The sequence below is a fragment of the Streptomyces sp. NPDC047072 genome (genome assembly GCF_040643855.1).
Taxonomy (GTDB): Bacteria; Actinomycetota; Actinomycetes; order Streptomycetales; family Streptomycetaceae; genus Streptomyces.
Genome location: NZ_JBEYVC010000007.1, coordinates 1 through 55,671 on the forward strand (window position 1 = coordinate 1; position 55,671 = coordinate 55,671).

Sequence of the window (55,671 nt, forward strand, 5' to 3'; positions counted from 1 at the left end):
GCCGATGGCGATCGCCGCCGCCGCGGCGATCGCGCCGCCCGCCGCGAGGCCCGCGCGGACGCCGTACGCGTCGGTGATCCAGCCCGCGATCGGCGCGCCGATGGGCGAGCCGCCCATGAACACCATCATGTAGAGGGACATCACCCGCCCCCGCATGGCCGGGTCGGTGCCCATCTGGACGGAGGTGTTGCCGGTGACGTTGACCGTCATGCCGAACATCCCGATCGGCACCATGAGCAGGGCGAACAGCCACAGCGAGGGGGCGATCGCGGCCACCATCTCCAGTGTGCCGAAGGCGATCGCGCCCACCACCAGCACCCGCATCTTGGCGGTGCCGCGCCGCGCCGCGAGCAGTGCGCCCGCGAGCGAGCCGACCGCCATCAGTATGTTGAAGAGGCTGTAGGAGCCCGCGCCCGCGTGGAAGACGTCGTCGGCGAAGGCCGAGAGGTAGACCGGGAAGTTGAAGCCGAAGGTGGAGACGAACCCGACCAGGACGATGGTCCAGATCAGCTCGGGGCGTCCGGCCACGTAGTGCAGGCCCTCCCGCAGCTGTCCCTTGCCGCGCGGGGCGCGCTCGACGACGTACAGCTCACGCGAGCGCATCATCATCAGGCCGACGAGCGGGGCGACGAAGGACAGGCCGTTGAAGAGGAACGCCCAGCCGGTGCCGACGCCGGTGATCATGACGCCCGCGACGGCGGGACCGACGAGCCGGGCCGACTGGAAGTTCGCGGAGTTCATGCTGACCGCGTTCTGCAACTGGTCCGGGCCGACCATCTCGGAGACGAAGGTCTGCCGGGCCGGGTTGTCGACGACGGTCGCGAGTCCTACGGCGAAGGCGGCGAGGTAGACGTGCCAGACCTGGACGTGGCCGGTCAGGGTGAGGGCGGCGAGCGCGATGCCGGTGGCGCCCATCGCGGACTGCGTGAACAGCAGCGCCCGGCGCTTGGGCAGCCGGTCGACGAGGACACCGCCGTAGAGACCGAAGAGGAGCATCGGCAGGAACTGGAGAGCTGTCGTGACGCCGACGGCGGTGGCGGAGCCGGTGAGGCTGAGCACCAGCCAGTCCTGGGCGATGCGCTGCATCCAGGTGCCGATGTTGGAGACGACCTGGCCGGCGAAGAACAGGCGGTAGTTCCTGACCTTCAGCGAGCTGAACATCGACGACTTGCGGGACACAGAGGTAGAAGGGATCGGTGCGGGGGCGGAAGGTGTTCCGGGTCCCGTACTCAAAGTGCGTTCGCCTCCTCGTTGTGGCTTACAGATGTGCGAGTTTCTCCAGCACGGGGGCGGCGGCGCGCAGTTTGGCCCACTCGTCCTCGTCGAGGCCGTCGACCAGGGTGGCCAGGAAGGCGTTCCGCTTGGCGCGGGACTCCGCGAGCATGGCCTCGGCCTGCTCGGTCTTGGTGACGACCTTCTGGCGCCGGTCCTCGGGATGCGGCTCCAGCCGGACGAGTCCCTTGGCCTCAAGGAGCGCGACGATGCGGGTCATCGACGGCGGCTGGACGTGCTCCTTGCGGGCGAGTTCGCCCGGGGTGGCCTTGCCGCAGAGGGAGAGGGTGCCCAGGACCGACATCTCGGTGGGGCTCAGCGACTCGTCGACCCGTTGGTGCTTGAGCCGACGGGACAGTCGCATCACGGCGGAGCGAAGGGCGTTCACGGCGGCAGCGTCGTCGCCATGGGTGAGGTCCGGCATCTCTTTAGCGTAACTCATTACTCTCGCTAAACAAGCTGGGGCGCACGAGGATTCCCGTGACCCCGGCCACTCGGGGAATTCGAGTGAATCTTCGACGCGTGATCGCGGGCCTCCCTAGACTGCCGGGAGCGGGGGGCCGCACGAGTGACTTCGAGCTGCGTTTCGCCATGTGCCGGGCCGACTCCCGGTCCGCGCGTCCTTGCGTCGAGCTCAGGGGGATCTCGTCTTGCGCCACTTGCGCCACTTCAGACACACGCGGTCGGCCGTCCTGGCCATGGTCCTGGCCGCGGTTCCGCTCGCGTGGTTCGCCGCGCCCGCGCCCGCCGTCACCGGCACCACCTACGCCGCCACCGCGCAGGTCGTCGTCGGCGACCACGTCCGCGGCTGCTCGGGCATCCTGGTCGCCCCGCAGTGGCTGCTCACCGGCAGCAGTTGCTTCCTGGACGACCCGGCCGCGGGCGGCACCGTACCCGCGGGCAAGCCGGCGCTGCCGACCACCGCGACCGTCGGCCGCACCGACCTCGGCACCACCGCGGGGGCGGTGCGCACGGTCACCGAGCTGCTGCCCCGGGCCGACCGCGACGTGGTCCTGGCCCGGCTCGACCGCGCGGTCACCAACGTCGCCCCCATGCCCCTGGCCGCCGCGCCCGCCGTCGGCGAGGAGCTGGCGTTCGCCGGGTTCGGGCGCACCAGGACCGAGTGGGCGCCGCTGAACCTGCACAGCGGCAAGCTCTCCGTGGACGCCTCCGACGCCACCACGGCCACCGTCACCGGCAAGGACGGCACGGCCGCGTGCGCCGGCGACACCGGCGGCCCGGTGGTGCGCGCGGTGAACGGCGTCAACCAGCTGGTGGCCCTCACCAGCCGCTCGTACCAGGGCGGTTGCTTCGGCACCGACGGGACCGAGACCCGCACCGGCGGAGTCGTCGCCCGCGTCGACGACCTGGGCTCCTGGATCAACACGGCCGCCACCGCCGCCCGCCCGCTCGCCAACCAGCGGACCGGCCGCTGCCTCGCGGTCCCCGGCGCGGACCTGGACAACGGCGTCGGCCTGATCCAGTGGACCTGCACCACCGGCCGCGAGCAGCAGTGGCACCTGGAGAGCGTCGCGGGCGGGGCGGGCGACCGCTACCGCGTCCGGAACGCCAACAGCAACAGGTGTCTGGCCATCCCGGGCGCCAACCCCGCCGACACCACCCAGGCCATCCAGTGGACCTGCACCACCGGCACCGAGCAGGTCTGGACCCACGACAGCCTCGGCCGGCTGCGGAACCTCGCCACCGACAAGTGCCTGGCCATCCCCGGCTCCACGACGACCATCGGCGCCAAGGCGATCCAGTGGCCGTGCTCGACCAACACCGATCAGCGCTGGACCTGGTGACGGCCGCCGGGCAGCTTCCCCTCCACGGCGGGCACTGAAACGCGATCGTCACCCGTACGAGTGAGTCGGCGGCGGAACGTGACCGCTGGTGGGCGGCTGCGGCGACCCTCGACTACATGGGGACCAGTGTGCTCAGCCTGCGGATAGACGGGGAGCTGCTCGAGCGGCTCCGGGACCATGCGGCGAAAAGGGGGATGAGCGTCCAGGACTACGTGGTCGGGACGCTCATCCGCAACGACTTCGACGAGCGGTTCCAGACCGCCGTCGAGGAGACCGAGAAGTTCTACGGCGTGACGTGACCGTCAGGTCAGCCCCAGCGCCGGCATCAGGTAGTAGAAGGCGAAGACGGCGGAGACGACGTACATCGCGGCCGGGATCTCCTTGGCCCGGCCGGCCGCCAGGCGCAGGACCACGAAGGTGATGAAGCCCATGCCGATGCCGTTGGTGATCGAGTAGGTGAACGGCATCATCACCATCGTCACGAACGCCGGGACGGCGATCGTGTGGTCCGCCCAGTCGATCTCCTTGACCGAACCGGCCAGGATCAGAAAGCCGACCGCGAGCAGGGCCGGAGTGGCGGCCTGGGACGGGACCATCGTGGCGACGGGCGTCAGGAAGAGGGCCACGGCGAACAGACCGCCGGTGACCACGTTCGCGAAGCCGGTGCGAGCGCCCTCGCCGACGCCGGCCGTGGACTCCACGAAGCAGGTGGTGGCCGAGGAGGAGCTGGCGCCGCCCGCCGCGACCGCGATGCCGTCGATGAAGAGGACCTTGTTGATGCCGGGCATCTGGCCCTGGGCGTCGGTCAGCTTCGCCTCGTCGGAGACGCCCATGATCGTGCCCATCGCGTCGAAGAAGCACGACAGCAGGACCGTGAAGACGAACAGGACGCCGGTCAGCACGCCCACGTGGGAGAAGCCGCCGAAGAGGCTGACCTTGCCGAGCAGGCCGAAGTCGGGGGTGGCGACCGGGTTGCCGGGCCACTCGGGCGTCGTCAGGCCCCAGGACGGGACCTTGGCGACGGCGTCGATGATCATCGCGAGGACGGTCATGGCGACGATCGAGATGAGGATCGCGCCGGAGACCCTGCGGACGATCAGCGCGAGGGTGAGCAGCGCGCCGAGGACGAAGACGAGCACCGGCCAGCCGGTGAGGTGACCGTCGCCGCCGAGCTGGAGCGGGACCGTGGTCTGGGCGACGTCCGGGATGCGGGAGACGAAGCCGGCGTCGACCAGGCCGATCAGCATGATGAACAGGCCGATACCGATCGAGATGGCCTTGCGCAGCCCGAAGGGCACCGCGTTCATCACGCGCTCGCGCAGGCCCGTGGCGACCAGCAGCATCACGATGAAGCCGGCAAGCACGACCATGCCCATCGCGTCCGGCCAGGACATCCGGGGCGCGAGCTGGAGCGCGACAACCGAGTTCACACCGAGTCCGGCGGCGAGCGCGATCGGCACGTTGCCGATGACACCCATCAGAATCGTGGTGAACGCGGCTGTCACGGCCGTCGCGGTGACCAGCTGGCCGTTGTCGAGGTGATGGCCGTACATGTCCTTCGCGCTGCCGAGGATGATCGGGTTCAGCACGATGATGTAGGCCATCGCGAAGAAGGTGGCGAAACCACCGCGGACCTCACGCGCGAGCGTGCTGCCACGCTCCGAGATCTTGAAGTAGCGGTCGAGGGCCGAGGTGGGCATTGGCGTTTCCTACGAACAGAATCGGACACAAGCAAACCGTTTCAGTATGAACGTATAACTCTCGAAGGTGCTATCTCCGCGCGTAGATGTGATCGCCTCGTAAGCTGTCCCCATGGCCGCATCTCCTTCGGGACCACCCCAGCGCGAAGCACCGGAGCCCCTGGAGGGCCCGGTCGTTCCCGTCGTCGTCGGCGGCACGATCCTGTGGTTCGTCCTCTTCCTCGTCCAGCTGCCCTTCTACGGCTGGTTCGACGACCACGGGCACACCTGGTGGGTGTGGACCTGCCTGGCCGGGGCCGTGCTCGGGCTGTACGGCATCTGGTTCGTACGCAAGAGGGACGCGGCGATCAAGCGGGCTGCTACCGAGACCGCAGAGCCGTAGCCCCGCCTACAACCAGGGCACGAGCCGTCTCCTCCCCAGGTCGGAACTTCCGGTCACTCGGCGGGTGAAGCCGCAAAACCGCACGTACCGTCGAATGCATGACGCACATCGACGCGGGCGCCGAACTCGACCCTGTGCACCCCGTGAGGGATCCGGTGGGGCGGCCGGAGCCGGGGCTCAGCGCCGCCGAGGTCGCCGAGCGGGTGGCGCGCGGGCAGGTCAACGACGTGCCGGTGCGCAGCAGCCGGTCCCTGGGCGAGATCGTCCGCGCGAACGTCTTCACCCGCTTCAACGCGATCATCGGCGTGCTCTGGCTGGTCATGCTGTTCGTCGCGCCCTTCCAGGACAGCCTGTTCGGGTACGTCATCCTCGCCAACACCGGTATCGGCATCATCCAGGAGTGGCGGGCCAAGCAGACCCTCGACTCCCTCGCGGTGGTCGGCGAGGCCCGGCCGACCGTACGGCGGGACGGAACCGCCGCCGAGGTCGGCACCTCCGAGATCGTCCTCGACGACCTCATCGAGATCGGGCCCGGCGACAAGGCCGTCGTGGACGGGGTGTGCGTCGAGGCGGACGGCCTGGAGATCGACGAGTCGCTGCTGACCGGCGAGGCCGACCCCGTGGTCAAACGGCCCGGCGACCCGGTCATGTCCGGCAGCTTCGTGGTCGCGGGCGGCGGCGCCTTCCGGGCCACCAAGGTCGGCCGCGAGGCGTACGCCGCCCAACTGGCCGAGGAGGCCTCGCGGTTCACGCTGGTCCACTCCGAACTGCGCAGCGGTGTCTCCCTCATCCTCAAGTACGTGACGTGGATGGTGGTCCCGGCCGCGATCGGCCTCGGCCTGACCCAGCTGCTCGCCAAGGACAACGGCGTCAAGGACTCCATCGCGCGGGCCGTCGGCGGGATCGTGCCGATGGTCCCGGAGGGGCTCGTCCTGCTGACCTCGGTCGCCTTCGCGATCGGCGTGATCCGGCTCGGCCGGAAACAGTGCCTGGTCCAGGAACTCCCCGCCATCGAGGGCCTCGCCCGCATCGACACGGTCTGCCTCGACAAGACCGGCACCCTCACCGAGGGCGGCATGGACGTCACCGGCCTCCGTCCGCTCCAGGGCGCCGACGAGTCGTACGTCCGCAAGGTGCTCGGCGCCCTCGGCGAGTCCGACCCGCGCCCCAACGCCTCGCTCCAGGCCATCATCGACGCCTACCCGGACACCGAGGAGTGGCGGTGCACCGAGTCGCTGCCCTTCTCCTCCGCCCGCAAGTACAGCGGGGCGACCCTCAGCGAGGGCGACGGCGAGTCCGGTACGTGGCTGCTGGGGGCGCCGGACGTGCTGCTGGCCGCGGACGACCCCGCGCTCGCCGAGACCGGGCGGCTCAACGAACAGGGGCTGCGGGTACTGCTGCTGGCCCGGGCCGTCCGCGAGCTCGACGACCCCGAGGTCGCCCGGGGCGCCCGCCCCACCGCGCTGGTCGTCCTGGAACAGCGGCTGCGCCCCGACGCGGCCGACACCCTCGCGTACTTCGCCGACCAGGACGTCCGCGCCAAGGTGATCTCCGGCGACAACGCGGTCTCCGTCGGCGCGGTGGCCGGAAAACTCGGTCTCACCGGCACGGTCGTCGACGCGCGCGAACTGCCCGCCGAGCAGGACGGGATGGCGGCGGCGCTCGACGAGGGCACGGTGTTCGGACGCGTCACCCCGCAGCAGAAGCGGGACATGGTGGGCGCGCTCCAGTCACGCGGGCACACGGTCGCGATGACCGGGGACGGCGTCAACGACGTCCTCGCCCTCAAGGACGCCGACATCGGGGTCGCGATGGGCTCCGGGTCCGAGGCCACGCGGGCGGTCGCGCAGATCGTGCTGCTCAACAACAGCTTCGCGACGCTGCCTTCGGTGGTCGCCGAGGGGCGGCGGGTGATCGGCAACATCACCCGGGTCGCGACGCTGTTCCTGGTGAAGACCGTCTACTCGGTGCTGCTGGCGCTGCTCGTGGTGTGCTGGCAGATCGAATACCCCTTCCTGCCCCGGCACTTGACCCTGCTGTCCACGCTCACCATCGGCGTGCCCGCGTTCTTCCTCGCGCTCGCGCCCAACAACGAGCGGGCCAAGCCGCACTTCGTACGGCAGGTCATGCGGTACTCGATCCCGGGCGGGGTGGTGGCCGCGGTCGCGACCTTCGCCACATATCTGATCGCCCGTCACCACTACACCGGCGAGGGCTCGTTGGAGGCGGAGACCAGTGCCGCCACGCTCACCCTGTTCCTGATCTCGATGTGGGTGCTGGCGATCGTCGCCCGCCCCTACACCTGGTGGCGGGCGGTTCTGGTCGCCTCGATGGGGCTCGCCTTCGTGCTGGTGCTGGCGGTGCCGTGGCTCCAGGACTTCTTCGCGCTGAAGCTGGTCGGCACCGAGATGCCCTGGATCGCGGTGGGCATCTCGGTGGTGGCGGCGGCCGCCCTGGAGTTCCTGTGGAGGTGGGTCGACCGCCGCGTACCGGCCTAGCGGGTGCTACTGGACGTCGACGAAGTCACCCGCGGCGCTGACCGCCGGAGTGGTCGTCGTGCCCGCGAAGCTGTACCGGTAGTAGCCGTCGACCGTGGCCGTGGTCGTCGTCTTCAGGGTGCCCGTGGAGGACGTCTTGACGGTCTTCAGCGTGGTGTAGGTGCTGGAGCCCTTCTTGCGGAACTGCAGCTTGACCGGCTGGGTGGCGTAGCCGGCGTACTTGTTGGTGTCCCAGTTGGCGCGGGACAGCTTGCCGGTGACGGTGATCGTCCTGCCCTTCTTCACCGGCTCCGGGGCGGCGTCGGCGGTGAGGGTGGACCGGCGCTGGAGCTTGGTGGTGCCGAGGTCGCCCTGCCAGGTCGGCCCGTTGTCCGCGTCGACCGCGAGGCCGCCCAGCTTCCAGCTGCCCGCCTCGCTGTTGACCAGGTCGTCGTCCTCGGAGGTCTTGGGGCGCAGCTCGATCTTGGCCGTGCACTTCAGGACGGTCGAGGAGGACGCCGTGCAGGTGCCCGGGTTGTCCCCCATGACGATGTCGTCGGAGTGGGTGCCGAGGGTGGCCCCACGGTAGAGGACCGGACCGGTCTCGAAGCTGTCCGCGCTCAGACTGGCGGGCTTGGTCACGGTGTAGGTCGCCGAGACGACGACCTCGGCGGCGGAGCCGACCACGATGTTCTTGCCGCCGTTGACCTTGAGCGCGGAGAAGGTGACGGCGGGCCCGGCCGTGGCGGCCTGCGCGGCCGGGACGACGAGGGCGGAGAGGGCCACGGCGCCGGAGACGGCGACCACGGTGGCACGTATGCGCATGTGCGTTCCCCTGGAGGGATCGGTGTTCGTTCTAGGGGTCTGTTGACCCACGACATCCGATCCCTCAGGGGGCCGACCGGTTGTACTGCGGAAACCGGATTTTGTCAGCACATGCGCAACGCTTTACCTCATGGCCATACGGCTTTACTTCACGTCGACGAAGTCACCCGTGGCGTTGACCGCCGGGGTCGTGGTCGTGCCGGCGAAGCTCCAGCGGTAGTAGCCGTCGACCGTCGCCTTGAGCGTGGTCTTCAGGGTGCCCGTGGAGGACGTCTTGACGGTCTTCACGGTGGTGTAGGTGTCGGAGCCCTTCTTGCGGAACTGCAGCTTGACCGGCTGGGTGGCGTAGCCGGCGTACTTGACGGTCTCCCAGTTGGCGCGGGACAGCTTGCCCGTGACGGTGATCGTCTTGCCCTTCTTCACCGGCTCCGGGGCGGCGTTGACCGTCAGCTTCGACAGCCGCTGGACCTTGTGCGTGCCGTAGGTGAAGTTCCAGTAGTCGGTGCCGGCCTCGTCGTTGGCGAGGACGGCCGCCGTGATGTGCCAGTTGCCGGCCAGGGCGTTCATGTACAGGTCGCCGCTGTAGCCCGGGTAGGCCGTGATGGTCAGCTTGCAGGTCGAGGTGGTGGCGTTGACGGCGGTGCAGGTGGCCGTCTCCTCGTTCGGCGGCAGGAGGCCGTCGAGGTTGTCCTCGTCCTTGCCGTGCCACAGGTCGATGTAGGCGTCCGCGATGCCGGTGGAGTGGCTGGCGGTCAGGGAGACGGTGAACTTCTTGGCGGCGGTCGTACCGACGACGATGTCCTTGCCGCCGTTGATCGTCACCTTGGAGATGACGGGCAGCTCCTCGTCGGCGGCGGCCGCCGTGCTCATCGCCGCCCGGGAGACCCCGAACCGCTCGGCGGCGGACGGCCGGTCGAGATCCGGCCCGGAGGCCTGCGCGGCCGGCACGGCGAGAGCGGAAAGGGCCAGGGCACCGGTCAGGGCGGCCACGGTGGCTCGAATACGCATGAATTCCCCACGTCTGATCAGCGAGTCTCGTAACTCACTGATCAGATGCGCGACAGAAGTGAAAGGTTGCACAGAAGTAAGAACTTTCCTTGAATGCTCCCCTCCCTGAAGGGGGGAAGGGATTCCTGGCTCAGGCTGCCGGGCGGAACTGCGTTCCGTCCGGTCTCATGCCCTCGGCACCAGCAGGGCTCAGACCCGCCCTGTGGAGCATCACGCGCGCGGAGTTCTTGTCTCTGGGCGAGACGTGTCCGCACGCGGTGCAGGTGTAGGTGCGTTCACCCAGCGGGAGTCGGTACTTGGTTCTCGCACCGCACCCTCCGCAGTCCATCGTGGTGTACGCGGGATGGACCAGATGCACGATCCTGCCGTGCTTGCGGGCCATATGGAGCAGGGCCTGCTTGGTGGCACCGATGGCGGCGTCCGCGGCCTTCCTCGCCATCGTCGACCTAGCCAGGAAATTCGGCTTGAAGTCCTCCACGGCCAACTGGTCGTGGTCCAGGGCAACCTGCTTGGCCCACTTGCGGGCGGTGTCCTCGCGCTGCCGGGCGACCTTCTTGTGCGCCTTGGCGCGCAGGTGTTTCGCCGCCTGGTAGCCACGCGAGGCGGACTGTCCCTTCCCGGGTTTGCGGCGGGCCATCATCCGGTCGTACCGGGACAGCTTCGCCGTGGCCTTCTTGCCGTGCTCGGGATGCGGAAGATCGTGCGGGGCGGAGGTGGTGGTGGCGATCTCCCTCACCCCCCAGTCAATGCCGATCACCACCCCCGTCTCCGGCAGCGGTTCGACGGCGGCGGGGACGACGAAGCTCGCGTACCAGTGGCCGAGGCTGTCCTGAACGACGCGCACCGAGGTCGGGTCGGCGGGCAGCGGACGCGACCACACCACGCTCAGCACGATGCCGCCCGCCAGATGCAGACGACCATCACCCTTCAGCTGGAAGCCGCGCCGGGTGTAGTTCAACGTCGGGCGCGTCTCGTGCCTCTTCTTGAAGCCCGGCATCCCGGCCCGCTGCCGCACCGGCAGCCCCTCCATGACGTCCTTGAGCGCCTTGGTACGGGACTTCCCGAAGTCCCGGATGATCTGCTGCTGCGGCACCGAACTGCCCGCCCGCAGCCACGGCGTGATCGCGCGGGCCTGGGTGAGCATCTTGTCCAACTGGGCCGGACCACACGTCCGCTTGTCCTGCGGATGCGCGACGTTGTACTCGTGGACTGCCTTCGACCGGGCCACCGCCTCGTTCCAGATCCACCGGCACCTGCCCCACTCCGCGCCCAGCGCCGCCTCGGCGGTGGCCGACACCCGCAACCGGTAAGTGAAGCGGGCATACCCCGCCCCCTCACTGCCTGCCGCCGCCATGCCCTCGCCCCCGCCGTGTCCTTGTTCCGGTCATGCGCCCACTGGGAAGCGACCGTACGGGCGAGGTCCGTACACGTGCCCGCACTTCCCGTCACGATCACCCCTGCCAGCGATCACGCGAGCACGCGTTCGTCAGGTGAAACCGATCAGTCGAACCAGCGGTCCCTCGCCAGTTCCGCCGTGCGGGTCGGGTCCTCCAGGAGGGCCGCTACCTCGAAGCGGCGGGGCCACTGGCCCGCTGCCCAGGCGAGGCCCGCGGCCACGCCCTCCAGGGTCGCGGCGTGCAGGGCGCCGTCGTTCGTCAGGCGCCAGTCGATCTCGACGCCGTCAACGACGAGTTCGTCGTGTTCGACGTACGACTCGGGCGTGCGCGACCCGAGCAGGACCCGCACCGGCTCCGGTACGTCGTGCTCCGTGCCCTGTGAGTCCACGGACCCGGTGACGGACTCGCTCAGGCGCCGGACCTGGAACAGCTCGGCCAACTCGGCGGCCCGGGCCGGGCGGACCGGCAGCAGCGGCACGCCCTCGGTGAACGGCAGCAGGTCCGGCGAGTCGACGACGACCGCGTCGGCCGCGTCCACGACCTCGACCCGGCCGTCCACCACGGCCCGCAGCTCGTCGGGCAGGGTGACCTGCTCGGGGTCCAGGTCGGCCAACGCACCGTAGAGCGCGTGCAGTTGGGCGCCGGTCACCGGACGGTCCGGGTCGGCGAGGCGGTCCAGCAGCTCCGCCGCACCGCCCGGTTCGTCGAGGAGGGCGGCCACCGAGGTGCGGACGCCCAGGGCGCGCAGTACCTGTTCGTCGTCGAAGCCGGTCGCGTCGGCCTCGTCGTACAGGCCGCGCAGGAGGGGGTCACCGCCTGCCGCGAGCAGGCCGGCGGGGCGGCGGCCGTCCAGTACCGGGTTCCCGCGCAACCACCAGGCCGTGTAGGACCGTACGACTTCGTGGGTGCCGTCCGGGAGGAGGACGCGCAGCTGCTGGGTGAGGGCGTCCCGGAGCGGGGGCCGGGCCAGCAGCGCCAGGGCCTGGGGCCACTTGTCGTCGTCCACGAGGTCCAGGTCGCGTACGGCGATCAGCTCCGTGGCGACCGGCGGAACCGGGGTGTCGGGGAAGCGGTCGAGGATGTCCTCGCACCACACGTCCACGGCGTCCAGCAGACCCGCGTCGTCGGGTTCGGCGAAGTCGCCCTCGCGGGGCTCCAGTTCGTCCGGGTCGAGGACGACGTCGGTGGCCCGGACCAGGGCGAAGTTGGCGAGGACCCCGCAGGCCGCGAGTGGCTGCTCGCCCCACTTGTCGGCCAACTCCGCGTCCACCAGCGCCAGTTCGTCCTCGCGCATCACCGACGCGAACGCGCTGCCGGGCAGGACGAGTTCGCCCGCGGGCACCAGCTCCCCGTCCTCGTCGGGAAGGGCGAGCGCGCCCAGCCAGGGTTCCTCGCCGGGCTCCAGGCCCGCGTCGCGCACCAACGCCAGGACGGTGTCCGCGAGTTCCTCGGCGTCCGGTGCCTCCTGCTCCCAGTCGAGGCCGCCGTCGTCGTCCAGGGAGGCCGCCACGGCCGCCCTTACCTGGGGCGTGGTGAGCACCGCGCGCGGGGTCGCGGGCAGCGCGCCCAGCTTCTCCAACAGCGGGTGCGCTGCGTCCGGGTGGGCGACCTTGAGGCCGAGCCGGGCGAGGATCTCGGGGTCGATACGGGCCCCGTCCGCGGACGGCAGCAGCACCTGCCGGGGCCCGATCGTCGTACGGCCGTCGGCGAGCGGGACCGGCAGTCCGGAGAGCCGGTCGGGGTCGACGCCCGCGAGGCTGTCGTAGAGCCGCCGCCACCAACCGGGCTCCTTCTCCAGCCCCGCGAGCCGGTCCACGGCGTCGGTGAGCGGGACCCGGGCCACGCCCAACGTCCGCAGCTCCACCCGGCGTTCGAGCCCGGCGGGCAGCAGCGTGGGCAGCACCTCGGCGAGCACCCGCACGGTCTCGGCCCCCGCCCCCTCGACGACCTCGGCGTCACGGGGGCGCAGGGCCTCGGGGGCGTCGGCGTCGGTGGTGAGGCGGTGGTCGGAGGGGTCGGTGAGGCCGCCGTCGCCGGAGCCTCCGGAGAAGGCGGCGGATCCCCCGGTCAGGTCGGCGGCGGCCCAACCGGCCATGTCCGCGGCCCCCCGGCCCACACCACCGTCCGCACCGGCCACTCCCCCGGACGGGGCCAGCGCCGGCGGCAGGAACTCCGTGCGCGGCAGCCGTTCCAGGATCGCCGCGCGCAGGGCGCCGTCCAGCTCCCCCTTGCCGAGCGGGCCCGGCACCAGGGCGATGACGCCCTCGGTCACCGGCCGCCAGGCGGCGAGGAGTTCGGCGTAGGCGTCGGCCGCGCGCTGCACCAGGAAGTCGGTGAGCGGGCCGGGTGCCGCGTGCCGTCGGGTGGGGTCCAGCGGGAAGGTGGCGATGAGCAGGGCGGGTACGCCGAGGGGCTCGTCGCTGGGGGTCGGGGCGTGCACGACCGGGCTGGTGCGCGGATGCGCCGGGGAGCCGTCGGCGTCCGCCGGTACGGCCCAGGTCAGCGACCAGTGCGGCCGCAGCCGCTCCTCGACGGGCCGGTCGGCGAGGAGTTCGGGGGTGAGCGGCCCGTGCGCGGACGCCGTACGCCACCGGGTCGTACCGTCGCGCGAGTCCTCCACGACGGTGAAGACGCCGTCGGTGCGGCGGCTGATGGTCCGCGTCGTGTCCGTCTCGACGACGACCTCCTCCAGGCCGGGCAGGGCGAGGAGGAGGGCGTCGTCGACGGCGTTCAGGAGCCGCTCGGCCAGGTCGGCGGCGGCGGTGTCGCGCAGCGGGAGGATGACGACGGTGTCGTACGGGTCCGGGGCGGTGCCCTCGGCGGCGAACGGGAGCCGCAGCAGCGGCACATGGCCGTCGCGGCGCCGGATCTCGTCGCCGAGCCCGGGGCTGTGGCGGGCGGTGTCGGCCGCGTGGTCGCGGGCCTCGGCCAGGGACCAGCGCACCCCGCCGTGCCGGCCGACGACGGCGGGCTCGTCGGTGACGGCGAGGACGGCGGAGAAGCCGACGCCGAAGCGGCCGATGGAGGCGGCCGGACCGGCCTGGTCGCCCTGCGGTTCGCGTTTCGCCGAGGCGCGCAGGGTGGACAGCGACTCGACCCCCGCCGCGTCCAGCGGCGCACCGGTGTTCGCGGCGAAGAGCACGCCCTCCCGCAGCGTGAGCCGGAGCCGTCCGGGCACCCCCGCCCGGGCCGCCGCGTCGGCGGCGTTCTGCGCGAGTTCGACGACGAGCCGGTCCCGGTAGCCGCCGAGGACCAGGTCCTCCTCGGCGTTGGCGTCCTCGCGGAAACGGGCGGGGCTGGTGGCCCAGGCATCCAGCACACCGCGCCTGAGCCGCGCGGTCCCGAACGGGTCCGCGCCCTCGGCAGCGGGCCGCACGAACTTGCTCACGTTCACACTCTCCTCGTCGGCGTGACGACGAAGGTACCGCGCGCGGGGACGGGCGTGATCCGGGGAGGGGCGGGGCTCGGGAAGGCCGGGGCTCGGCGCCCGGGCCGCCGGCAGTGTCGTACCGGGTCACCCGCTCCCCGCCGGTCGACGTGCCGACACGCGCGGTCGCCCGATGCGGGAGGTCGCCGCGTCGGTGCCCGCACATCCGCACCGCCGGCAAGCCTGCGCCCCGGACCTGGCGGCAAGCCTCCGCCTCGCGGACGTGAAGGACCGACCCGCCGCACCCCGCTACGAGTGCCCCAGCTCCGCCGTCTCCTCGTCCGCCATCGCCGGGACCGAGCCCGAGTCCGGTGCCGGGCGGAGGGGGAAGGGGTCGACCGTGGTCTCGTCGATGACCGGCGGGGCCGGGCGCGGGGGCGTCGGCATGACCGCCGCCTCCGAGTGGCCGCCGCAGCCGTAGGACAGGGAGACCACACGGCCGTCCGCGGGGGCGAACTCGTTGGCGCACAGGCCGAACGCCTGGCCCAGCGAGCCGCCGAGCGGGACGAGGAAGCCGCAGCTCACACAGGACGCCGGGGCCGCCTGGGCCATCGGGGTCTGCGAGCCGTAGGCGTCCTCCCAGCGGTCCGCGGCGACATGCAGGCCGTAGCGGGACAGCACCCGCGCCCGGCGCATGCCCAGTTCCTCCGCCACAGAGGCGATCGACCCCCGCGCGGGGACCACCGGAAGGTTCGCCGGGGTGCCCCCCGTGACGTCCGCGTCCTCCGCCTCGACCAGTTCCGCCATCTCCGCGGAGACCGCCGCGCTCGGCAGCGGCTCGTCCTCGCCGGAGTACCCCGGCTCCAGCCGGAGGTCCTCGGCGTCGGTCGGCAGCAGATCGCCGGGACCCATGTCACCGGGGCGCAGCCGCTCGCTCCACGGCACCCACTCGGGCGCCAAGAGCGCGTCGGGGCCGGGCAGCAGGACCACCTCGTCGAGCGTGACGATCTTCGCGCGGGACGCCCGCGCCACCGTCACCGCCCAGCGCCAGCCCCGGTAACCGAGTTCCTTGCACTCGAAGAAGTGCGTCACGACACGGTCGCCCTCGGAGACCAGTCCCGCGTGCTCGCCCACCACGCCGGGGGCGGCGGCCTCCTCGGCTGCGGTACGGGCGAGGTCGACGGCCTCGGCGCACAGGCGGTCGGGGGTGCGGCTTCGCGTTGTCGCTGCGCTCACGGTCTCGCTTCTCTCCTACGCCGTCACTCGGGTGCGCCGGCCTGAAGGCGGTGGGTGCGGACGGAGCGGACCGAAGGGCCGCGTCGACGTCCGCGCCCGTTCGCGCTCGGGCGCACCTGCTGGAATCCATTCTGCGGGATGTCCGAGAGGCGCGCGGCCGAGAACGTTCGCCACGACGCGCTACGCACGCTACCTGTTAGTCGGCGCTCGGCCTACACCGACGTGATGGTTCCGCAACTTGATGAGTGGTCCTGCGCGCGGTTACCGCACTACTCACAGCTTTCTCGGGGCACTATGACGGGGTGGCAGCCGCAAGGGCTCCGCAGGGAGCCACCGGGATCCGTGGCGGTCCGGGCCGGATGACCGGACCCGTCCGCGCGGTCGGCCGTGCCCTGCACCTCCCCTTCACCGGCACCGCCCGCGGCATCCGCAAGGCGACCCACGCCCACGGCGCGGGCGAGTCGGGCCTCGGCAAGCTGATCGAACTGCACGCGGTCAACGGCGCCGGCGACGTCATGATCACCGTCGCGCTCGCCTCGACGGTGTTCTTCTCGGTGCCGACCGACGAGGCCCGCGGCCGCGTCGCCCTCTACCTCGCCATCACCATGGCCCCCTTCACCGTCCTCGCGCCGGTGATCGGCCCCCTCCTCGACCGCCTCCCGCACGGCCGCCGCGCCGCCATGGCCGGCGCCATGCTCGCCCGCGCCCTGCTCGCGCTGATCATCTCCGGGGCGGTGGCCACCGGCAGCCTGGAGCTGTACCCGGCCGCGCTCGGCGTCCTGGTCGCCTCCAAGGCGTACGGCGTCGTCAGAAGCGCGGTCGTGCCCCGGCTGCTGCCACCCCGCTTCTCCCTGGTCAAGGCCAACTCCCGCGTCACCCTCGGCGGACTGCTCGCGACCGGCATCGCGGCCCCCGTCGGCGCCGGGCTCCAGGCGATCGGACCGCGCTGGCCGCTCTACGGCGCCTTCGTCATCTTCATCGCCGGGATGTTCCTGTCCTTCTCGCTGCCGCCGAAGGTCGACTCGGCCAAGGGCGAGGACGTGGCGCTGCTCGCCGCCGACGAGGAGCACCTGCACGGACCGCACCTCAAGCCGGTCAAGCGGCCGGGGCTGCGCACGGTCGGCACCGCCGTCACCCACGCCCTCGGCGCCAACGCCACCCTGCGCTGGCTCTCCGGCTTCCTCACCTTCTTCCTCGCCTTCCTGCTGCGCGAACACCCGCTGACCGGCGAGAGCGCGGCCGTCTCCCTCGGCCTGGTCGCCGTCTCGGCGGGCGCGGGCAACGCGCTCGGTACGGCCGTCGGGGCATGGCTGAAGTCGAAGGCGCCGGAGATCATCATCGTGACGGTGGTGGCCGTCGTGCTCGGCGCGGCGGTCGTCGCGGCGGTCTTCTTCGGGGCGTTCCTGGTGGCGTGCCTGGCCGCCGTCGCCGGTTTCTCGCAGGCCCTGTCCAAGCTGTCCCTGGACGCGCTGATCCAGCGGGACGTGCCCGAACCGGTCCGCACCTCCGCCTTCGCCCGCTCCGAGACGCTGCTCCAGGTGTCCTGGGTCTTCGGCGGCGCGGTCGGCATCGTGATGCCCCTCAACGGCTACCTGGGCCTCGCGGTCGCGGCCGCCGTCGTCGCCGCGGGCTGGCTCGGCACCGCCAAGGGCCTGCTGAGCGCCGCCCGGCACGGCGGAGCGCCCCGGGCGCGAGTGGCGTAACGAACAGGGCACGCCGTACCCCGCATAAAGGGACTGTAGGAGCGGCCCGATAGCCTTCCGCCATGACCACGCTGCAATCCGTTGTTGTGCGACGCCGCCGCGCCGTCGCCGTCGCCGGCGCCGTTTCCGCCGGACTGCTCGTCCTGTCCGCCTGCGACAAGCCGACGCCGCGCGCCACCGTCACGGTCGGCTCGACCTCGGTGAGCTCCGAGGCCACCTGCTACGACGACGGCAAGGACCTCGGCCAGGCGAAGGCCACCAAGTGCTCCCTGGAGAAGGGAGACGTCAAGACGATCAAGGTCAAGCAGAGCGAGACCCTGCGCGTCGGCGTCGACCCGAAGGTCGCGGACACCGGCTGGGCGCTGTGGATCAACGGTCAGCAGATGACGTACGCCTACAAGAAGACGTACTACGCCTTCGAGGGCGTCGACCTCTTCGCCCAGTCGCAGGGCCAGGCCCCCCAGAAGACGCTGTACATCAGCATCGTCGAGCAGGACAAGGCGACCTCGGGCCAGAGCAAGGACTACAAGGGCGTGTGGAACTTCAAGCTGGAGAACGAGGACTACTGATCGGCGTCCACCCCGTGCGCATCCTCGTGGCCACCGCGGTCCCCGTCGAACGGGACGCGGTGGCACGCGCGTTCCCGGGGACGACCGTCGACGTCGTCGCCGCGGGTGTCGGCCCGGCGCTCGCCGCCGCCTCCACGGCCACCGCCCTCACCACGGCCGTCCTCGCGGGCGCTCCCTACGGCCTGGTCGTCTCCGCCGGGATCGCCGGCGGGTTCCTGCCGGACGCGCCCGTCGGCTCGCTCGTCGTCGCCGACGAGATCACCGCGGCCGACCTCGGCGCCGAGACGGCCGAGGGGTTCGTGCCGGTGACCGAACTGGGCTTCGGGACCGTCACCCACCGTCCGCCCACGGCACTCGTACGGGATGCCGTGGCCGCGACCGGGGCACGCGCCGGAGCCATCCTGACGGTCTCCACGGTCACCGGTACGGCGGCCCGGGCTCTGAGCTTGAAGAACCGCCACCCCACCGCCCTCGCCGAGGCCATGGAGGGCTTCGGGGTCGCCGAGGCCGCCGCCGCGCAGGGGGTGCCGGTGCTGGAGGTCCGTGCCGTCTCCAACCCGGTCGGCCCGCGCGACCGGGCCGCCTGGCGCATCGGCGACGCGCTGAACGCCCTCACCGAGGGGTTCGGGAAGCTCGCACCCGTCCTGGAGAGTTGGAAACCGGTATGAGCCTTCGGATCGCTTACTCGCCCTGTCCCAACGACACCTTCGTCTTCGACGCGCTGGCCCACGGCCGGGTGCCGGGCGCTCCCGCGCTGGACGTGACCTTCGCGGACATCGACATCACCAACGGCATGGCCGAGCGCGGTGAACTGGACGTCCTGAAGGTGTCGTACGCCGTGCTGCCGTACGTCCTCGACGAGTACGCGCTGCTGCCGTGCGGGGGCGCGCTGGGGCGGGGGTGCGGGCCGCTGGTGCTCACGCGCGAGGCCGGGGCGGATCTCACGGGCCGTACCGTCGCCGTGCCGTCCGAGAGGTCGACGGCGTATCTGCTGTTCCGGCTGTGGGCGGCGGACGTGGTGCCGGGCGGGGTCGGGGAGATCGTCGTCTTGCCCTTCCACGAGATCATGCCGGCCGTGCGGGACGGGAAGGTCGACGCGGGGCTCGTCATCCACGAGGCGCGGTTCACGTACCAGGGGTACGGGCTGCACAAGCTGGCGGACATGGGCGAGCACTGGGAGGCGACGACGGGGTTGCCGATTCCGCTGGGCGCGATCATCGCCAAGCGGTCGTTGGGGGCCGAGGTGTTGACGGGGCTGGCGGACGCGATCCGTACGTCCGTGAGGGCCGCGTGGGACGACCCGTCGGTGTCGCGGCCGTATGTCATGGAGCACGCGCAGGAGATGGATCCCGCCGTCGCAGACCAGCACATCGGGCTTTACGTAAATGAGTTCACGGCTGATCTGGGGGACGACGGATATGCGGCGATTCGGGGGTTGTTGACGCGGGCGGCGGCCGAGGGGTTGGTGCCTGCTCTGAGGCCCGGGGCGCTCGCGTTTCCCTAGCCCCGGTGGGGCCACTGGGCCAGCGCCATCATGCCGAGCACCTTGCGGATCAGGAAAGCCGCCAGGGGCAGTTCGACGCAGACCGCCAGCGCCACCGAGAACCAGACGTCGGGCGTGCCCAGCGCCAGCGACACGTCGAACCACGCGTCGCAGGCCAGGAGCGTGCCCGTGGCGACCGCCGCCACGACCACCGCACGGTGCCGGCGCCAGCCCAGCACCGCCGTGGCGGCCATCGCGAGGACGAGCAGGACGTCGAAGCCGACCCAGGTCACCCGCCACTGGCGGACCGTGTATCCGCTGGGCAGGGTGACGGCCAGCAGGATCGTCCACGGGACCAGGCCGACCGCGCAGACGGTGAGGAGTTCCAGGGTGTGTCTGCGCTGTCGCCTTATCCGCTCCCAGAGTTCCGGGGAGGGCTCGGTCCCGGTGTCGTGCACCTCGGGTCACACGTCCAGTTGGTCGGCGACGGCCCGCAGCAGGCCCGCGATCTTCTTGCCGGCCACCTTGTCGGGGTAGCGGCCGCGCTCCAGCATGGGTGTGATGTTCTCCAGCAGGGTCGTCAAGTCCTGGACGATGGAGGCCAGTTCGTCCGGCTTCTTACGGGTCGCGGCCGCGACCGACGGGGTCGGGTCGAGAACGGTCACCGAGAGGGCCTGGTCGCCGCGCTGTCCGGCGACCACACCGAACTCCACCCGCTGCCCGGGCTTCAGCGTCTCGACTCCGGCGGGGAGGACCGAGGAATGGACGAAGACGTCACCGCCGTCGTCACGGGAGAGAAAGCCGAAGCCCTTCTCACTGTTGAACCACTTGACCTTGCCGGTAGGCACGTCTGTCCTCGTCCTCGTACTCGTCGGAAAACTGCTTCGGAAACGCCCAGGAACTGCTCTTGATAGCACTGGGGCGGGTCGTCGGGACCCGCCGGTACCAAGGCTAATGGTCTTCAGGCCGGTGACAAGACGTCGCCCGGTTGTTCCTTCGCGCAGGGAACTACCCTGGTCCGGTGCGTGACAAAACCCAAACGAATTCCGCCGTTCCCGGCGACCGACTGATCCGTGCCGGAGCGGTCGTGTTCTTCATCGGTGCCGTGGCCACACTCGTCACCGTGGCCCCGTTCCTGCTCGGTACGACGCCTTTTCCCACGTACATGTTCGGATTGAGCATGTTCATGGCCCTCGGTTTCGTGCTGGCGGGCGCGGGGGTGCTGCAATCGATCGCCGCGGGACGGCGTCAGGCGCGGACCGGACGGTAGTCCGAAAACCACTGCGGAAACTCGGTCAGATCGGCGAGAACGACATCGGCACCGGCCTCGCTCAACTCCCGCGCGCTGCACGGCCCCGTCGGCACGGCGACCGAGAACGCCCGGGCGGTACGGGCCCCGCGGACATCCCCGACATGGTCGCCGACGTAGACGCTCGCGCCGTGTTCCCGCAGCGCGTCCGCCTTCTGCTCGGCCCAGAGGTTGCCGATCACCGCGTCGGGCGCCATGCCGAGGTGCTTCATGTGCAGCTTGGCGTTGGGCTCCCACTTGGCGGTGACGACGATGGCCCGCCCACCGGCCGCCTGCACGGCCGCGACGGCCTCGCGGGCGCCGGGCATCGCGAGGGTCCCGGTGACGGCGTACGACGGGTAGAGCTCCCGGTAGAGGTCCGACATCGCCGCGATCTCCTCGGCCGCGAACCAGTACGCCATCTCCTCCTCCAGCGGCGGCCCGAGCCGCGAGACGACCGCGTCGGCGTCGACGTACGTCCCCGTCCGCGCGGACAGTTCCACCCAGCAGGCGTGGATCCCGGGGCGGGAGTCGATGAGCGTCATGTCGAGATCGAAGCCGACGGTCGGGCCGGGGGCGATGCGTGCAGAGGCCATATGGGCCATTGTGCCCAAGGGGTACGACGACCAGACACCGGTTTTCGGTGCGCTGAGCGGGCCTGGTGAAGTCGGCTGCGCCGCCGAGGGGCGCGGGGCTGTATCGATATCGCGGGGCTGTATCGATATGCGGCCCCGCCGCGGGGTGCGACCAGCCGGCACGGCGCCGCAGCCGAACGACGGCACGACGCGGCACATCCAGCGGAGCGCTCAGCCCCGCCGCTGTGACCGCCATACCAGGAACAGGGCCGATGCCACGGCCGCGCCGCGGACCACCCACGGCCAGGTGTCGGCGATCGCGGTGTTCATCTGGCCCTCGGCGATCGGGGTGCCCCAGCGACCCTCGTTGCGGCCCCACAGCCACACGGCTCCCGCGGTGAGCGAGAGGCCGGGCAGGATCATCACCGCCCACTTCGTCTCCGCGTCGCTCAGCCGCCGCGAGGCCCAGGCGATGAGCCAGCCCACCAGGAGCACGATCAGGTTGCCCAGCACGGCACCGGCGACGAGGAGCGCGGCGGCGAGCAGCAGGAGGGGGTTGCTCCGGCTCCCGCCTCCCGCACGGGACAGGAGGCGGCGCCGGGGGGCGGGGACGGGGGCCGCCTCGACGACGGGCTGGGGGACCCGCTTCGGTTTCCACCACGCCGTACGGACGGGCTTCGCCGGTACCTCCGCCGCCTTCTCCACGACGGGCTCGGGCTTGGTCTCCTCCTTGGGCGGCGGAGGCTTCAGCAGTTCGGGGATCTCCACGCCGCCGACGAAACCCGGGACGCTGTCGCCGACGCCGAAGGGGCTGGAGTCCACCCGCCACCAGTCGGGCTGGCGCGCGGTGTCGCCGAGTTCGTCGAGGCCGGCGACGTGGGGGCCGGCGGTGGGGGTCTCCGGCGGCGGCACGGACTTGTGCAGCCTGTCCTTGGGGCGCTCGGTGTCGTCGTCGTGTTCCCGGTCCCGTTGTACGGGCATGGAGACGACCGGCGCCTGCGGGGCGCTGTCCGCGGTGCCACCGGCGGCGGTGACCACGTCGTCGGGGCTGCCGAGGCGGGCGATGATGCGGCGGACGGCGGCCGGGGAGTCCACGGTGGCCTTCGCCCGGCGGCGGTCGATCTCGTTGCGGAGTTCGGAGACGAGACGCATGCGGGCGCCCGACGGCAACTGGCGCCGCTGGGCGATGTCGCCCACGCGGCTCAGGTATTCGTAGACGACCTGGTCGCTCTCGATCCCCATGGGATGACGGTATCGCGGCCGTCCGCGGGTTCATCGGCGCGTACGCCCCCCTGTCGCACCCACCCGCTACCGTTGGTCGGATGAGTAGCTCGGCCAATCCGCCGCGGTCTCTCGCGGAGGCGCTTCGGGGCAGGGACGACGGTTCCCTGGCCGCGCTGTTGCGCGCCCGTCCCGATCTGATCACGCCCGTGCCCACGGATCTGACGCAGCTGGCGACCCGGGCCGGGACGCGTGCGTCGGTGGTGCGGGCGCTGGAGCGGCTGGACCGTTTCGCGTTGCAGGCGGCGGAGGCGCTGGCCGTGGCGGCGGACCCGGCGCCGTACGACGAGCTGCTCGCGCTGCTGGCCGGTGACGGCGGGGACCCGGCGGTCGCGGCCGCACTGCCGAAGGCGCTCGCGACCCTGCGCGAACAGGCGCTGGTGTGGGGCGCCGACGACCGGCTGCGCCTGGTCCGTACGGCCCGTGAGCTGCTCGCCCCCTCCCCGCAGCACCCCTCGCCGACCGGGCTCGGCCCGACCGTGCAGGAGGCGACGGCGGGGATGTCGCCGGGCCGGGTCCAGGAGATCGTCGCGGCGGCCGGGCTGCCCTCGACGCACGACGCGGTCTCGGCGGTCGCCGCGCTGACGGCGCTGTTCCGGGACCGGCGGCGGATGACCAAGCTGGTCGGGGGCCTCCCGGAGGAGTCGCGGGAGGTGCTGTCCCGGCTGGTGTGGGGCCCGCCGTACGGCCAGGTCACCCCCGATCCGGCGCCCCATCTGCGGCGGCTGCTGGATCTGGGGCTGCTGGTGCCGACGGCGCCCGGGACGGTCGTACTCCCGCGTGAAGTGGCCCTGCATCTGCGCGGCGGGCGGGCGCACCGCGCGGCCGAGCCGCTGGCGCCCGCGGTGGAGGCGGCGGCGACGCACCGTCCGCAGGTGGTGGACGCGACGGCGGCCGGGCAGGCGTACACCGCGCTGGCCACCGTCGAGGAGCTGCTGAAGGACTGGGACGAGGGCGGGCCGGCCGTGCTGCGGGCGGGCGGGCTGAGCGTGCGCGACCTCAAGCGCACGGCCGTCGCGCTGGACGTGGCGGAGCCGGTGGCCGCGTTCTGGGTCGAACTGTCCTATGCGGCGGGCCTGGTGGCCTCCGACGGCGAGGCCGACGAGCGGTATGCCGCGACCCCGGCCTACGACGAGTGGCTGGAGCAGCCGGCGGCTCAGCGGTGGGCCCGGCTGGCGGAGGCGTGGCTCGCGGCGACGCGGACGGCGGGGCTGGTCGGCGGACGGGACGCGAAGGACCGCGCCCTGTCGGCGCTGGGCCCCGGCCTGGACCGCAGTGCGGCGCCGGAGGTACGGCACCGGGTGCTGACGCTGCTGGCGGGCCTGCCGGAGGGTGCGTCCCCCTCCCCCGCGTCGGTCCTCGCCCGTCTGCGCTGGGAACGCCCCCAGCGGCGCGAGGAGGACCTGCGGGTCCGCCTGGCGGAGTGGACGCTGACGGAGGCGGAGTTGCTGGGGGTCACGGGACGGGGGGCACTGTCGGGGCACGGGCGGGCGCTTCTCGGGGCGCCGGCCGGGGGCGGCTCGGCGAGGGCGTCGGTGGCGGGGAGGGCGGCTGCGTCGGACGGTTCGCGCGGCTCGTACGGCTCACGCGGCTCGGCCACGGCTTCGGCGGCCGGTGGAAGCCGTCCCGCCGGTCTCCCTGCCGGTCTCCCCTCCGTGCCCCTCGACGGCGGGCCCGGCGACAAGCTTCCCGTGCACCACGTGACCCCGGTCCTGGAGCCCCTCTCCCCCGCCGAGCAGGCCGTCGCCTCCGCCGCGGCCGCGCGGATCCTCGCGCCGCTCCTGCCCGAGCCCCTGGACCACGTCCTGCTCCAGGCCGATCTGACGGCGGTGGCGCCGGGTCCGCTCCAGCGGCCGCTCGCCGATGTGCTGGACGTGCTCGCGGACGTGGAGTCGAAGGGCGGGGCGACGGTGTACCGGTTCACGCCCGGGTCGGTGCGCCGGGCCCTGGACGCCGGACAGTCCGCCTCCGACCTGCACGCTTTCCTCACGGCGCACTCCCGTACGCCGGTCCCGCAGCCGCTGACGTATCTGATCGACGACGTGGCCCGCAGACACGGGCATCTGCGGGTGGGCGCGGCCTCCGCCTACGTCCGCTGCGACGACGACGCCGTACTGAACGAGATCCTGCTGGACAAGCGCGCGGCCAGCCTGCGCCTGCGCCGCCTGGCCCCGACCGTGCTTGCCGCCCAGGCGGACCCGGCGACGCTCCTGGACGGCCTGCGCGCGATGGGCTTCGCCCCGGCCGCCGAGTCCGCCGACGGCGACGTCCTGATCGCCCGCGCCCACGCCCACCGCACCCCGCCCCGCACGGCCCCCGAACCGGTCCCGGACGGCCCGCCGATCCCCGACGGAACCCTCCTGACGGCCGCGATCCGAGCCATCCGCGCAGGCGACCTGGCCTCGACGGCCCCCCGCAAGCAACCCCCCTCGGCCTCCCCCTCCGCCCCGGGCGACCTCCCCCGCACCAGCTCCGCCGAGACCCTCGCCACCATGCAGGCCGCCGTCCTCACCGGCGAGGCCCTCTGGATCGGCTACGTCAACGCGGAGGGCACCGCCAGCCAGCGCGTCATCGCCCCCGTCCGCGTCGAGGGCGGCTTCGTGACGGCCTACGACCACACAGCGGACGAGGTCCGCACGTACCCACTGCACCGGGTGACGGGGGTGGCGGAGCTGGCGGAGGACTGACGAGGTCCACCAATGCCCTATATCGATCACCTTTGTTGTGCTATTTCTGACTCAGCTCAGCACGGGGGAACGAGGAGGGGGGCCTCGATGAGCGATGATCCGGAGCCCGGCCGGGCCGAACCGCAGAACCCGAACACCTCGAACGGACCGGGCAGAACAGGGCTGTGGATCGCCGTGATCGGCCTGCTCGCCGCAGTGGCCGGTCCCCTGGTCCCCGTACTGGTCGCGCGCTCCGACGACGTGAACGACTCGCCCGCACGGTCCTCGGTGGCTGCGGTCTCCACCCACACGGCGTCCGACACCACCGAACCGCCGGACGAACCCACGGACACGACCGAACCCGACAGCCCGGACACGTCGACGCCGGACCCGGACGCGGACGTGCGGGCGCTGACCGATCTGATCACCTCGGGGAGCAGCTCGCTGATCGGCTGCGAGGAGAGCTTCACCCTGGATGACGAGCCCCTCGCGGCCGTCTCCTGCGGCACCGTCGAAAGCGACGGACCGGCCACGGTCGACGCGTATTCCTTCGCCTCGAAGCCGGACCTCGACAACTGGATGGCCGGCGAACTCGGCTCCTACGGGGAAACCGACGGCAGCACGTGCGACACGGGCGGCAACTGGAGGGGGACCTGGTCGCACGACGAGGTGGTGATCGGAGATCTCGCGTGCGGGCGGATCAACGGGGACTACTGGATGACCTGGGCCTTCGACGACCAGCTGATCGTCCTGGACACCAGCCACACCGACGCAGCCCTTCTGTACAGCTGGTGGGACAGCGCGCCCCTCACCTTCTGACCGTGCGCGGCCCGCTCCCGCCCGCATACGGCACACTGGACGTTTGGTCCGCGCGGAAGGAATCACGTACGTGAACGGTCCTCTCATCGTCCAGTCCGACAAGACCCTGCTCCTGGAGGTCGACCACGAGCAGGCCGACGCGTGCCGCCGGGCCATCGCGCCCTTCGCCGAGCTGGAGCGGGCGCCCGAGCACATCCACACCTACCGGGTGACCCCGCTCGGCCTGTGGAACGCGCGCGCGGCCGGGCACGACGCCGAGCAGGTCGTCGACGCGCTCGTGCTGTACAGCCGCTACCCCGTGCCGCACGCGCTGCTCGTCGACATCGCGGAGACGATGGACCGCTACGGCAGGCTGACCCTGAGCAAGCACCCCGCGCACGGGCTCGTCCTGACCACCACCGACCGGCCGGTGCTTGAGGAGGTGCTGCGGTCCAAGCGGATCGCCCCGCTGGTCGGCGCCCGGATCGACCCGGACACCGTGGCCGTGCACCCCTCCGAGCGCGGCCAGATCAAGCAGACGCTGCTGAAGCTGGGCTGGCCCGCCGAGGACCTCGCGGGGTACGTCGACGGTGAGGCGCACCCCATCGAGCTGGCCGAGGACGGGTGGGCCCTGCGGCCGTACCAGAAGCAGGCCGTGGAGAACTTCTGGCACGGCGGGAGCGGGGTCGTGGTCCTGCCCTGCGGTGCGGGGAAGACGCTGGTCGGCGCCGGATCCATGGCGCAGGCCAAGTCGACCACGCTGATCCTCGTCACCAACACCGTCTCCGCCCGGCAGTGGAAGCACGAGCTGGTGAAGCGGACCTCGCTGACCGAGGACGAGATCGGCGAGTACAGCGGGACGCGCAAGGAGATCCGCCCGGTCACCATCGCGACCTACCAGGTCCTCACCACCCGCCGGAAGGGCGTCTACCCGCACCTGGAGCTGTTCGACTCCCGGGACTGGGGGCTGATCGTCTACGACGAGGTGCATCTGCTGCCGGCTCCCGTCTTCAAGTTCACCGCCGACCTCCAGGCCCGGCGGCGGCTGGGACTGACCGCGACCCTCGTGCGCGAGGACGGCCGTGAGTCGGACGTGTTCTCGCTCATCGGGCCCAAGCGGTTCGACGCGCCCTGGAAGGAGATCGAGGCGCAGGGGTACATCGCACCCGCCGACTGCGTCGAGGTCCGGGTCAACCTCACCGACTCCGAGCGGCTCGCCTACGCCACCGCCGAGCAGGAGGAGAAGTACCGGTTCTGTGCGACGACCGCGACCAAGCGGAAGGTCACGGAGGCGCTGGTGCGCCGCTTCGCCGGACAGCAGATCCTCGTCATCGGCCAGTACATCGACCAGCTCGACGAGCTGGGCGAACATCTGAACGCCCCCGTGATCAAGGGCGAGACCTCCAACGCCCAGCGCGAGAAGCTCTTCGACGCCTTCCGCGAGGGCGAGATCAGCGTGCTCGTGGTCTCCAAGGTCGCGAACTTCTCCATCGACCTGCCGGAGGCGACCGTCGCGATCCAGGTCTCCGGCACCTTCGGCTCCCGCCAGGAGGAGGCCCAGCGCCTCGGCCGCGTCCTGCGCCCGAAGGCGGACGGCCACCAGGCCCACTTCTACTCGGTCGTCGCCCGCGACACCATCGACCAGGACTTCGCCGCCCACCGCCAGCGCTTCCTGGCGGAACAGGGCTACGCCTACCGCATCGTGGACGCGGACGACCTGCTGACGGAGAGCTGACCGATCGGCTCCCGGCACGGGTGACGGGCTCGGTACTCTGGCGATACGGCACGATCGACGGCAGGGAGGGCGCCGTGCCTCACGAGGACATCTACGAGGTGCTGTACACCGAGCCGGCCGCCCGTGACCGCGACGGGCTGGACCCGGTACGCAGGGCCGCACTCGACAAGGCCGTCGCCATACTGGCCCGCGATCCCTACACGGAGGTGTCACGGCCCATCGGGATCGGCGACCAGGACCGTGAGATCCGACTCACCTCTCAGATCGTCGCCGAGTACATGGTCTCCCGCGGCCGCCTGCTCCTGGTCATGCTGCGGATCTTCGACGACGCGGACATCCTGCTGCCCGAGGAAGGCTGAACCGGCGCTCGGCTCACCGGCGCCGGACGCCCGCCTCCTCGGCGTACTCGCCGAGTATGACGACGTCGCGGGCCGCGCCGGCGAAGACGCGGAGGGCTCGGAAGGCGTTGCCGAGGCGGTGGGTGCGGGGGTGGCCGGAGACGGAGGTCGCCCCGGACGGGCGACCGGGGGCTGGGGTGAAGGTCGCTGCACTCATGACTCCATGGTGGCCGCAGAGGCATAAGGCGGGCATCGGCCCCAGGTAGCCATTTGCTGTGCTACCTGAGTACACCCCCCGGGTGGAGCCTCCCCTACGGGAGGTAGACCCCGACCCTGATATGCGCGAGGTAAGGACTCGCCCTCAGGGCTCGCGGCAAGGACTCCCCGAGAGCCCGGGAAAACCCGTTGGCCCCGCCACCCTCCGCCCCTCTAGAATCTCCGCTCTTGCCCGCCTCCCTCACGGAGTGCCGCCGTCCGGACGGAAACCGGTCGGCATCCCACCACGCGGCCCGCGGCACCTGCCCGTAGCACCTTCGGAGGCACCCCCTTGTCCACGTCCGTCGACGACCCGACGCCACTCGACGACCCCCTCGCCCGCGAGCGCGCCCACCTCACCGGCTCCCGCGCCGCCCTGCGCGCCATGCGCGAGGACGTCGAGTCCCTCGACATCAAGGACGTCACCGCGAACTGGGTCAACGCCGAGGTCCTGGCCCGCCAGATCGAGGAGCGCATCAAGGCGCTGGCCGACCTCAGCGACACCCCGCTCTTCTTCGGCCGCCTCGACTACCTGCACTCCCCGGGCGCCGAGCAGGCCGAAGGAGCCGACGGAGAGCGCTTCTACATCGGCCGTCGGCACGTCCACGACCACGACGGCGACCCCATGGTCATCGACTGGCGCGCGCCCGTCTCGCAGCCGTTCTACCGGGCCTCCAAGAAGGACCCGATGGACATCGCGCTGCGCCGCCGCTTCGGGTACACCCGCGGCGACATCACCGCGTACGAGGACGAACACCTCTCCGACCCGGCCGAGGCCGCGCGGACCAGCAAGCTGCTCCAGCAGGAGATCGAGCGCCCGCGTGTCGGCCCGATGCGCGACATCGTGGCGACGATCCAGCCCGAGCAGGACGAGATCGTACGATCCGGTCTCGGCGGCACGGTCTGCGTCCAGGGCGGCCCCGGCACCGGAAAGACGGCGGTCGGCCTGCACCGGGTCGCCTACCTCCTCTACGCCCACCGCGAGCGGCTCGCCCGCACCGGCACGCTCGTCATCGGACCGAACCGCTCCTTCCTCCACTACATCGAGCAAGTACTGCCCGCGCTGGGCGAGTTGACCGTCCAGCAGGCCACCGTCGACGACCTGGTCGCGAAGAACGCCGAGGTGCGCGGCACCGACGAGGCACCGGCAGCCGTCATCAAGGGCGACGCGCGGATGGCCGAGGTGCTGCGCCGCGCCGTCTACTCGCACGTCACCATGCCGACCGAACCGGTCGTGGTCGTACGGGGATCACGCCGGTGGCGTGTCCCGGCGTACGAACTCGAAGGCCTCGTCCGTGAGTTGCTGGACCGGGACATCCGCTACGGCGCCGCCCGCGAGGCTCTTCCGCAGCGCATCGCGCACGCCGTACTGGTGCAGATGGAGCGCTCCGGGGAGGCGCCGGACGACCGGGTGCAGGACGCGGTGGCGCGCAACGCGGCGGTGAAGGCGGCGGTGAAGCAGGTGTGGCCGCCGGTGGATCCGGCCAAGCTCGTCCTGCGGCTGCTGACCGACGCGGACTTCCTCGCCGAGCACGCGGAGGGGATCCTCGACGAGGCGGAGCAGAAGACGATCCTGTGGGCGAAGCCGGTGCGGTCGGTCAAGTCAGCCAAGTGGTCCGCCGCGGACGCGGTGTTGATCGACGAGACGACGGACATCGTGGAGCGCACGCACTCGCTGGGACATGTCGTCCTCGACGAGGCGCAGGACCTCTCCCCCATGCAGTACCGCGCGGTGGGGCGCCGCTGCACGACCGGTTCGGCGACCGTCCTCGGCGATCTCGCACAGGGCACGACCCCTTGGGCGACGCGGAGTTGGGGCGAGGCGTTGGCCCACCTCGGCAAGTCCGACGGGGTGATCGAGGAGTTGACGGCGGGTTTCCGTGTGCCGACGGATGTCATCACGTACGCGTCCCGGCTGCTGCCGCACATCGCGCCGGGGCTCACGCCGGTGGCGTCGGTGCGTGAGAACCCAGGGTTCTTCGAGGTGCGTGAGATCGGCGGGGCGGCCGAAGTTGTCGCCGCGTGTGAGGAGTTGCTGCGGCGCGAGGGGTCGACGGGGTTGATCGTGGCGGACGCGCGGGTGCGGATGGTGGCGGACGCGCTCACCGCGGCCGGTATCGGCTTCCTGGCCCCCGGCGAGGAGACCACCGCCGAAACCCGTCTCACCCTGGTCCCGGCATCGCTCGCCAAGGGTCTTGAGTACGACTACGTCGTGCTGGACGAACCCCAGGCGGTTGTGGAGGGGGAGCCGGATGAGCGGACGGGGTTGCGGCGGTTGTACGTGGCGTTGACCCGTGCGGTCTCGGGGTTGATCGTGACGCATCAGGGGGCCTTGCCGTCTCAGTTGTGAGTGCGGCTGTGTGGGGGCTGGTCGCGCAGTTCCCCGCGCCCCTGAAAGAAAGGCCGGTCCAGGGCTCGGCGCCAAGTACGTACCGCGTCCGCCGACACCGGGGCAGTCCAACCGTCCGGCCTCGCCGCACCGCCGATGTGGAACCCGTCGATCCCTGCGGCCCTCAGCCGCTCCACATGATCCAGCCGCAACCCCCCGCCCACCAGAAGCCGCTGCTCATACCCGGGCTCCCCCTGACGCGCCGCCTCTCGGAGCAGGACCGGGAGGCCCTCGTCAACCCCCGTCGCCGAGCCCGCCGTCAGATACGTGTCCAGGCCCGGCAGGTCGGCCAGCTGCTTGCGCAGGGCGTCTCGGTCGCTCGCGTGGTCGATGGCCCGGTGGAAGGTCCACCGGCAGCCGTCCAGCTCCCCCACCACCCGCTCCACGACCCCCACGTCGACGCCGCCCTCCGCGTCCAGGAACCCGAGCACGAACTCCTCGGCCCCCGCCTCCCGCATCTCCCCGGCCACCCGCACTAGCCGCTCGACGTCGCCCACCGCGAACCCGGCCGTGAGACGCAGCATCACCCGCAGCGAGATGTCCACGGCGGCGCGGATCCCGGCGACCGTGGCGACCGCCGGCGTCAGACCGTCGGCGGCCATGTCGGTCACGAGTTCCAGCCGGTCCGCGCCCCCGGCCTGGGCGGCGACCGCGTCCTCGACACCGAGGGCGATCACCTCCAGGACTGCACGCTCGCTCATGGGACCCCATTCGTTGGACGATCGATCGGACGACTACAGGTCTAGTCCAATTTACGGTACGGGTCCACCCCGCGTCGGCCGGGGAGCCGGGCATCCGCGGAGACGGGGAGACGGGGAGACAATGAAGCCATGGCCGATCTCGACGCCCTCCGCGCCCGCTTCTCCGACGCCCTGACCGGAGCGCGGGGATCCGACGGCCCCGACCCGGTGCCGTACGCCGACAACCTGCTCGTCCGCTGGCAGGAGCCGCAGCGGCGGTACCACACGCTCGCGCACCTCACCGCCGTCCTCGACCACATCGACGTACTGGAGGAGTACGCCGATGATCCGAGCGCGGTGCGCCTGGCCGCGTGGTTCCACGACGCCGTCTACCTGCCGGACCGCTCGGAGAACGAGGAGCGGTCGGCGCGGCTGGCCGAGCGCGCGCTCCCCGAGGCCGGGGTCCCCGCCGCGACCACCGCCGAGGTCGCCCGGCTCGTCCGCCTCACCGTCACCCACGACCCCGCCGACGACGACCGCGACGGCCAGGTCCTGTGCGACGCCGACCTGGCGATCCTCGCCGCGCCACCGTCGTCGTACGCCGCCTACACGGCCGCCGTCCGCGAGGAGTACGGCTTCGTCCCAGACGACGCCTTCCGCGGGGGCCGTTCCGCGGTCCTGCGCCAACTGCTGGAGCTGCCACGGCTGTTCAGGACGCCGTACGGCACAAGGGAGTGGGAGGCGACGGCCCGCTACAACCTGCGCTCGGAGCTGGAAATGCTGTCGCTCTGAGCCGTCCGGCGCCATAGCCTGCCCGCATGACTGACTTGGGTGGGGACAGGGCCGGCGAGCGGGTCGCGGAGGCCGTGGCGAGCGCGGTGGCGCTGCTGCGGACGGCGGTGGACCGGGACTGGGAGGCGGTGCGGGCCGGACGGGTGGACTGGGACTGCCGGCGGACCGCGGCGCACATCGCCAGTGATCTCCTCTCGTACGCGGGGCAGTTGGCGGGCCGGGCCCAACACGCCTATGTGCCCTTCGAGATCACCGTCGACGGCGACGAGGACGGCCTGGACCGCGCGGACAACTCCGGTCTCCTGGAAGTGATCGAGACGACCGGCGCCCTGTTCACCGCGACCCTGCGCACCACCCCGCGCGAGGTCCGCGCCTTCCACCCGTACCCCTTCCGCAGCGCGAACCGCGAGGGCTTCGCCGCGATGGGCATCGCCGAAGTCCTGTTGCACACGCACGACATCGCCGAGGGCCTGGGCCTGCCGTACGAACCGCCCGCGCACCTTCCCTCCTACGTCCTGACCAGGATCTTCCCCGAGGTGCAGCCCGGCACCGACCACTGGCGCACCCTCCTGTGGGCGACCGGTCGCGGCGAACTGCCGGGCCGCGCCCCGGTCACCGGGTGGCGCTGGAGCAACAACCTCGTGCTGCCCACCGAACGGCTCACCCTCCAGGGTGTGACCCCGGCGGCCGCCGCCGACCTCGCGGCGGGCGGCGACGGCGGCTTCGCCTGGGTCGCGGACGGCCCCTTCGAGGGCACGAGGGAAGCCGCCGGGATGACCCTCAAGGCATACGAAGCAGGCGTGCACCGGCCGGAGTTCGGCCTCTTCGTCCTCGTACGACGGGACGACGGCCTGGCGGTCGGCGGCATGGGCTTCCACGGCGCGCCCGACGAGGAGGGCTGCGCGGAAGTCGGCTACGACCTGGCCCCCTCCGCCCGCGGCAACGGCTACGCGACCGAGGCCCTGCACGTCCTGCGCGACCATGCCCTGGCCCGCGACGACGTCCGCACCCTCTGCGCCACCATCGAACCCGAGAACGCCCCCTCCCAACGCGTGGTCGCCCGCGCGGGCTTCCACCGGGCGAGCGTCGAGGAGGAACAGGCGTACGGCGACAAGGAGACGGGCCTCAGGCTGTACGTCCTGACCGCGGAGGACCTGATCCAGGGCTAGATCGTGCGGCCCTTCGGCCGCCGCAGCCCCGCCCCCGTGAGCAGCCGTACCACCTCCCGGCTGCTCACCTCCACCGCTCCCGCGCGGACCACGTCCGCGTACCGGTGGGAGGGGATGTCGTAGTGGTCGCGTTCGAAGGCGCGGCGGGGTACGCCCAACTCGTCGGCGAAGGACTGGAGTTCGGCGAAGGAGACGTCGCTGATCAGGTGGGACCAGAGGCGGCCGTGGCCCGGCCAGGTGGGCGGGTCGATGTAGAGGGTCACGAGGACGGCGTCCCGCCGCCCAGCGCCGTGCCCAGGGAGCCCACCGCCGCTACCTTCACGCCCGCCTTGTGGCACACCCAGTGCGGGTCGGCACCCAGCTCCGGTTCGATCTCCAGGGCGTGCGGGTCGCCGGAGCCGCAGACCGGGCAGAGGGGCCAGCGGCCGTAGCGTTCGAGGAGGGCGTCCTGGACGTCCTGGGCGATCAGGCCGGAGACGTAGGCCGCGCCGTCCGGCCACTGCTCGACCCACCAGCGCCGCTCCACGACGGACTCCTCCACCAGGGACACCACGTCCGCCGCGGCCACCTCGCCCGCGGCCAGATCCGCGAGGACCAGGGCGCGGGCCGTGTGCAGGGCCTGTTCAAGCGGACCGATCGACTCCATGGTCCCATTGTGCGCGCTCTTGACCATCCCACCGAGCCGAAAATATCTTTCATACGTGACCCAGGAAGTGAAGGAAATTTTCGGCAGCGCCCTCGCCGCCAAGGTCCGCACCCTGACGCCGTCGATGACCCGCTCCATGCAGCGCGTCGCCGAGGCCGTCGCGAGCGACCCCGCCGGCTGCGCCGCCCTCACGGTCACCGGCCTCGCGGAGCTCACCGGCACCAGCGAGGCGACGGTCGTACGGACCGCCCGGCTGCTCGGCTACCCCGGCTACCGCGACCTGCGGCTCGCCCTCGCGGGGCTCGCGGCCCAGCAGCAGTCCGGGCGGGCGCCCGCGATCACGACGGACATCGCGGTGGACGACCCCATCGCCGACGTCGTGACGAAACTGGCGTACGACGAGCAGCAGACCCTCGCCGACACGGCGGCCGGGCTGGACACCGTGCAGCTCGGGGCGGCGGTGGCCGCCGCGGCGGGCGCGCGGCGCATCGACGTCTACGGGGTGGGGGCCTCCGGACTGGTCGCCCAGGACCTCACGCAGAAGCTCCTGCGGATCGGGCTGATAGCCCAGGCGCACAGCGATCCGCACCTCGCCGTGACCAACGCCGTCCAGCTGCGCACGGGTGACGTCGCCATCGCCATCACGCACTCCGGGTCGACGGGTGACGTCATCGAGCCGCTCCGGGTGGCCTTCGAGCACGGCGCCACCACCGTGGCGATCACCGGGCGGCCGAACGGCCCGGTGGCCCAGTACGCCGACCATGTGCTGACGACGTCCACAGCGCGGGAGAGCGAGCTGCGGCCGGCCGCGATGTCGTCCCGTACGAGTCAACTGCTGGTGGTGGACTGCCTGTTCGTGGGGGTGGCGCAGCGGACGTACGACACGGCGGCCCCGGCGCTGGCCGCCTCCTACGAAGCGCTGGCCCACCGGCACCGTCGTTAGACCGCGAACCCGAAAGAGCCACCTGCGATGACCTCCACCTCCAACCCCCGTGATCTGCGTGCCGAGTTGGACTCCCTGACCACCGAGGCCTTCCGTCCCGAACTCGCCGACATCGACCGGCTGCCGACGCTCGACATCGCGCGGCTGATGAACGGCGAGGACACCTCCGTACCGGCCGCCGTGGCAAGGGAGTTGCCGCGGATCGCCGCCGCCATCGACGCCGTCGCCGAGCGCATGGCGCGCGGTGGGCGGCTGATCTACGCGGGCGCCGGAACCGCCGGTCGACTGGGGGTACTTGACGCCTCCGAGTGCCCGCCGACCTTCAACACCGACCCCACGCAGGTCGTGGGGGTCATCGCGGGCGGGCCCGAGGCGATGGTGACGTCCGTCGAGGGCGCCGAGGACTCGGCGGAGCTGGCCCGGGCCGACCTGGACGGCCTCGCCCTGACCGCCGCCGACTCGGTGGTCGGGGTCTCCGCGTCCGGTCGTACCCCCTACGCCGTGGCCGCGGTCCAACACGCCCGCGCCCGCGGGGCGTTGACGATCGGCCTGTCCTGCAACGCGCGCAGCCCGCTCGCGGCCGCCGCCGACCACGGCATCGAGGTCGTCGTCGGCCCGGAACTGCTGACCGGCTCCACGCGCCTGAAGGCGGGCACGGCGCAGAAGCTGGTCCTGAACATGCTCTCGACGATCACGATGATCCGTCTCGGCAAGACCTACGGAAACCTCATGGTCGACGTCCGCGCCTCCAACGAGAAACTCCGCGCCCGCTCCCACCGCATCGTCACCCTCGCCACCGGCGCCGACGACGAGGAGGTCGAGCGCGCGCTGGCCGCCACGGACGGCGAGGTGAAGAACGCGATCCTGACCATCCTGGCCGACGTCGACGGCCCTACGGCGGCACGGCTGCTGGAGGAGTCGGGGGGCCACCTGCGGGCGGCACTGGCCGCCACGACCGGCTGACCCCTCTCAGGCGGACCAGACGAGGGTGTACCGCCAGAAGAGACGGCGGCGCAGTCGGGCGCCGGGGAGGACATGACGGACCGCCTCGACCAACTCGGTGTGGGTGACGTCCGGTTGGCGGGTCACGGCGGTCATCCCGACCGGGTGCTCCGCCGCCCTGCGTCCCCTGTTCTTGATCCAGCCGTAGATCAGGTTGAGGGGGACGGAGGCGAGGCCGAGCGCCCGCTGCACCGCGGTGTCCTCCCGGGTCAGGCCGACGATCACCAGCCGTCCGCCCGGGGCGAGTCGGTCACGGAAGCCGGTGAGCGCCTCGGTCAGGGGGAGGTGGTGGAGGACGGCGACGCAGGTGATGACGTCGTAGGGGCCTGCCGATGATCCAGTCGTCGCTGTCGATGCCGTGCACGTGCTGAGCCCGGGTCGCCAGCAGTCGGGCCAGGTCCCCGGCACCACAGCCGACGTCGAGGGCCCGGTCGAAGCGGGGCGGCAACTGCCGTAGGAGCCAAGGGTGGTAGTGGGCGTTGTGGGACCAGGGGTGGGCGGCGTTGAAGCGTTCGAGCGCGGCGAGGAGGGACATGAGGTCATTCCAGCAGGGCGGCTTCAAAGAGGTCAGGAACTGACCTAGTTGATTCCTAGCGTGGTCTCCACCGACGGAACCGACGGAACCGCCTGACCGAACAGCCACGGAGGACGAGACCATGACCGACACCGCGACCGCCACGACGACCGCCACGACGCCCCTCACCGACGAGCGCGCCGACCTGCTGGAGGCGCTGGCCAAGCACCGTCACTTCCTCCGCTTCACCGTCCGCGACCTCACCGACGAGCAGGCCGGGCGGCGGACCACCGTCAGCGAGCTGTGTCTGGGCGGACTGATCAAGCACGTCACCTCGGTGGAGCGGCACTGGGTCCGCTTTATCCTCGACGGCCCGTCCGGGATGCCCGACTTCACCGCGATGACGGAGGCCGACTGGGCCCGGCGGGCCGAGGAGTTCCGGATGCTGCCCGGCGAGACGCTGGCCGGTGTCCTGGCCGCGTACGAGGAGACGGCCCGCCGGACCGACGAACTCGTCGCGACTCTCCCCGACCTCAACGCCACCCACCCCCTCCCCAAGGCTCCGTGGAACGAGCCCGGCTCCCGCTGGTCCGCCCGCAGGGTCCTCCTCCACATCACCGCCGAAACGGCCCAGCACGCCGGCCACGCCGACATCATCCGCGAGTCCCTGGACGGCGCGAAGACGATGGGCTGACCCCTCCCTCCCTCGCAGGGATAGGGAGTGATTGGTGCGGATGTCCCGGCGGGGACCCTGCCAGACCCCCTGGAAACCGGGTATCGCCAGGGTCCCGCCGGGACATCCGCACCAATCACATCGAGGACAGCGCAGACTTGCACCATGAACCACGCCCAGCTCACCGCCCTGGGCCGCGCCCTCCGCCTCCTCGGCGAGCACGGCGAGGCCCTTGCCTCCGATACCCCGGACGCCAAGTTGCACGAGGTCAGGGCCGACCTCAAGCGCGCTCTCGACATCCTCGACGAGAGCGTCACCGGTGCGAAGCCCAGCACCCGCTGCGCCGAGCACCCCAACGGGCCCGTCGACGAGAACGCCCCCGACCTGTGCCTGCTCTGCGAGACGCGTCGCCGGGCCGCCCGCCGGGCCGAGATCAACGGGCCCGGTATGCCGCACCGGCCCGAGCCCACCCCTTCCCGGTACGGCGTACGGGAGGACCGGCCCCGGCCGCAGCAGCGGTGGCTGCCCGAGCAGTGGACCGGCCAGGAGTGGCAGCTGTGCGGGACGCCGCGGCGGGACCGGCGGGAGGCCGAGCTGTACATCGCCGCCCAGCGCCGCGGCCCGCGCGCCGCCATGGCCTACCGACTGGTCCACGAGTTCACCGACTACGAGGTACTGCGCGTGTGGGGCACCCCGGTCCGCGTCGACATCGAACCCCTCGGGAACCTCTAGCCCTCGCGTTCCAGCAGCGTCCGCACCCGCTCCGCGTCCAGCTCGTACACCGTCTCGTGGGCGTGGGGATCCCTCGCGTGGAACGTGTGGAACATCGGGCTGCCCGGGCCGTCCAGTTCCACCAGGGACGCCGACGCGCCGCGGACCGCGCGCTCCGTGCCGGGTGCCGTCGTCAGGTCGATGCGGTTGACCACGCCCGGGGTGACCCACACCGGCACCGACTCCAGCATCCCGAAGAGCTGGAGGTGGTAGTGGCCGGTCAGGATGAGGCGTACGTCCGTGTCCCGGATCACCGCCGCCAGGTCCTGTGGGTCGCGCAGGCCGAAGACGCGCTGGGTCGACGACAGCTCCACGTGGACCGGCGGGTGGTGGAAGGCGAGGATCGTGCCCCGCTCAAAAGGCGTGCTCAACACCCCGCGCAACCAGTCGAGTTGCTCCGCACTCAGGCGGCCGTACACCTTTCCCGGCACCAGCGAGTCCAGCGTCACCAGCCGCCGTCCGCCGACCACGCTCACCGCGGCCCGCTCCCCCGCCGGCGTCTCCAGCACCTCGACCGGATCGGCGTGGCCGCTGCCCAGCACCTTGCCGAAGGCGATCCGTTCGTCGTGGTTGCCGGTGGTGTAGAAAGCGGGCGCGTCCAGGCGGCGGGCGAAGTCGCCGATCAGGTCCCGTACGGCCGTATACGCCTCCACCGCACCGTCGTTGGCGAGATCGCCCGTGACGACGACCGCGTCGACGGCCGTGAGATGGCGCAGCTCGGCGAGCATCAGCCGCAGGGATTCCGTCGCGTTGACGCCGGCCCGGTTCGGGGTGTCGGTGCGTTCCAGGTGCGTGTCCGAGAGATGCAGGATCCTCATCTCCCGGACACTACCCCCGAGTTGACGCGAAAGGCCCGGATCAGAAGAGCCGGTTCAGCTGAGCGTCTTCAGCGCCGAGGCGTCGTACGGCTTGAGGTCCGCGAAGCGGTCCGCGAGCACCTTCGCCGCCCACTCGGGGTCCTGCAGCAGCGCCCGGCCGACGGCGACGAGGTCGAACTCCTCGCGCTCCAGGCTGTCGAGGAGGTCGTCGATGCCCTTGAGCGGGGAGCCCTCGCCGGCGAAGCCGCGCAGGAAGTCGCCGTCCAGGCCGACCGAGCCGACCGTGATGGTGGTCTTGCCGGTCAACTTCTTCGTCCAGCCCGCGAGGTTGAGGTCGGAGCCCTCGAACTCGGGGATCCAGTAACGGCGGGTGGAGGCGTGGAAGGCGTCGACCCCGGCGGCGGCCAGCGGCGCGAGGATCGCCTCCAGCTGCTCGGGCGTCTCGGCCAGCCGCGCCCGGTACGCCTCCTGCTTCCACTGCGAGTACCGGAAGATGATCGGGAACTCCGCCGACACCGTCTCGCGTACGGCGGCCACGATCTCCGCCGCGAACTTCGTACGGGAGACCGGGTCACCGCCGTAGGCGTCGGTACGGCGGTTGGTGCCCTCCCACAGGAACTGGTCGACGAGGTAGCCGTGGGCACCGTGGATCTCCACGCCGTCGAAGCCGATGCGCTCGGCAGCGGCGGCGGCCTCGGCGAACGCGCCGATGACGTCGTCCAGGTCGCGCTGGGTCATCGCCATGCCGGTGGGCTCGTCGGCGCCGGGGCGCAGCCCGGAGGGGCCGACGGCGGGGGCGTCGGCGTACGGCGGCTGGCCCTGCTCGCGCACCATGCCGATGTGCCACAGCTGCGGGACGATGGTGCCGCCCGCCGCGTGCACGTCCTCGGCGACCTTCGCCCAGCCGGCCAGCTGTTCGGCACCGTGGAAGCGCGGGACGCTGTCGCTCTGACCGGCCGAGTCGTGGCCGACGTAGGTGCCCTCGGTGACGATCAGGCCGACGCCGGCGGCCGCGCGCCGGGAGTAGTACGACGCCACGTCCGCACCGGGGATGCCGCCCGGGGAGAAATAGCGGGTCATGGGCGCCATGGCGATGCGGTTCGGAACGGTGAGCCCGTTGATCGTCGTCGGCCGGGAGAGGATCTCGGCGGCGCGGGAGGTGGCGGGGGCGGTCACGTGGGGACTCCTCGTGCGGGGCTGGGGACGGGGTGCGCTAACCGGTTGGTATGTGCGCACGCATTGTTGCATCCACTGAAACAACCTCCTATGCCCTGCCTCACATTCCCGAAGCACTCCCGGGCACGCCGAAGGGCGGCACCCCCGGACCGAACCGGGAGTGCCGCCCTCGTACAGCTGTGAACCTGTGATCCTCGGCGGATCAGAAGTCCATGTCACCGCCCGGCATACCGCCACCGGCAGGCGCGGCGGCCTTCTCCGGCTTGTCGGCGATGACGGCCTCGGTGGTGAGGAAGAGCGCGGCGATGGACGCGGCGTTCTGCAGAGCGGAGCGCGTGACCTTCGCCGGGTCGATGATGCCGGAGGCGATCATGTCGACGTACTCACCGGTCGCGGCGTTCAGGCCGTGGCCGACCTGGAGGTTGCGGACCTTCTCCACGACGACGCCACCCTCGAGACCACCGTTGACGGCGATCTGCTTGAGCGGGGCCTCCAGCGCGAGCTTCACGGCGTTGGCGCCGGTCGCCTCGTCACCTTCGAGCTCCAGCTTCTCGAACACCTGGGAGGCCTGGAGCAGGGCCACGCCACCACCGGCGACGATGCCCTCCTCGACGGCCGCCTTCGCGTTGCGAACGGCGTCCTCGATGCGGTGCTTGCGCTCCTTGAGCTCGACCTCGGTCGCGGCACCGGCCTTGATGACGGCGACGCCACCGGCGAGCTTGGCCAGGCGCTCCTGGAGCTTCTCGCGGTCGTAGTCCGAGTCGCTGTTCTCGATCTCGGCGCGGATCTGGTTGACGCGGCCCTGAACCTGGTCCGTGTCACCGGCACCGTCGACGATGGTGGTCTCGTCCTTGGTGATGACGACCTTGCGGGCGCGGCCCAGGAGGTCCAGGGTCGCGTTCTCCAGCTTGAGGCCGACCTCCTCGGAGATGACCTCGCCGCCCGTGAGGATGGCGATGTCGCCGAGCATGGCCTTGCGGCGGTCGCCGAAGCCCGGGGCCTTGACGGCGACGGACTTGAAGGTGCCGCGGATCTTGTTGACGACCAGGGTCGACAGGGCCTCGCCCTCGACGTCCTCGGCGATGATCAGCAGCGGCTTGCCCGACTGCATGACCTTCTCCAGGAGCGGGAGCAGGTCCTTGACCGAGGAGATCTTGGAGTTGGCGATCAGGATGTACGGGTCGTCCAGGGACGCCTCCATACGCTCCATGTCGGTGGCGAAGTACGCCGAGATGTAGCCCTTGTCGAAGCGCATACCCTCGGTGAGCTCCAGCTCCAGACCGAAGGTCTGGGACTCCTCGACGGTGATGACGCCTTCCTTGCCGACCTTGTCCATCGCCTCGGCGATGAGCTCGCCGATCTGGGTGTCGGCGGCGGAGATGGAGGCGGTCGAAGCGATCTGCTCCTTGGTCTCCACGTCCTTGGCCTGCTCAAGGAGGGCACCGGAGACGGCCTCGACGGCCTTCTCGATACCGCGCTTGAGGGCCATCGGGTTGGCACCGGCGGCGACGTTGCGCAGGCCTTCCTTGACGAGGGCCTGGGCGAGGACGGTCGCGGTGGTCGTACCGTCACCGGCGACGTCGTCCGTCTTCTTGGCGACTTCCTTGACCAGCTCGGCGCCGATCTTCTCGTACGGGTCCTCGAGCTCGATCTCCTTGGCGATGGAGACACCATCGTTGGTGATCGTGGGGGCGCCCCACTTCTTCTCGAGGACGACGTTGCGGCCCTTGGGGCCGAGCGTCACCTTCACGGCGTCCGCGAGCTGGTTCATGCCGCGCTCGAGGCCGCGCCGCGCCTCCTCGTCGAACGCGATGATCTTGGCCATGTGAAGTGGTCCCTCCAGGACTGGGGGTGATTCCTTCGGACCGCGCCCGCGCCCGCGACGGACGGCTCGCCGACCCCGTGGGTTCCTTCCCCACCCGGTCCGCGGGCCTCACCGACCCGGTCCTTCGTTGTCACTCTCACCTTCAGAGTGCTAACGCCAATGATTAGCACTCGACCCCTGCGAGTGCAAGCGCCTCTCGGGGACCGGCCAGCGCGCACACGGCCTCCGCGCGCCTCCCCGGGCATGCCGAAGGGCTCGTAACCCATGACTCCCCATGGGATACGAGCCCTTCGATGAAGAACGAAGAACGACGCTGTTGTTACCCGGCGCGTGCTTCAGCCTGTCGCGAGACGGACCATGTCCGCCTGCGGCCCCTTCTGGCCCTGCGAGATCTCGAACTCGACCCGCTGGCCCTCTTCAAGGGTGCGGTAGCCGTCCATCTGAATCGCGCTGTAGTGGACGAAAACATCCGCACCACCGTCGACCGCGATGAAGCCGTACCCCTTCTCCGCGTTGAACCACTTGACGGTGCCCTGAGCCATGCCTAACTCCCCTATTACTGGCCCTTGCACGGATCCGCACTTCGCGGATCCGGGTCAGACCTCACCCCCCACAGGTTGGGGGCGTGCGCCGGAACGCGTCGACCGCGGCTGAATGTATCTGTCCAACTGCCGTCTGCAACAGGTCAATCGGACGAGAATTCTGGGCAAGACCAGTCAGGAATGTACGGAGAATTCGCCCGAATTCAGGGCAAGTCGGGCTCCACAAAAGGAGCAAAATACGCAAAACACGCGCACACTTTGGCTGCTTCTCATCGCATGCGGAGCGAGAACTCATATGCGTCCGGCATGGAGAAGGACGCTGCTTCCCCAACTGTACCGCGCTCAACCATAGAGAATTGCCCCCTCCGCTTCTCTCACGGAGGGGGCAATCGGATGAACACTCGGTAATTCCTGTTACCGAAGGTAATGACCAGTCATACGGTCACCCCCCGGCGACGGCCGGAATGATCGAGACGCCCGCGCCGTCCGGGGTCGCCGTCTCCAGCCCCTGCTCGAACCGCACGTCGTCGTCGTTCACGTACACGTTGACAAACCGCCGCAGCTTGCCCTGGTCGTCCAGAACACGCGCCGCGATACCGGTGTGGTTCTTCTCCAGATCGGCGATGACCTCGCCGAGCGTGCCGCCCTCGGCGGCGACCTCGGCCTGTCCGCCGGTGTAGGTGCGCAGGATGGTGGGGATGCGGACGGTGACGCTCATGCGAGGCCAGCCTCTCGGAAAGAGTCCAGGTTGGGTCGGATGGTGGCGGTGAGCCCGGTACCGGCCACCGCGTCGAGGGTCTTCAGGCCGTCCCCGGTGTTCAGGACGACCGTGGTCAACGACAGGTCCAGCAGCCCGTTCTCGATCAGCTTGCGGGTCACGCCCACGGTCACGCCACCCGCCGTCTCGGCGAAGATGCCCTCGGTGCGGGCCAGCAGCTTGATCGCGTCGACGACCTGCTCGTCGTTCACGTCCTCCACCGCACCGCCGGTGCGGCGCGCGATGTCGAGCACATAGGGACCGTCCGCCGGGTTCCCGATCGCCAGCGACTTGGCGATGGTGTTCGGCTTCTGCGGCCGTACGACGTCGTGCCCGGCCTTGTACGCCACCGACACCGGCGAGCATCCTTCCGCCTGCGCGCCGAAGATCTTGTACGGCTTGTCCTCGACGAGCCCGAGCTTGATCAGCTCCTGGAGGCCCTTGTCGATCTTCGTGAGCTGGGAGCCGGAGGCGATCGGCACGACCAGCTGGTCGGGGAGCTTCCAGCCGAGCTGCTCGCAGATCTCGTACGCCAGGGTCTTGGACCCCTCCGCGTAGTACGGCCGCAGGTTGACGTTGACGAAGCCCCAGCCCTCGCCAGCCGGGTCGCCGATCAGCTCGGAGCAGAAGCGGTTCACGTCGTCGTAGTTGCCCTCGATGCCGACGAGCTCGCCGCCGTAGATGGCGGCCATGACGATCTTGCCCTGCTCCAGGTCGTGCGGGATGAACACGCAGGAGCGGAAGCCGGCCCGGGCGGCGGCGGCACCGACCGCGCCGGCGAGGTTGCCGGTGGAGGAGCAGGAGAGGGTGGTGAAGCCGAAGGCGCGCGCCGCCTCGATGGCCTGCGCGACGACGCGGTCCTTGAAGGAGTGCGTCGGGTTACCGGAGTCGTCCTTGATATACAGTCCGCCGGTCACGCCCAGCTCGCGGGCTAGGTTGTCGGCCTTGACGAGCTTGGTCCAGCCCGGGTTGATGTTCGGCTTGTCGGCCACGTCCGCGGGGACGGGCAGCAGGGGGGCGTAACGCCAGATGTTCGAAGGTCCCGCTTCGATCTGCTTGCGGAGTTCCTCGGTGTCGTAGGCCGAGAAGTCGTACGCGATCTCCAGCGGGCCGAAACACTCCTCGCACGCGAAGACCGGGCCGAGCGGGACGCGGTGACCGCATTCGCGGCAGCTCAACGCCGACGCGGGACCGAGGTCGACGGAGTTCGTGGTGCTTGCAACAGTCTGCACAGCCATGGAGGCGAGGCCCTTTCTCCTCATCTTCCTCACGACGCATCTCGCCGTGAGACGGATTTGGCACCTTCCCTAGTCGGGAGCCTCGCGTGACGATCGACATTGATCTACGAGAACCGACTGGAGGGTTGCCGGGGCTTCATCGGGCCGTATCCCTCTGCCCCTCTGGATGAGCGGTATGAAGTTGTGAACGGTGGGGCCACCCCGGACATGCGATGGTCACCCGCCTTGTTCAAGACTGTAACCGACGACCGGGACAGTTGAGAGAGTCGTCCGTACCGCGAGATCGATCACACGTGAAGGAGCCGCCTACGTGCTGGAAGAAGTCGAGCGCTGGCTGACCACCCGCTCCTGGTCCGTGACCGACCGCCCCCTGCACCAGATCATGGCCGCCAAGCAGCGCACGGGCCGGACGGTCAGCGTCGTGCTGCCCGCGCTGAACGAGGAGGAGACGGTCGGCGAGATCGTCTCGATCATCCGCCACGACCTGATGCGCCAGGTGCCGCTGGTCGACGAGATCGTCGTCGTCGACTCGGGCTCCACCGACCGCACCGCGGAGGTGGCCGCGGCGGCCGGCGCGCGCGTCGAGCACCGCGACGCGATCCTGCCGCGGCTGCCCGCCGTCCCCGGCAAGGGCGAGGTCCTGTGGCGCTCCCTCCTGGTGACCACCGGGGACATCGTCTGTTTCATCGACGCGGACCTGAAGGAGTTCTCCTCCGACTTCGTCTGCGGCATCGTCGGCCCGCTGCTGACCGATCCGGGGATCGACCTGGTCAAGGGGATGTACGACCGTCCCCTGGGCGGCGCGCAGGGACAGGGCGGCCGGGTCACCGAGCTGATGGCGCGCCCCCTGCTGAACATGCACTGGCCGCAGCTGGCCGGTTTCGTCCAGCCCCTGGGCGGCGAGTACGCGGCGCGGCGCAGCCTGCTCGAACAACTGCCGTTCCCGGTCGGCTACGGCGTCGAACTGGGCATGCTGGTGGACGCCCTGCACCTGGTGGGCCTGGACGCCCTGGCCCAGGTGGACGTGGGCGTCCGCAAACACCGCCACCAGGACGGCCAGGCCCTGGGCCGCATGTCGGCGGCGATCTACCGCACGGCCCAGCTGAGGCTGGCCCGCGGCCACCTCATCCGTCCCTCGCTGACCCAGTTCGAGCGCGGCGAGACCGGCTTCGAGCCGCGCACGTACTCGGTGGACACGGAGGAGAGGCCGCCGATGGTGGAGATCGCGGAGTACATGAAGCGGAAGGCCGCGTAGGACTCGTCACGTCGCGCGGAAACGTTTGAGTGTTTGGGTGCCGGGCTAGGTTTCGAGGCATGGCTTCATCGCACAAGCCCCACGTCCTGGTCGCCTCCAACCGAGGCCCCGTCTCGTACGCCGTAGGCGACGACGGCACGCTCAACGCGAAGCGCGGCGGCGGCGGCCTCGTCTCCGGGCTCTCCGCGATCGGCCCGGAGGCCGGCGCGCTGTGGGTCTGCTCCGCCCTCTCCGACGGCGACCGGGAGGTCGTACGGCAAGGCGTCGGCGAGGACGGCGTCCGCATGCTGCCGATCCCGGCGGACGTACACGCGGACGCCTACAACGGCATCGCCAACTCCGTGCTGTGGTTCGTCCACCACCTGCTCTACCAGATCCCCCTGGAGCCGGTGTTCGACGCGGAGTTCCGCCGCCAGTGGTCGTCGTACGAGACGTACAACCGCGCTTTCGCCGAGGCGCTGGCGGAGGACGCGGCCGACGGCGCGGCGGTCCTCGTGCAGGACTACCACCTGTGCCTGGTGCCGGGCATGCTCCGTGAACTGCGCCCCGACCTGCGGATCGCGCACTTCTCGCACACGCCGTGGGCCCCGCTGGACTACTTCCGGCTGCTGCCGGACGACATCGCCGGGCAGGTGCTGCGGGGCATGCTGGGCGCGGACCGGCTGGGCTTCCTGACCCGGCGCTGGGCGGACGCGTTCACGGCCTGCGCCACGGAGTTCGCGGGCGGGCTCGGACAGACGCGGGTCGGGGTGCACGGGCTGGGCGCGGACGCGGACTTCCTGCGCAAGCGGGCGCACGAGCCGGACGTGAACGACCGGATGGCGGCCCTGCGCGAGGAGATCGGCGCGGGCCGGAAGACCGTCGTGCGGGTCGACCGGACCGAGCTGTCGAAGAACATCGTGCGCGGGCTGCTGTCCTACCGCCGGCTGCTGGAGTCCCGGCCGGAGTGGCGGGAGCGGGTCGTGCACGTGGCGTTCGCGTATCCGTCCCGGCAGGACCTGGCCGTGTACCGGGACTACACGGCGGAGGTGCGGCGGCTCGCGGAGGAGATCAACGCGGAGTACGGCACGGCGGGCTGGACGCCGGTCGTGCTGCACGTCAAGGACGACTTCGCCCGCTCCCTGGCCGCGTACCGGCTCGCCGACGTGGCCCTGGTCAACCCGGTGCGGGACGGCATGAACCTCGTCGCCAAGGAGGTCCCGGTGGTCTCCGACGAGGGGTGCGCGCTGGTGCTGTCCCGGGAGGCCGGGGCGTACGAGGAGCTGGGCGACGACGCGATCGTGGTCAACCCGTACGACATCGAGCAGACGGCGACGGCCCTGCACGAGGCCCTGACGCTGCCCCCGGAGGAACGAGCCGAACGCGCGAAACGCCTCGCGGCGGCGGCCACGGCCCTCCCCCCGGCCCAGTGGTTCCTGGACCAGCTGAACGCGCTGCGGGCGTCATGAGCGACCACACCCCCTCCGTACCCTTGCCGACCCCCACCACCCCCGCCGGTCAGGCCGGTCTGCGTGCTCTGCTCGCCGAGCCGGGCCGGGCCGTCATCGGGCTGGACTTCGACGGGACGCTCGCGCCGATCGTGGCGGACCCGGAGCTCGCGCGGGCGCATCCCGGTGCCGTACCGGCGCTCGCGGCACTCGCGCCGAAGGTCGCGTCCGTGGCCGTGATCACCGGCCGGCCCGCCGAGGTCGCCGTCCGCAACGGCGGCTTCGCCGGTGTCCCCGGTCTGGAGCACCTCGTGGTCCTCGGCCACTACGGCGCCGAGCGCTGGGAGGCGGGGACCGGCAAGGTCACGGCTCCCCCGCCGCACCCGGGCGTGGCCGCGGTCCGGGCGGAGCTGCCCGCGCTGCTCGACGGGACCGGTGCGTGGATCGAGGAGAAGGGCCGGGCCGTGGCCGTCCACACCCGTCGCGCCCCCGATCCGCAGGCCGCGTTCGACACCCTGCGCGCTCCCCTCACCGACCTGGCGGCCCGCCACGGCCTGGTGGTCGAGCCGGGCCGTCTGGTCCTGGAGCTGCGGCCGCCCGGCATGGACAAGGGCGTGGCCCTGCGGGACCTGGCCCACGACCTCTCCGCGGGCGCGGTCCTCTTCGCCGGCGACGACCTGGGCGACCTCCCGGCGTACGGCGCGGTGGACGACCTCCGTGCCGAGGGCACCCCGGGCCTCCTGGTGTGCAGCGGCAGCAACGAGGTGACGGAACTGAGGGACCGGGCGGACGTGGTGGTGGACGGGCCGGGGGGTGTGGTGGACCTGCTGACCGCGCTGGCCGAACACCTCGGCTGACGCAACCCGAGCGGCCGAGGAACCCCCGCGCCCCGAGCGCCCCCTACCTCTCCGCCCGCCGCGTGTCCCGGACCCTCCGCAGCCTGTTCACCGTCACCGGATCAAAAGCCAGCGCCCGCTCGTCGTCGAGCAGGGCGTTCAGGAGCTGGTAGTAGCGCACCGGCGCCAGCCCCAGCTCCTCCCGTATCGCCCGCTCCTTCGCCCCGGGCCCCGTAAAGCCCCGGCGCTCCAGCGCGAGGATGTCCCGCTCCCGGCGATCCAGCTCCTGGTGCTCCATGCCCGAAACCGTAACGCCCGCCACTGACAACGCCCCAGGGCCCACCCGACCGGCCCCTACTCCGCCTGCTGCGCGCTCGTCTCCAGCTCGCGCAGCACCTCCGCGGGATCCCCGCTCACCGCCTCCCCGATCCGTTTCTTCACCGCCGCGTTCACCGCCGCCCACGACGTCTTGCTCACGGGATACAGCTCGGACTGCGGCAAGGCGTCCAGGAAGGGCTTGAGGTCGGCGTCGCGCGCGGCGGAACCCATGGCCTCGGACGCGGAGTTGGTCACCGGCAGCAGGTCGTACTCCCGCGAGAAGGCCAGCACGTTCTTCTCGCTGTAGACGAAGTCGAGGAGGTCCCCGACCTGCTCGGCGTGGCCATTCTTCTTGAAGGCCGTCATCCAGTCGGCGACCCCGAGCCCGTTCTCGCTGCGCCCGTCGGCCCCCGGCATCGGCACCATGCCGAACTTCACGCCCTTCGCCGCGGCGATCTTCATCAGCGAGGGGTGCCCGTTGAGCATCCCGACGTCCCCGTCGGCGAACGCCCGGAACGCGGCGGCCCGGTTCAGCTTGCCGGGCGCGACGGGCCCGGTGAGCCCCTTGCCGACCAGGTCGTCCTTGAGCCAGGTGAAGGTCGCGACGTTCTCGGCGGAGTCGATGTCGTACGTGCCGACGGAGTCGACGTAGTTGCCGCCCCCGCTCAGCAGCCACTGCATGGTCTCGGCCTGCGCCTCCTCCGGGCCGAGCGGGAGGGCGTACGGGTAGGTCACGCCCCGCTCCTTCAGCACCTCCGCGTCGGCGGCGAGCTGCTCCCAGGTCTTCGGCGGGGTGAGTCCGGCGTCGGCGAAGAGGGTCTTGTTGTAGAAGAGCAGCCGGGCGGAGGCGGCGAAGGGCATGCCGTACTGGATGCCGTCGACCCGCCCCGCCGAGGCGAGCTGGGCGACGAAGTCGGCCTGTTCCTGGATGCCGATCAGGTCGTCGGCCTTGTAGAGCAGCCCCTTGTCGGCGTAGTCGGCGTACGCGCCGATCTGCGCCATGTCGGGTGCCTTGCCGGCGTCGACCAGCTCCTGGACCTTGCGGTCGACGTCGGTCCACGAGTACACGCTGACGTCGATCCTCACGCCCGGGTGCGCGGCCTCGTACTCCTCGACGAGCTTGTCCCAGTACTTCTGCGAGCTGTTGGCCGAGCTGTCGCCGTACTCGGCGGCGACGAGCCTCAGCGTCACCTCGTCCGATCCGGAGCCCAGTCCACAGCCGCCCAGAACGGCCGTCATACCCAGCATTGCCACGGTTGCGAAAGTTTTCGAAAAGTCATACATAACTAACCCCTAGGTCTACACCACGTAAGTGGACTAGACCTCTCGCGGGTCCACGGGCCACACTGTCCCCCGTGAGACATGTCATCGCCCTCGACGTGGGCGGCACCGGGATGAAGGCCGCCCTCATCGGGGCGGACGGCGAGCTGCTGCACCGCGCCCGCCGGGCCACCGGGCGCGAGCGCGGGCCGGACGCGGTGGTCGACGGCATCCTCGACTTCGCCGCCGAGCTGCGCGCGTACGGCGTCCAGCACCTCGGCGCCCCGGCGGAGGCCGCCGGTGTCGCCGTCCCGGGCATCGTCGACGAGGAGCGGGGCGTCGCCGCCTACTCCGCCAACCTGGGCTGGCGCGACCTCCCCCTGCGCGAGCTGCTCACCCGGCGCCTCGACGGCGCGCCGGTCGCGCTCGGCCACGACGTGCGCACCGGCGGCCTCGCCGAGGGCCGGATCGGCGCGGGCCGGGGCGCGGACCGCTTCCTCTTCGTCGCCCTCGGCACCGGCATCGCGGGCGCGATCGGCATCAACGGCCGGGTGGAGGCGGGCGCCCACGGCTTCGCGGGCGAGATCGGCCACATCGTCGTACGACCGGGCGGTACCCCTTGCCCCTGCGGGCAGCGGGGCTGTCTGGAGCGGTACGCGTCGGCGGCGGCCGTGTCCGAGGCCTGGGCGACGGCGACGGGTGCGCCGGAGGCGGACGCGGCGGACTGCGCGAAGGCGGTGGAGTCCGGCGACCCCGAGGCCGGCCGGGTCTGGCGGACGGCGGTCGACACCCTCGCCGACAGCCTCACCACGGCCCTCACCCTCCTGGACCCCCGCACCCTGATCATCGGCGGCGGCCTGGCGGAGGCGGGAGAAACGCTGTTCACACCGCTGAGAGAAGCGGTCGGGGCGCGACTCACTTTCCAGAAGCCGCCGACGATCGTCCCGGCCGCGCTGGGCGACACGGCGGGCTGTCTGGGCGCGGGCCTCCTGGCCTGGGATCTCCTGAACAAGACCGACGGTTTGGAGGAATCCGCGTGACGGCGAAGAAGCCCCTCGTCCTGTCCGGCGCCACGGTGGTCATGCCCACGGGCCCCGTCGAGAACGGCCAGGTGGTCGTCGAGGGCACGAAAATCACCCGCACCGCCCCCGAAACCGCCCCCACCCTCGACCTCACCGGCCACTACCTGGTCCCCGGCTTCGTCGACCTGCACAACCACGGCGGCGGCGGAGCCTCCTTCCACGGCAGCCCCGACGACGTGCACAAGGCGATCCACACCCACCGCCTGCACGGCACCACCACCCTCGTCGCCTCGACCGTCACCAGCGACATCGACTTCCTGGTCAAGCAGGCGGGCCTCCTGTCGGAACTCGCCGAGCAGGGCGACATCGCCGGTATCCACTTCGAGGGCCCGTTCATCTCCCCCTGCCGCAAGGGCGCGCACTCGGAGAACCTGCTCCGCCACCCCGACCCCGCCGAGGTCCGCAAACTGATCGACGCGGCCCGCGGACAGGCCAAGATGCTCACCCTGGCCACCGAACTCCCCGGCGGCATCGACTCCGTACGCCTGCTCGCCGAACACGGCGTCATCGCGGCGATCGGCCACACGGACGCGACGTACGAGCAGACGGTCGCGGCGATCGACGCGGGCGCGACCGTGGCGACCCACCTCTTCAACGCGATGCCACAGATCGGCCACCGCGCCCCCGGCCCGATCACCGCCCTCCTGGAGGACGAGCGGATCACGGTCGAACTGATCAACGACGGCACCCATCTGCACCCGGCCGCCCTCCAGTTGGCGTTCCACCACGCGCGAGCGGACCGCGTGGCGTTCATCACCGACGCGATGGACGCGGCCGGTGTCGGCGACGGCCGCTATCTGCTCGGCCCGTTGGAGGTCGAGGTCAGCGAGGGGGTCGCCCGGCTCGTGGAGGGCGGGTCGATCGCCGGCTCCACGCTCACCCTGGACCGCGCCTTCCGGCGCGCGGTGACGGTCGACGGGCTGTCCGTCGAGGACGTCGTCGCCGCGATCTCCGCGAACCCGGCGAAACTGCTGGGCCTTTACGACCGTATCGGCTCCCTGGAGCCCGGCAAGGACGCCGATCTGGTGCTCCTGGACCGTCAATTCGCCCTCAAGGGGGTCATGCGCCGGGGCGAATGGGTGGTCGATCCGCAACTGGGCTGATGTGTCCCGCTGTTGAGGGCGGCGGTTGTCCTGGAAGACTGTGCGGGTTCACTCTGTCTTCGGGGGAGGTCGGCCCGGGTGATCCTCACGGTCACGCTCAACACCGCGCTCGACATCACCTATCGCGTGCGTTCGCTGCGCCCGCACACCAGCCACCGGGTCACCGACGTCGTCGAACGCCCGGGCGGCAAGGGCGTGAACGTCGCCCGGGTGCTGGCGGCGCTCGGCCACGAGGTGACGGTCACCGGCTTCACGGGCGGCGCCACCGGCCGCCTGGTCCAGGAGCAACTCACCGCCGTCCCGGGCCTGGTGGACGCGCTGGTCCCGGTCACCGGCCCGACCCGGCGCACGGTCGCCGTCGTCGACGAACTCACCGGTGACACGACCCAGCTCAACGAGCCGGGCCCGACGGTCACTTCGGCGGAGTGGTCGGCCTTCCAGGAGGCGTACGAGGATCTCGTCGCGGCCGCCGAGGCGGTGGCCCTGTGCGGGAGTCTGCCGCCGGGGGTGCCGGTGGGGGCGTACGCCGGGCTGGTGCGGGCCGCGAAGGCGGCCGGGGTGCCGGTGCTCCTTGACACGGGCGGGGAGCCGCTGCGGCGCGGGGTCGCCGCGCGCCCCGACATCCTCAAGCCGAACGCCGACGAACTGGCCGAACTGACCGGCTCCCACGAGCCGTTGCGGGCCACGCAGGACGCGCGGCGGCGGGGTGCGCGGGCGGTGGTCGCCTCGCTGGGCGCCGAGGGGCTGCTGGCCGCGACCCCCGAGGGCCGCTGGCGGGCCACTCCGCCGGCCCGCGTCCACGGCAACCCGACCGGCGCGGGCGACTCGGTGGTGGCGGGCCTGCTGTCGGGCCTGGCCGACCGCCTCCCCTGGCCGGACCGCCTGACCCGGGCGACGGCCCTGTCCGCGGCGACCGTACGGGCCCCGGTGGCGGGGGAGTTCGACCGCCCGCTCTACGAGGAGCTCCTGAACCGGGTGACGGTGACCGGCGAGGCCACCGCCGCCTGAACTCCCGGGAAGGACCTAGTTCTTGACCTGGCCTTCCTTCAAGGACAGCTGGTCCATCAGGATGTTGCACTTGTCGCCGTCCTGGCAGGAGACGGAGATCGTGTTGGTGCCCTTGTTGAGGGTCGGCCAGACGTAGGTCTTGGTCCAGCCCTTGGAGAAGTCGCCGTCCTTGGCCCCGGCGAAGTTGCCGAAGTTGACCTTGTTGCCGAAGGCCTTGCCGTTGACGGTGAGCGTCATCGACTGGTCGTCATCGGCGGTGCTGTAGGTCATGAAGAGCGTGTAGACGCCGTCCTTGGGGATCCCGCTCACGTTCCAGGTGACCGAGGCGCCGGTCTGGTTGAGGCCCTGGACGTAGATCCCGCCGTCGGAGCCCGCGCCCTTCACGTCGGAGGCCGTGGACGCGCCGCCGCCGAGCTGGAGCGCCTTGGCGTCGATCGTCGGCAGGTCCGCGTCCGCCTCGGCGCTGTCGCTGCTCGACGCGCTCGGCTCGGAGCTCTGCGAGGTGGTGGGAGAGGTGGAGGCCTGGGCGCCGGTGTCCTTGGAGTCGTCGCCGCCCATCATCGCCACGCCGATGCCGATGACGACCGCGGCGACCACCGCGATCGCGCCGATCAGCAGCCCCTTGGTGTTGGGACCGCCGCTGCGGCCGCCGCCGTAGCCCGGCATGGGCTGCTGGCTGGTGGGCGCGGCGCCCGGGTAGGTCTCCGGCGCGGCGTACTGGGGGGCCGGCTGGCCGTAGCCCTGCTGCTGCGGGACCTGGCCGTACGGTGCGGTCGGGGCGGTCGGCGGCTGCTGGCCGTACGGCTGCTGCTGGGCCGGCTGCTGTCCCTGCTGGCCGTACTGCCGCTGGCCGACCGAGCGCACGCGGTTGACGGAGTTCGGGTAGCCGTAGCCGCCGGACGGCGGCTGGGCCCCGTTGGCCTGGCCGTCGGCGTAGAGGTAGCCGAACGGGTCGTCGTCCTCGGGCGGTGTGGTCGCCCCGTTGTTGCCGGACGTCATCCCTTGGTACTCCTCGAGCGGGTGCGGGTTTCGGATGCGGGGTCAGAAGGGCGAGCCTACCCGCTCTGCATGAGCCAAACGGGTGACTCAGATCGCATCGAGCCACCGACCCGCACGCTGACCTGCGGATCAGCCCGCGCGTCTGTGTTGTTTGGGACGAGATCGTTTCTCGACGTACATCCGCTCGTCGGCGGACTTCAGCACCTCGTCCGCCGTCATCCCGCAGTGCGCCCAGCCGATGCCGAAGCTGGCGCCGACCCGGACGGCCCGGCCCTCGGCGCGGATCGGCTGGATGATCTCGTTGCGCAGGCGTACGGCCAGGTCGGCGGCGTCCGCCTTGCCGAGGCCGTCGGCGAGGATCACGAACTCGTCGCCGCCGAGCCGGGCCACGGTGTCGCCGTCGCGTACGCACTGCGACAGCCGCCGGGCGACCTCGATGAGGACCGCGTCACCCGCGTTGTGCCCGAACCGGTCGTTGATCGACTTGAAGCCGTCGAGGTCGCAGAAGAGGACCGCGAGCCCCTTGGTGCCGTCGTCGCGCTCCCCCTCGGGGGCGATGGTGTGCACGTGGTGGTCGTAGCCGTCGAAGGATTCGGCGCCCGGCCGGAAGCCGAAGCCGTGGCCGCCCGAGTCGAAGACGGCGGGGTGGCCGTAGGCCGCGTCGAGGGATTCGAGTTCGCCCGCGGGGCGCTGGCAGAGCCGGGAGGACAGGCGCGCGCGCAGCTCCGCGGAGTTGGGCAGGCCGGTCAGGGAGTCGTGGGAGGCGCGGTGGGCGAGCTGCAGCTCGCGGCGCTTGCGGTCCTCGATGTCCTCGACGTGGGTGAGCAGGAAGCGCGGGCCGTCGGCGGCGTCCGCGACGACGGAGTTGCGCAGCGAGACCCAGACGTAGGTGCCGTCCCGGCGGCCGAGGCGCAGCTCGGCGCGGCCGCCCTCGGCGGAGGTGCGCAGCAGGGTGCCTATGTCCTCGGGGTGGACGAGGTCGGAGAAGGAGTAGCGGCGCATCGCGGAGGCGGGGCGGCCCAGCAGGCGGCACAGGGCGTCGTTGGTGCGCAGGATCCGGCCGTGCTGGTCGCCGCCCATCTCGGCGATGGCCATGCCGGAGGGGGCGTACTCGAAGGCCTGCCTGAAGCTCTCCTCGCTGGCGCGCAGGGCCTGCTGCTCCCGCTCCAGCCGGACCAGGGCGCGCTGCATGTTGGAGCGCAGGCGGGCGTTGCTGATCGCGATGGCGGCCTGGAAGGCGTACATCTGGAGCGCTTCGCGCCCCCACGCGCCGGGCCGGCGGCCGTTGCGCGGCCGGTCCACGGAGAGGACGCCGATCAGTTCGCCGCACTGGCCGCCCTGCACGCCCGGGGTGTACATCGGCGCGAAGAGCCGGTCGGAGGGGTGCCACTCGTCCTCGAAGCGGGGGGCGGGGCCGTCGGTGTACCACTGCGGGACGTCGTCGTCGTCGAGGACCCAGCCCTCGGTGTGCGGGATGAAGACCAGGTCGCCCCAGGTCTCGCCCATGCTCAGGCGGCGCTCCCAGGACTCGCGGGAGCCGACCCGGCCGGTGATGAGGGATTCGGCCGCCTGGTTGCCGGAGAAGGCGGCGACCACGAGGTCGCCGTCGGGGCGCACGAGGTTGACGCACGCCAGTTCGTAACCGAGTGCGTTGACGACGCCGTTCGCGACGGTCTGCAGTGTGTCCGCCAGGCTGCGTGCCGTGTTCATGTCGGCCATGACCTGGTGCAGCTGACGCAGTGACGCAAGACGGACGTACGGCTCCGACTCGGTCTCCATGCTCACCCTCCCCCCGAGACTTCGCAGCGAATCAAGGGTCATCTTCCACGCCACTGAATCACAGCGCGCTGCCCACTCGGTACACAGGGTCAACAATTAGTACCCCTTGTGACTCAAGTCACAGCGAAACATGAGCAATTGAGTGGGGTTTCCGCGTTTTCCCTGTGCGTTTACTGAACGCAAACTTTGTGAGTTTGTGGAAGGTGCTGGTGGGGGGTCCGCCGGGAGACCTAGGTCCGGTCTCGGGCGGAGGCCCGATGCGGGATGCGCGAGCCCGACACTAGCGTTTCCGGTGTGTCGAACATCCCCGCCCCCGCCGTCCCGATGATCCCCGCGCCCTCCTCCGGGCATCCTGTGGGGGTGAGCGATGACGAGTTCCGGGCCGCCATGTCCCGGCTGGCCGCGGGCGTGGTCCTGGTGACCGCGTTCGAACCACCGCTGGACGCCGAGGGTCCGCGCGGCGAGGACGTCGGCATGACGGCGACGGCGTTCATGTCGGTCTCCCTGGA

At 71.3% G+C, this 55,671-nt stretch carries 53 protein-coding genes, 2 pseudogenes and 1 riboswitch (1 of these 56 only partly in view); of the genes and pseudogenes, 28 read left to right on the forward strand and 27 right to left on the reverse strand.

All coding sequences use genetic code 11. The features are described 5' to 3' along the window. Positions 1-1,161: MFS transporter (locus ABZ896_RS04620; protein WP_360922256.1), on the reverse strand; the 1,161-nt coding region annotated here is incomplete at its 3' end. A gap of 97 nt (positions 1,162-1,258) precedes the next feature. Then, positions 1,259-1,696, reverse strand: coding sequence for a MarR family transcriptional regulator (locus ABZ896_RS04625; RefSeq protein WP_360921853.1), 438 nt, complete (start codon positions 1,694-1,696; stop codon positions 1,259-1,261). A gap of 274 nt (positions 1,697-1,970) precedes the next feature. Between ABZ896_RS04625 and ABZ896_RS04630 the strand changes: the two are divergent. From ABZ896_RS04630 to ABZ896_RS04640, 3 genes and pseudogenes are all read left to right on the forward strand, one after another. Then, positions 1,971-2,798, forward strand: a pseudogene (locus ABZ896_RS04630) (trypsin-like serine protease); the annotation flags it as partial. Then, positions 2,793-3,077, forward strand: coding sequence for an RICIN domain-containing protein (locus ABZ896_RS04635; protein WP_360922259.1), 285 nt, complete (start codon positions 2,793-2,795; stop codon positions 3,075-3,077). The pseudogene ABZ896_RS04630 and the gene ABZ896_RS04635, both read left to right, overlap by 6 nt. Before the next feature lie 116 nt (positions 3,078-3,193). Further along, entirely contained in the window at positions 3,194-3,376 is a 183-nt protein-coding gene (locus ABZ896_RS04640; RefSeq protein WP_360921855.1) for a ribbon-helix-helix protein, CopG family, read from the forward strand. 3 nt (positions 3,377-3,379) lie between these two features. Here ABZ896_RS04640 and ABZ896_RS04645 read toward each other — a convergent pair whose 3' ends face one another. Then, entirely contained in the window at positions 3,380-4,777 is a 1,398-nt protein-coding gene (locus ABZ896_RS04645; RefSeq protein WP_360921858.1) for an NCS2 family permease, read from the reverse strand. Between the two features lie 112 nt (positions 4,778-4,889). Here ABZ896_RS04645 and ABZ896_RS04650 point away from each other — a divergent pair, with 112 nt between their 5' ends. Then, positions 4,890-5,159, forward strand: a complete 270-nt coding sequence (locus tag ABZ896_RS04650; RefSeq protein ID WP_360921861.1) for a DUF2530 domain-containing protein — start codon at positions 4,890-4,892, stop codon at positions 5,157-5,159. A 98-nt stretch (positions 5,160-5,257) separates the two neighbouring features. Further along, positions 5,258-7,657, forward strand: a complete 2,400-nt coding sequence (locus ABZ896_RS04655) for a cation-translocating P-type ATPase (protein WP_360921864.1) — start codon at positions 5,258-5,260, stop codon at positions 7,655-7,657. Between the two features lie 6 nt (positions 7,658-7,663). Here the strand turns inward: ABZ896_RS04655 and ABZ896_RS04660 are convergent, their stop codons facing one another. The 5 genes from ABZ896_RS04660 to ABZ896_RS04680 all read right to left on the reverse strand — a co-directional run bounded on the left by ABZ896_RS04660 (position 7,664) and on the right by ABZ896_RS04680 (position 15,469). Further along, the gene (locus tag ABZ896_RS04660; protein ID WP_360921866.1) at positions 7,664-8,461 is read right to left on the reverse strand and encodes a hypothetical protein; all 798 of its coding nucleotides are present in this window, start codon (positions 8,459-8,461) and stop codon (positions 7,664-7,666) included. 144 nt (positions 8,462-8,605) lie between these two features. Further along, positions 8,606-9,469 (reverse strand): calcium-binding protein, encoded by an 864-nt coding sequence (locus ABZ896_RS04665; protein ID WP_360921869.1) that lies wholly within the window; start codon positions 9,467-9,469, stop codon positions 8,606-8,608. 130 nt (positions 9,470-9,599) lie between these two features. Next, on the reverse strand, positions 9,600-10,823 hold the full coding sequence (locus ABZ896_RS04670) for a transposase (RefSeq protein WP_360921871.1): 1,224 nt from the start codon (positions 10,821-10,823) through the stop codon (positions 9,600-9,602). A 146-nt stretch (positions 10,824-10,969) separates the two neighbouring features. Then, positions 10,970-14,254 (reverse strand): molecular chaperone Hsp90, encoded by a 3,285-nt coding sequence (locus ABZ896_RS04675; RefSeq protein ID WP_360921873.1) that lies wholly within the window; start codon positions 14,252-14,254, stop codon positions 10,970-10,972. Between the two features lie 288 nt (positions 14,255-14,542). Beyond that, entirely contained in the window at positions 14,543-15,469 is a 927-nt protein-coding gene (locus ABZ896_RS04680) for a DUF3027 domain-containing protein (protein WP_360921876.1), read from the reverse strand. Positions 15,470-15,828: 359 nt separating this feature from the next. Between ABZ896_RS04680 and ABZ896_RS04685 the strand changes: the two genes are divergently transcribed. The 4 genes from ABZ896_RS04685 (at position 15,829) to ABZ896_RS04700 (ending at position 19,245) form a co-directional block, all read left to right on the forward strand. After that, complete coding sequence (locus ABZ896_RS04685) at positions 15,829-17,172, forward strand: MFS transporter (RefSeq protein WP_360921878.1); 1,344 nt, start codon at positions 15,829-15,831, stop codon at positions 17,170-17,172. Between the two features lie 62 nt (positions 17,173-17,234). Beyond that, the gene (locus ABZ896_RS04690) at positions 17,235-17,741 is read left to right on the forward strand and encodes a hypothetical protein (RefSeq protein WP_360921881.1); all 507 of its coding nucleotides are present in this window, start codon (positions 17,235-17,237) and stop codon (positions 17,739-17,741) included. Positions 17,742-17,755: 14 nt separating this feature from the next. Then, positions 17,756-18,409 (forward strand): futalosine hydrolase, encoded by a 654-nt coding sequence (locus ABZ896_RS04695; RefSeq protein ID WP_360922261.1) that lies wholly within the window; start codon positions 17,756-17,758, stop codon positions 18,407-18,409. Further along, entirely contained in the window at positions 18,406-19,245 is an 840-nt protein-coding gene (locus ABZ896_RS04700) for a 1,4-dihydroxy-6-naphthoate synthase (RefSeq protein ID WP_360921884.1), read from the forward strand. Before ABZ896_RS04695 ends, ABZ896_RS04700 begins: the two co-directional genes overlap by 4 nt. Here the strand turns inward: ABZ896_RS04700 and ABZ896_RS04705 are convergent. After that, positions 19,242-19,682: a hypothetical protein gene (locus ABZ896_RS04705; RefSeq protein WP_360921887.1), complete on the reverse strand. Its 441-nt coding sequence runs from the start codon at positions 19,680-19,682 to the stop codon at positions 19,242-19,244. The two genes, ABZ896_RS04700 and ABZ896_RS04705, sit on opposite strands and share 4 nt — an antisense overlap. A gap of 6 nt (positions 19,683-19,688) precedes the next feature. Beyond that, entirely contained in the window at positions 19,689-20,072 is a 384-nt protein-coding gene (locus ABZ896_RS04710; protein WP_360921890.1) for a cold-shock protein, read from the reverse strand. 173 nt (positions 20,073-20,245) lie between these two features. Here ABZ896_RS04710 and ABZ896_RS04715 point away from each other — a divergent pair, with 173 nt between their 5' ends. Then, positions 20,246-20,494, forward strand: coding sequence for a hypothetical protein (locus ABZ896_RS04715; protein ID WP_360921893.1), 249 nt, complete (start codon positions 20,246-20,248; stop codon positions 20,492-20,494). On the opposite strand, the gene ABZ896_RS04720 is transcribed toward ABZ896_RS04715, so the two are convergent. After that, a complete protein-coding gene (locus ABZ896_RS04720) occupies positions 20,473-21,108 on the reverse strand; it encodes a haloacid dehalogenase-like hydrolase (RefSeq protein ID WP_360921896.1) in 636 nt (211 codons plus the stop codon). The genes ABZ896_RS04715 and ABZ896_RS04720 overlap by 22 nt on opposite strands. Before the next feature lie 210 nt (positions 21,109-21,318). Next, positions 21,319-22,329 (reverse strand): hypothetical protein, encoded by a 1,011-nt coding sequence (locus ABZ896_RS04725; RefSeq protein ID WP_360921899.1) that lies wholly within the window; start codon positions 22,327-22,329, stop codon positions 21,319-21,321. Positions 22,330-22,409: 80 nt separating this feature from the next. On the opposite strand from ABZ896_RS04725, the gene ABZ896_RS04730 reads away from it, so the two are divergent. From ABZ896_RS04730 to ABZ896_RS04745, 4 genes are all read left to right on the forward strand, one after another. Beyond that, on the forward strand, positions 22,410-25,055 hold the full coding sequence (locus ABZ896_RS04730; protein ID WP_360921902.1) for a helicase-associated domain-containing protein: 2,646 nt from the start codon (positions 22,410-22,412) through the stop codon (positions 25,053-25,055). A gap of 87 nt (positions 25,056-25,142) precedes the next feature. After that, positions 25,143-25,853, forward strand: a complete 711-nt coding sequence (locus ABZ896_RS04735; protein ID WP_360921905.1) for a hypothetical protein — start codon at positions 25,143-25,145, stop codon at positions 25,851-25,853. Positions 25,854-25,923: 70 nt separating this feature from the next. Continuing rightward, entirely contained in the window at positions 25,924-27,567 is a 1,644-nt protein-coding gene (locus tag ABZ896_RS04740) for a DNA repair helicase XPB (RefSeq protein WP_360921908.1), read from the forward strand. Between the two features lie 74 nt (positions 27,568-27,641). Continuing rightward, a complete protein-coding gene (locus tag ABZ896_RS04745) occupies positions 27,642-27,926 on the forward strand; it encodes a hypothetical protein (RefSeq protein ID WP_360921911.1) in 285 nt (94 codons plus the stop codon). 13 nt (positions 27,927-27,939) lie between these two features. Here the strand turns inward: ABZ896_RS04745 and ABZ896_RS04750 are convergent, their stop codons facing one another. Then, positions 27,940-28,122, reverse strand: a complete 183-nt coding sequence (locus ABZ896_RS04750) for a hypothetical protein (RefSeq protein ID WP_360921914.1) — start codon at positions 28,120-28,122, stop codon at positions 27,940-27,942. 423 nt (positions 28,123-28,545) lie between these two features. Between ABZ896_RS04750 and ABZ896_RS04755 the strand changes: the two genes are divergently transcribed. After that, positions 28,546-30,510: a UvrD-helicase domain-containing protein gene (locus tag ABZ896_RS04755; protein WP_360922264.1), complete on the forward strand. Its 1,965-nt coding sequence runs from the start codon at positions 28,546-28,548 to the stop codon at positions 30,508-30,510. Here the strand turns inward: ABZ896_RS04755 and ABZ896_RS04760 are convergent. Continuing rightward, positions 30,501-31,250 carry a copper homeostasis protein CutC gene (locus ABZ896_RS04760; RefSeq protein WP_360921917.1) on the reverse strand — a complete coding sequence of 250 codons (750 nt, stop codon included), beginning with the start codon at positions 31,248-31,250 and terminating at the stop codon, positions 30,501-30,503. The genes ABZ896_RS04755 and ABZ896_RS04760 overlap by 10 nt on opposite strands. A 129-nt stretch (positions 31,251-31,379) precedes the next feature. Between ABZ896_RS04760 and ABZ896_RS04765 the strand changes: the two genes are divergently transcribed. Then, on the forward strand, positions 31,380-32,021 hold the full coding sequence (locus tag ABZ896_RS04765; protein WP_360921920.1) for a hypothetical protein: 642 nt from the start codon (positions 31,380-31,382) through the stop codon (positions 32,019-32,021). Between the two features lie 26 nt (positions 32,022-32,047). After that, positions 32,048-33,190 carry a GNAT family N-acetyltransferase gene (locus ABZ896_RS04770; protein ID WP_360921923.1) on the forward strand — a complete coding sequence of 381 codons (1,143 nt, stop codon included), beginning with the start codon at positions 32,048-32,050 and terminating at the stop codon, positions 33,188-33,190. Here the strand turns inward: ABZ896_RS04770 and ABZ896_RS04775 are convergent. Together ABZ896_RS04775 and ABZ896_RS04780 are read right to left on the reverse strand one after the other, a co-directional pair. Beyond that, complete coding sequence (locus ABZ896_RS04775; RefSeq protein ID WP_360921925.1) at positions 33,187-33,453, reverse strand: DUF4031 domain-containing protein; 267 nt, start codon at positions 33,451-33,453, stop codon at positions 33,187-33,189. The genes ABZ896_RS04770 and ABZ896_RS04775 overlap by 4 nt on opposite strands. Then, positions 33,450-33,836 carry a hypothetical protein gene (locus tag ABZ896_RS04780; protein ID WP_360921928.1) on the reverse strand — a complete coding sequence of 129 codons (387 nt, stop codon included), beginning with the start codon at positions 33,834-33,836 and terminating at the stop codon, positions 33,450-33,452. Before ABZ896_RS04780 ends, ABZ896_RS04775 begins: the two co-directional genes overlap by 4 nt. Before the next feature lie 55 nt (positions 33,837-33,891). Between ABZ896_RS04780 and ABZ896_RS04785 the strand changes: the two genes are divergently transcribed. Together ABZ896_RS04785 and murQ are read left to right on the forward strand one after the other, a co-directional pair. After that, on the forward strand, positions 33,892-34,779 hold the full coding sequence (locus ABZ896_RS04785; protein ID WP_360921931.1) for a MurR/RpiR family transcriptional regulator: 888 nt from the start codon (positions 33,892-33,894) through the stop codon (positions 34,777-34,779). A 27-nt stretch (positions 34,780-34,806) separates the two neighbouring features. After that, a complete protein-coding gene (murQ, locus tag ABZ896_RS04790; RefSeq protein ID WP_360921934.1) occupies positions 34,807-35,742 on the forward strand; it encodes an N-acetylmuramic acid 6-phosphate etherase in 936 nt (311 codons plus the stop codon). A 6-nt stretch (positions 35,743-35,748) separates the two neighbouring features. On the opposite strand, the pseudogene ABZ896_RS04795 reads toward murQ, so the two are convergent. After that, positions 35,749-36,316 (reverse strand): annotated as a pseudogene (locus tag ABZ896_RS04795) (class I SAM-dependent methyltransferase). 121 nt (positions 36,317-36,437) lie between these two features. Here ABZ896_RS04795 and ABZ896_RS04800 point away from each other — a divergent pair. Together ABZ896_RS04800 and ABZ896_RS04805 are read left to right on the forward strand one after the other, a co-directional pair. Beyond that, a complete protein-coding gene (locus ABZ896_RS04800) occupies positions 36,438-36,989 on the forward strand; it encodes a DinB family protein (protein ID WP_360921937.1) in 552 nt (183 codons plus the stop codon). A gap of 144 nt (positions 36,990-37,133) precedes the next feature. After that, positions 37,134-37,700: a hypothetical protein gene (locus ABZ896_RS04805; protein ID WP_360921940.1), complete on the forward strand. Its 567-nt coding sequence runs from the start codon at positions 37,134-37,136 to the stop codon at positions 37,698-37,700. Here ABZ896_RS04805 and ABZ896_RS04810 read toward each other — a convergent pair. The 6 genes from ABZ896_RS04810 to thrC all read right to left on the reverse strand — a co-directional run bounded on the left by ABZ896_RS04810 (position 37,697) and on the right by thrC (position 44,095). Next, positions 37,697-38,557 (reverse strand): metallophosphoesterase, encoded by an 861-nt coding sequence (locus ABZ896_RS04810; protein ID WP_360921943.1) that lies wholly within the window; start codon positions 38,555-38,557, stop codon positions 37,697-37,699. The genes ABZ896_RS04805 and ABZ896_RS04810 overlap by 4 nt on opposite strands. Positions 38,558-38,611: 54 nt before the next feature. Beyond that, the gene (locus ABZ896_RS04815; RefSeq protein ID WP_360921946.1) at positions 38,612-39,733 is read right to left on the reverse strand and encodes an NADH:flavin oxidoreductase; all 1,122 of its coding nucleotides are present in this window, start codon (positions 39,731-39,733) and stop codon (positions 38,612-38,614) included. A 202-nt stretch (positions 39,734-39,935) separates the two neighbouring features. After that, positions 39,936-41,558 carry a chaperonin GroEL gene (gene groL / locus ABZ896_RS04820; protein ID WP_360921949.1) on the reverse strand — a complete coding sequence of 541 codons (1,623 nt, stop codon included), beginning with the start codon at positions 41,556-41,558 and terminating at the stop codon, positions 39,936-39,938. Positions 41,559-41,893: 335 nt separating this feature from the next. Next, positions 41,894-42,100, reverse strand: a complete 207-nt coding sequence (locus ABZ896_RS04825; RefSeq protein ID WP_007382895.1) for a cold-shock protein — start codon at positions 42,098-42,100, stop codon at positions 41,894-41,896. A gap of 442 nt (positions 42,101-42,542) precedes the next feature. Next, positions 42,543-42,818 (reverse strand): MoaD/ThiS family protein, encoded by a 276-nt coding sequence (locus ABZ896_RS04830; RefSeq protein ID WP_301999691.1) that lies wholly within the window; start codon positions 42,816-42,818, stop codon positions 42,543-42,545. Beyond that, a complete protein-coding gene (gene thrC / locus ABZ896_RS04835; protein WP_360921954.1) occupies positions 42,815-44,095 on the reverse strand; it encodes a threonine synthase in 1,281 nt (426 codons plus the stop codon). The genes ABZ896_RS04830 and thrC overlap by 4 nt, the downstream gene beginning before the upstream one ends. A gap of 17 nt (positions 44,096-44,112) precedes the next feature. Beyond that, a riboswitch (SAM riboswitch) is annotated at positions 44,113-44,268 on the reverse strand. A 137-nt stretch (positions 44,269-44,405) separates the two neighbouring features. On the opposite strand from thrC, the gene ABZ896_RS04840 reads away from it, so the two are divergent. The 3 genes from ABZ896_RS04840 to otsB are packed head-to-tail and all read left to right on the forward strand — an operon-like array spanning position 44,406 to position 47,634. After that, positions 44,406-45,350, forward strand: a complete 945-nt coding sequence (locus tag ABZ896_RS04840) for a glucosyl-3-phosphoglycerate synthase (RefSeq protein ID WP_360921957.1) — start codon at positions 44,406-44,408, stop codon at positions 45,348-45,350. Positions 45,351-45,409: 59 nt separating this feature from the next. Continuing rightward, positions 45,410-46,798, forward strand: coding sequence for a trehalose-6-phosphate synthase (locus ABZ896_RS04845; RefSeq protein WP_360921960.1), 1,389 nt, complete (start codon positions 45,410-45,412; stop codon positions 46,796-46,798). Then, positions 46,795-47,634: a trehalose-phosphatase gene (gene otsB / locus ABZ896_RS04850; RefSeq protein ID WP_360921963.1), complete on the forward strand. Its 840-nt coding sequence runs from the start codon at positions 46,795-46,797 to the stop codon at positions 47,632-47,634. Before ABZ896_RS04845 ends, otsB begins: the two co-directional genes overlap by 4 nt. A gap of 43 nt (positions 47,635-47,677) precedes the next feature. On the opposite strand, the gene ABZ896_RS04855 is transcribed toward otsB, so the two are convergent. Together ABZ896_RS04855 and ABZ896_RS04860 are read right to left on the reverse strand one after the other, a co-directional pair. Continuing rightward, a complete protein-coding gene (locus tag ABZ896_RS04855) occupies positions 47,678-47,911 on the reverse strand; it encodes a DUF3263 domain-containing protein (protein ID WP_360921967.1) in 234 nt (77 codons plus the stop codon). Between the two features lie 56 nt (positions 47,912-47,967). Further along, positions 47,968-49,170 (reverse strand): extracellular solute-binding protein, encoded by a 1,203-nt coding sequence (locus tag ABZ896_RS04860; protein WP_360921970.1) that lies wholly within the window; start codon positions 49,168-49,170, stop codon positions 47,968-47,970. A 116-nt stretch (positions 49,171-49,286) separates the two neighbouring features. On the opposite strand from ABZ896_RS04860, the gene ABZ896_RS04865 reads away from it, so the two are divergent. From ABZ896_RS04865 to ABZ896_RS04875, 3 genes are all read left to right on the forward strand, one after another. Continuing rightward, positions 49,287-50,231, forward strand: a complete 945-nt coding sequence (locus ABZ896_RS04865) for an ROK family protein (protein WP_360921973.1) — start codon at positions 49,287-49,289, stop codon at positions 50,229-50,231. Between the two features lie 41 nt (positions 50,232-50,272). Continuing rightward, positions 50,273-51,376, forward strand: a complete 1,104-nt coding sequence (gene nagA / locus ABZ896_RS04870; protein ID WP_360922267.1) for an N-acetylglucosamine-6-phosphate deacetylase — start codon at positions 50,273-50,275, stop codon at positions 51,374-51,376. Between the two features lie 78 nt (positions 51,377-51,454). Then, a complete protein-coding gene (locus ABZ896_RS04875) occupies positions 51,455-52,384 on the forward strand; it encodes a 1-phosphofructokinase family hexose kinase (RefSeq protein WP_360921976.1) in 930 nt (309 codons plus the stop codon). Positions 52,385-52,399: 15 nt separating this feature from the next. Here ABZ896_RS04875 and ABZ896_RS04880 read toward each other — a convergent pair whose 3' ends face one another. Then, positions 52,400-53,383, reverse strand: coding sequence for a carbohydrate-binding protein (locus tag ABZ896_RS04880; protein WP_360921982.1), 984 nt, complete (start codon positions 53,381-53,383; stop codon positions 52,400-52,402). A 129-nt stretch (positions 53,384-53,512) separates the two neighbouring features. Then, positions 53,513-55,162: a diguanylate cyclase CdgB gene (cdgB, locus tag ABZ896_RS04885; RefSeq protein WP_360921985.1), complete on the reverse strand. Its 1,650-nt coding sequence runs from the start codon at positions 55,160-55,162 to the stop codon at positions 53,513-53,515. A 324-nt stretch (positions 55,163-55,486) separates the two neighbouring features. On the opposite strand from cdgB, the gene ABZ896_RS04890 reads away from it, so the two are divergent. Beyond that, a protein-coding gene (locus ABZ896_RS04890; RefSeq protein ID WP_360922270.1) for a flavin reductase family protein crosses the window boundary here: on the forward strand, positions 55,487-55,671 show its start. It continues 361 nt past the right edge of the window; the window shows 185 of its 546 coding nt (coding positions 1-185); it begins with the start codon at positions 55,487-55,489; its stop codon lies beyond the right edge, outside the window.

What these genes read in the sequence shown, in the direction of transcription:
- ABZ896_RS04625 (WP_360921853.1), bottom strand. Translation starts at nt 1,696, where the DNA reads ATGCCGGACCTCACCCATGGCGACGACGCTGCCGCCGTGAACGCCCTT.
- ABZ896_RS04640 (WP_360921855.1), top strand. Translation starts at nt 3,194, where the DNA reads ATGGGGACCAGTGTGCTCAGCCTGCGGATAGACGGGGAGCTGCTCGAG.
- ABZ896_RS04645 (WP_360921858.1), bottom strand. Translation starts at nt 4,777, where the DNA reads ATGCCCACCTCGGCCCTCGACCGCTACTTCAAGATCTCGGAGCGTGGC.
- ABZ896_RS04650 (WP_360921861.1), top strand. Translation starts at nt 4,890, where the DNA reads ATGGCCGCATCTCCTTCGGGACCACCCCAGCGCGAAGCACCGGAGCCC.
- ABZ896_RS04655 (WP_360921864.1), top strand. Translation starts at nt 5,258, where the DNA reads ATGACGCACATCGACGCGGGCGCCGAACTCGACCCTGTGCACCCCGTG.
- ABZ896_RS04660 (WP_360921866.1), bottom strand. Translation starts at nt 8,461, where the DNA reads ATGCGCATACGTGCCACCGTGGTCGCCGTCTCCGGCGCCGTGGCCCTC.
- ABZ896_RS04665 (WP_360921869.1), bottom strand. Translation starts at nt 9,469, where the DNA reads ATGCGTATTCGAGCCACCGTGGCCGCCCTGACCGGTGCCCTGGCCCTT.
- ABZ896_RS04670 (WP_360921871.1), bottom strand. Translation starts at nt 10,823, where the DNA reads ATGGCGGCGGCAGGCAGTGAGGGGGCGGGGTATGCCCGCTTCACTTAC.
- ABZ896_RS04685 (WP_360921878.1), top strand. Translation starts at nt 15,829, where the DNA reads ATGACCGGACCCGTCCGCGCGGTCGGCCGTGCCCTGCACCTCCCCTTC.
- ABZ896_RS04690 (WP_360921881.1), top strand. Translation starts at nt 17,235, where the DNA reads ATGACCACGCTGCAATCCGTTGTTGTGCGACGCCGCCGCGCCGTCGCC.
- ABZ896_RS04700 (WP_360921884.1), top strand. Translation starts at nt 18,406, where the DNA reads ATGAGCCTTCGGATCGCTTACTCGCCCTGTCCCAACGACACCTTCGTC.
- ABZ896_RS04720 (WP_360921896.1), bottom strand. Translation starts at nt 21,108, where the DNA reads ATGGCCTCTGCACGCATCGCCCCCGGCCCGACCGTCGGCTTCGATCTC.
- ABZ896_RS04725 (WP_360921899.1), bottom strand. Translation starts at nt 22,329, where the DNA reads ATGGGGATCGAGAGCGACCAGGTCGTCTACGAATACCTGAGCCGCGTG.
- ABZ896_RS04730 (WP_360921902.1), top strand. Translation starts at nt 22,410, where the DNA reads ATGAGTAGCTCGGCCAATCCGCCGCGGTCTCTCGCGGAGGCGCTTCGG.
- ABZ896_RS04735 (WP_360921905.1), top strand. Translation starts at nt 25,143, where the DNA reads ATGAGCGATGATCCGGAGCCCGGCCGGGCCGAACCGCAGAACCCGAAC.
- ABZ896_RS04750 (WP_360921914.1), bottom strand. Translation starts at nt 28,122, where the DNA reads ATGAGTGCAGCGACCTTCACCCCAGCCCCCGGTCGCCCGTCCGGGGCG.
- ABZ896_RS04755 (WP_360922264.1), top strand. Translation starts at nt 28,546, where the DNA reads ATGCGCGAGGACGTCGAGTCCCTCGACATCAAGGACGTCACCGCGAAC.
- ABZ896_RS04760 (WP_360921917.1), bottom strand. Translation starts at nt 31,250, where the DNA reads ATGAGCGAGCGTGCAGTCCTGGAGGTGATCGCCCTCGGTGTCGAGGAC.
- ABZ896_RS04765 (WP_360921920.1), top strand. Translation starts at nt 31,380, where the DNA reads ATGGCCGATCTCGACGCCCTCCGCGCCCGCTTCTCCGACGCCCTGACC.
- ABZ896_RS04770 (WP_360921923.1), top strand. Translation starts at nt 32,048, where the DNA reads ATGACTGACTTGGGTGGGGACAGGGCCGGCGAGCGGGTCGCGGAGGCC.
- ABZ896_RS04780 (WP_360921928.1), bottom strand. Translation starts at nt 33,836, where the DNA reads ATGGAGTCGATCGGTCCGCTTGAACAGGCCCTGCACACGGCCCGCGCC.
- murQ (WP_360921934.1), top strand. Translation starts at nt 34,807, where the DNA reads ATGACCTCCACCTCCAACCCCCGTGATCTGCGTGCCGAGTTGGACTCC.
- ABZ896_RS04800 (WP_360921937.1), top strand. Translation starts at nt 36,438, where the DNA reads ATGACCGACACCGCGACCGCCACGACGACCGCCACGACGCCCCTCACC.
- ABZ896_RS04805 (WP_360921940.1), top strand. Translation starts at nt 37,134, where the DNA reads ATGAACCACGCCCAGCTCACCGCCCTGGGCCGCGCCCTCCGCCTCCTC.
- ABZ896_RS04810 (WP_360921943.1), bottom strand. Translation starts at nt 38,557, where the DNA reads ATGAGGATCCTGCATCTCTCGGACACGCACCTGGAACGCACCGACACC.
- groL (WP_360921949.1), bottom strand. Translation starts at nt 41,558, where the DNA reads ATGGCCAAGATCATCGCGTTCGACGAGGAGGCGCGGCGCGGCCTCGAG.
- ABZ896_RS04825 (WP_007382895.1), bottom strand. Translation starts at nt 42,100, where the DNA reads ATGGCTCAGGGCACCGTCAAGTGGTTCAACGCGGAGAAGGGGTACGGC.
- ABZ896_RS04830 (WP_301999691.1), bottom strand. Translation starts at nt 42,818, where the DNA reads ATGAGCGTCACCGTCCGCATCCCCACCATCCTGCGCACCTACACCGGC.
- thrC (WP_360921954.1), bottom strand. Translation starts at nt 44,095, where the DNA reads ATGGCTGTGCAGACTGTTGCAAGCACCACGAACTCCGTCGACCTCGGT.
- ABZ896_RS04845 (WP_360921960.1), top strand. Translation starts at nt 45,410, where the DNA reads ATGGCTTCATCGCACAAGCCCCACGTCCTGGTCGCCTCCAACCGAGGC.
- otsB (WP_360921963.1), top strand. Translation starts at nt 46,795, where the DNA reads ATGAGCGACCACACCCCCTCCGTACCCTTGCCGACCCCCACCACCCCC.
- ABZ896_RS04855 (WP_360921967.1), bottom strand. Translation starts at nt 47,911, where the DNA reads ATGGAGCACCAGGAGCTGGATCGCCGGGAGCGGGACATCCTCGCGCTG.
- ABZ896_RS04860 (WP_360921970.1), bottom strand. Translation starts at nt 49,170, where the DNA reads ATGACGGCCGTTCTGGGCGGCTGTGGACTGGGCTCCGGATCGGACGAG.
- nagA (WP_360922267.1), top strand. Translation starts at nt 50,273, where the DNA reads ATGCCCACGGGCCCCGTCGAGAACGGCCAGGTGGTCGTCGAGGGCACG.
- ABZ896_RS04880 (WP_360921982.1), bottom strand. Translation starts at nt 53,383, where the DNA reads ATGACGTCCGGCAACAACGGGGCGACCACACCGCCCGAGGACGACGAC.
- cdgB (WP_360921985.1), bottom strand. Translation starts at nt 55,162, where the DNA reads ATGGAGACCGAGTCGGAGCCGTACGTCCGTCTTGCGTCACTGCGTCAG.